Here is a 57671-nt window from a genome sequence, read left to right as displayed (position 1 = left end):
CTCGTGCAGTACTTGCAGTAAATAATGAATATACCAATAACGAATATCTCTACCCCCACCAAGGTAAAATCATTACCGCTGATGACGCTAGAAAATCACAAGCAGCGCACGGTGTCTCTATTGTTGAGTTAATGAAAAGAGATGGTAAGTGGCAAATTAACTTAGAAGGTCCGCTGAACCGTAGAATCACCGCGTTTACTGAAATGGAAATGACCGGACCTGCCGCTGGACACAGTTTACTTAAGACGGCTGCAGACAAATCGGGCAAGAAAATACTAGGGACTTACAACAACTGCGCAAATGGTCAAACACCATGGGGCACTTATCTTACCTGTGAAGAAAACTTCAATGGGTATTTTGCTGCCGAAAAAGAAACCAAACTGGGTGATACTTACAAGCGTTATGGCGTACGTGACAAAGACTGGGGTTACGATTGGTTTAAACACGATGAGCGTTTCGACGTAAGTAAACACCCAAATGAGCCACATCGCTTTGGGTGGGTGGTCGAAATTGATCCTATGAACCCAAATTCCACTCCGAAAAAGCGCAGCGCACTCGGTCGCTTTAAGCATGAAAATGCCGCGCTAATGATCAACGATGACGGACATGCTGTTGTTTACCTTGGTGATGATGAACGAGGCGAACACCTCTACAAGTTTGTGTCAAAGAACAAATATGTAAAAGGCTCCGATGCCAATAAAGATCTGCTGGAAGACGGTACCCTGTATGTCGCGAAATTTAATGGCAAAGAAGGTGAAACCGACGGGCAAGGTCAATGGCTAGAATTGACGTGGGGCAAAAACGGGCTGACACCTGAAAATGGGTTTCCAGATGCCGCATCCGTTATGATCTTTGCTCGTATGGCGGCTACTCAAGTCGGAGCAACCACCATGGATCGCCCTGAATGGGTAGCGGTTCACGCTGACCAGAAATCGGTATTTTGCACATTAACCAATAACAAGTACCGTGGCGTGAGAGAAAACCAGCCGTTGAACGTGGCAAACCCACGAGAAAAGAATCCCTATGGTCACATTATTCGCTGGCGACCAACTGGTGGCGACCACACATCAGATACATTTAATTGGGATATCTACGTACTGGCAGGTAATCCAGAAGTGCATCAATCCGGCTTAATGGCTGGATCGGACAACATCAATAAAGACAATATGTTCAACAGTCCAGATGGTATTGGGTTTGATGTAGCTGGTCGACTTTGGATTCAAACAGACGGTAAATACTCAAATGAAGGTAACTTTGCAGGTATGGGAAATAACCAAATGCTGTGCAGTGACCCTGAAACTGGGGAGATCCGCCGCTTCTTAACCGGACCAATTGCCTGCGAAATCACAGGTTTGACCTTCTCGCCAGATCATAAAACCATGTTTATTGGCGTTCAGCACCCAGGGGAAGATTTGGCGCCATCACATTTCCCAGACGGTGGAAAGAGTATCCCTCGCTCGTCTGTCATTATGATTACGAAAAAAGACGGTGGTGTGATTGGCGCTTAGTCGCTTCTCGAGTGATAGCGCCCTACCTCCTAAAGAAGCGATATTCATCCGCCACTAAAAAACATCAAAGCCTTGCATTGCAAGGCTTTGATGCTTAAAAATCTTGTCGATTCTTTTAACTTACGCTGTAGCCTGTTCCGCTACATATTGCTTGTTACCCACATAAACGGACATAAAGAATATCAGCATCATTATGTTGTACCAGCCTCCACCAATTATGATCATGAACGGTTGAGGCATCACATTCATTAGTGCTGTTCCAACAAACATGAGAGGAAAAGGAGAGAATAAAACGACTTTGCGTGACAGAAGGCTTTGCTTTCTGAGCACCATGTAGATATACAAAATACCGCCAATTGCGTACATACAAAATACAAGGTACATATAAATCACGCTAACATCCCAGCTTTGTTTTAAGGCTTCTTCACTGATTTTTCCTACCATCCCGATATTGGTAAACTGGCTGTGGTATGCGCCACCAATAACAATAGCCAGCGAGAATATAGCAAGTATCGTGTTGCGCATTTTTCCTGCGTCCAACTTAAGAAATACACCAATAAAACCAAACAGGTAAAAGAATGCCGCAACTGGTCCAATCAAGCCACCCAATATCAAGCGTGTATCGCTAACGTCTTTCATTACCATCAACAAGGCGTAAGGTGAATCAGAAAGCGGTTCCGCTGTAAAATACAAAAGCATGTCGCCTATGTACATAAGCACTGCACCTATCATTCCCAAAATAAGATACGTCGACCCTTTCATATTTTTACCCTTTTCTTTGCATGAAGATCTTGACCTCTAACGACAGGTCAAAGACCCTTACTAAGCTGTGTAGTCTTACCTCATCACTCAACATTAAATGCGAACAGTTATCATTTGTACAGGTGTTTTACAAAACTACACTGCATGATTTGAACATACCAGCATGATATTTAAGGATATTTAAATGCCTAGAGAGAAGTTCCAAAATATTTATGAACGTGCAAAGGAAAGAAAAGGCGGTGCTAGTAATCTCGAAAGTTTACTTTCTAAACCCCTAAGCCCAGAAGAGATTGCTCTTATTCCAGACGATCGTTGGCTGGCAGAATTCACGTTAAAAGTATTCCAATGTGGGATTTCATGGAAGGTTGTTAAAAGTAAATGGGAAAACTTTGAGGACATTTTCTTTCAGTTCAGAGTTGAGCCTTTATTGATGTTATCGGACGACGTTTGGGAACAAAAAGCTCAAGATCCGCGTATTATTCGCCATCTAACGAAAGTGATGTCCATCCCAGCTAATGCTCAAATGATATACGAAGCCAGACATGAATATGGCTCCTTTGCAGAAATGGTCGCTAACACGAAAAGCGAATGCATCACCGATCTTTGGATCTACCTTAAAAAGCATGGAAAACGCCTAGGTGGTAACACGGGCCCTTATGCTTTGCGTCAGCTCGGTGTAGATACTTTTATCCTATCTTCGGATGTTGAATCACACCTAAGAAATACGGGGGTTGTAACCAGCGGAAACCACACGAAAAGCGCCTTAAAAGCCGCCAACCATGCCTTTGCACAGTGGCAGCAAGAAAGTGGACGCAGCCTAACTGAGATAAGCCAAATCATTGCTTATAGCTGCGGCGATAATCGTGTGATTTAGTCCATAGCTAAATACCATGCATTGCTAAATTCTGTACATTGTTAAGCAGCCGCACTACGAAGTTTAAACCTTCGGAACAAATACCAGCCTAACCATAAACCAGACGTGAGTAATGCGGCGGTAATAATGGCAGGCTTAGGGTTATCGAGAGAGCTTATAGATCCCGAATAAACAGCGATCAAGCAATATGGAATGGTGCTGAGTGACCAAGCTGTAATAAAACGTGAGAATGACATTCCAGTCATTCCAGCGAGACACGCTGTCACCTCTGGCAATATCGGCACCGCTCTTGATAACAAAATCATAGTAAAACCGTGGCTCTGAAATGCGGCTCTCACTTCTAGAATTTTTTCCTCATCTTTGACAATAAAAGCCAATATTCGATGGCCGTATCGTTTTCCCAAAACAAAACCAATACACCCCGCAAGCATCATTCCAAGTACGGCTGCGAGCGCACCATACCACTGGCCTAAAAAATAGCCCGACAGTATGGTGATCGTTAGCGTCGGCATCGCGACAAACAAATCAGCAAAGAGCAGTAATATTGTCATTCCTCCTACGTAAATAGGTGACAAGGATTTCGCGTACGTCAGCCAAGATTCAATTTGCTCAATACTGAGTACACCCGCGACTTTTAAAATGATAAAAGTAGAGGTAAATATACTTGCCACAATCAGCATAACTTTGATTAAAGATGTCATTTAAACCTCCTATGGATACACCATTTCAATGTTCACACCCGACTCGAACTCGGATCTCACTAGCTTGGATTTCTTATATACAGGGGCACCAGTGAGCGACACCTTTTGCTTCTTTGAAAAACCCAACCCTTCAGCGGGGTAAATACCTGTCCAATTTTTCGTCACTTTTCCATCTTCGTCCTCATCGTGGAGTATTTTGATCGCGATTTCTTGCTGTGGAATATCGAACGTAAAAGACATAGCTGTACTAAGCTGCGATTGGGTTTGAGTTTGCAAAGCCTTTGCGTGAATTTTAGGGAAACCATCTTCACCAAAAATGAAGACAATAAGATTTCCTCCCCTATCAACATCTATACCAGTCACGTTTATCTCGATACCACTTGCCTCTGAAATGGTTCCCATTGTTAAGCCTCCTATCAGCCCTATCATTGCTTTCATGGTTATGCTCGCTTCATCAAATTTGCCGCGGCTCCTGGCGACAAGCGCATTAGCCACCGTAGTAGTTTTACTTTTCCAATATCGTTGTCTTCTATTTGCTTCTCTATCCCTTCAATTAACCGATTGGCTGCCTCTTCCGAAGTCAGTTTTCCGCTCCCTCGACCATCCGTCATCTTGGTTTCGACCAAAGGCATGAGTGCTTGCAACACTTGAACATTGGTATCCTCTAGTTGGTATCGAAGCGACCGAGAAAAAGAGTTCAACGCGCTCTTAGTGGCGCAATATATGGCGGATGTTGTTTTAGGCATAAGAGCCAATCCGGAATTGACGTTGAGAATGACCGCCTTAGGGGCGTTCATTAGGCTTGGCAAAAGCAAAGAGGTTAAACAACATACAGACGTGAAATTTGTGGTGATCTCTCGCTGAATATTTTCGTATTTGAAATTCTGGCTTGTAAAACTCGGGGTATATTGCACAGCAGCATTGTTAATGAGTACATCAATCTTTTTATGGTCTTTGATGATGGAGCTGGCGATCCATTCAACGGAACTGATATCTGATAGCTCAGCCTGATACGTTGCTACATTAAAATCTGCCGATAACTTCGCTAGCTTTGCTGCATCTCGACCAATGACTATTAACCTGTTTCGCTTACTCAACATACGCACTAAATCGAGCCCAATACCCGATGTTCCGCCAGTAATGATGATCTTTTTATTTGTTAATTCCATTTACTTCTCCAATTCAACTGAATGCATTAAGCTTCATGAAAAGGACTTTAGAGCTTTGCCAGCAGGCGAGCGTTAACCTGGGTTAAAAGTGATGAATTTTTTGAGTTTTATTGAGCAAAACGGTACAGCACTGCATAAAGAAACGGGTGACCACTTATTTAGGCAAGGAGATTCCGACTCTTCTATGTACGTCATCAAAGAGGGGATGCTTAAGGCCTACTACATAACAAGCGAAGGCAAAGAGACGATAAAATCCTTTCTGCAGATAGGAGATGTTATTGGGAGTATGTCGGCGGCGTATGCACAGATGCAAAATACTTTTAGCTTGATTTGCTTAGAGCCGTGTACATTAGTCCGATTTGATTTTAAAGCGCTGCATTCTGCCAGTTTGACCGATCAAGAGCTGTCTAAAGATGTCATAGAGATATTGCTAAAGTTCGCAATGAAAAAAGAGCAACGTGAAAGGGATTTACTGTGTTTATCCGCACAGCAACGTTATGAAAAGCTTCTTGAAACTTCACCTGATTTGATTGAAAAAGTGACCCAAAATGATATTGCCCGATACCTTGGCGTCACCCCTGTAGGACTTAGCCGGATTAAGCATCGCGTTATGGAAAGTACATAACGCCATACTTCGGGCTGGAGAGCTAAACTCGTTTGATTCTAGACCTTATCTACATGCCGTAGGTAAACTCTTTGCCCGCTTCTAACATATCTCGATGGATTGGCGCTAAAGCATGTGAGTATGCAGAAAGTAGAGACATGGTGTAATTCGCACGCTTACCAAACGCTTCATCGGTGCAGTTATTTTCTTCGTCTAAAAGTTCTTGGCTATTTCTAAAGATAAGGTGATCAGGCAAAAAGCAAACATGATTGTTTTTGCTCCCACTCAGCCTCAGTTCACTGATGGGATACACACCATTGATGCTCACGGTGACGCTAACAAGTAACGCGGGTTTATGAGCCAATTCATTGGCTGTTGTCAGCATTAAAAAGTTCTTTATTGCTGGGGTTGCCATTCCATGCCATTCAGGTGTAATAAATACAAATGCGTCTGCTTCTTTTAGTTCAGCAGCAACGTCACGCCACGGCTGCCACTCTTCGCTGCCCTGCCATACGCCTTCATTCCACATTGGTAAATTGAGTTCATGAAGGTCATACACTTTGGCTTCTTCAAAGTCATGCTGCTGACTGAGAGATTTAAGAAACTTCCCTACTTTCAAACTTTGCGACTGTGCTCGATGGCTTCCAGATATGATTGCTAGTTTCATGCTTCTCTCCTAAACACTTTCTGATTCTAACTGGATTAATATATCTTCACATTAAGATTGTTTACATTAAGTTAATTATTTAATCAGATCAACTCCCTTTACAAGTTTTATGTAAAAAATGGAAAAGAAGCCTTGTGAAGGAGTGAAACGCGAACGTATGCCCCAATCACCTAAAGGTGCTAGGTAGCGAGTGCAACTTAGAATGGGAAATGGAATAGGAGTTGAGCTGCCTTTAGAACTAGGCATAAATCACTTCAATGCCAATTCTGGAATCGGCAAAAATTATACTCAAGCTTGTGCTTAAGAAAACGCTTCTAAGTCGATGGGAGAAGTTTATGAATAAGCAATTCGCACTGATGCTGGTTCATCTGTTTAGGTATAGGGTAATTCCATTGTGCCTCGTACAATGCCGCTTTTGCGATCTCCGGAATATCTTCATCCACCAGTTTATCCAGCTTTTCAGGTATATGAAGTTTTGACTGAAGACTTTGAACATACTGTATAAACGCTTGGGCTTTCATCCTCTCGGTGCTTTTGGGCTCACTGACATGAATAAGATCTGCAAGTTCGGCCAGCTGCTTGGTCACCGCCGGTTTAGAAAACTCTAAGACATGCGGCAATATCACGGCATTCGCTAACCCGTGAGGCGTACCGTACTTAGCCCCAATGTTATGTGAGATGGCGTGAACATAGCCAAGGCTTGCTTTCGTAAAGGCTAAACCAGCATAGTATGAAGCAAGCGACATATTCTGGCGAACCGCACTGTTCTGACCATAGATAAAGGCTTTTTCTAGGTTCTCGTGAATTAGGGTGATGGCAGCTTTTGCGTACCCGTTCGTTTCATGGCTCGCATTTACTGATATGTACGCTTCAATGGCATGAGTTAACGCATCCATACCAGTATGAGCGGTAATATGTGGAGGCAAACCCATTGAGAAAGCAGGATCCAACGAAACCAGCATAGGAACCAATTTCGGATCCATTAGTGGTGTTTTTTGATGAGAAATCGGATCAGAGACTACCGCTGCAACCGTAACTTCAGACCCGGTGCCCGACGTTGTGGGCATAACAAAAAGTGGGGCTGGCGCACGCCAAACTTTGAGTAACCCAGTTAAGCGTTTGATGGATTTTTTATTGGTCACCCTCGCCGCGATGACTTTCCCACAATCGATTGGGGAGCCCCCTCCCAATGCCAATATTCCTTGGCAGTGGTCACGTCGATATTGTTCCAAACCGAGTTCAACCTGATCGTATGTTGGATCTGGTGTGACTTTTTTAAACACCGAGTATTCGACGCTGGCTCGCACCAATTCAGATTCCAACTTTTCCAGTAGGCCAGATGAACAAATCCCCTCATCAGTAACGATAAGAACACGCTTAATGCCAAGTAATGAAATAGAGTGACACAGCTGCTTGTGCGAATCCTTTCCTTGAAACAGAGTCGGCTTTGGGATCGGAATAATGTCAGCTGCGAATTTCAGTGCTTTTATATATGCCTTATGCATCAAAAATAGTAACTGGGAACGCATGAGATTGCCTAATTTGGAAGCTTTATGACAAGTCTAGGCAATACAAACAGTTATCTCTACTAGGAAAAGTCAAATTCGAGAGGGAGGTGCAATGAGAATGAAGCTTAGGTCTATATTCGCTGTGTTGAGAAAGAAAAAACCAGCTATCTTCGTAAGCTGGTTTTATTCATTAATATAGTGATACGCCTAAAAGTAAGATTGATATTTGAATCAGTGCTGTTCACCCGTTGGGTTGGCACCAAATACTGACTCACTATAAATATCTGACAACAATTTAGGTCCACGATTTAGTTTGTTTTCCTGCGCTGCTTTCAAGCGTTTCTTTCGAACAATCGCTTCTTCTTTCGCCATTGCTTTCAATGCGTCTTCATGCTCTTTTGCAGCCTTGATAAATTCGGGATCAGCCAATGCTTGCTGACGTAATCTGTTCACCCTTTCCATTGTTTCCCACAACATACTCAGCCCTCCTATAAAAACTGTATACACATACAGTATAGAAGTTTGAAAGTACGAGTCAAGAAAAAGCTGTTTTTTTATACAGTAAAAACCAGTATGCGTAATACGCTGCTATGTTATGACGCTTGGCACTTAAACTGACCGACGAGATCTCTTAAAGATCCGCTGAGTTGATTTAAGCTCTCACTCAACTCGTCTACATTACCTGCGCTCACCAGTGATTTTTCTGTGTTCCCTTGCATCACACTGATACTTTCTTGGACACTTTCAGAAGCGTTGACCTGCTCGCCTACTGCTCGGGAAATGTCCGACGAGCGATGAGCAATTTCTGTAATTGAATCGACACTGACGTTCACTGAATCGTTAGCTTGATTGACTAACTTACTAACCTCATCCGCCATTTTTACCGCTTCATCGATTTCTTTTGCGGCATTCATTGTTCCTTGCTGTAAATCTTCAATAATGGTTCCGATTTCTTGTGTCGACTGCTGAGTTCGTCCTGCCAAACTTCTTACTTCATCAGCAACAACGGCAAACCCCCTTCCATGCTCTCCGGCGCGAGCCGATTCAATTGCCGCATTAAGTGCCAGTAAATTGGTTTGCTCAGCTATTTCAGAAATAACCCCCAATACAGAGCTAATCGAATCAGATCGAGTTTTCAGCTCTCGCATGACTTGATCGGCATTACCCATAACATCATCAAGCCGCTGAATATTGGCCACGACACTTTCCAATTCTTTTGAAGACGATTTCCCGTTTTCACGGGCGACGTTTGATGCTTCATCTGCTGAACTAATATTGGTTTTAACCTGCTCAACGACCAAGAGCATTTTCTCCATTGAGGAGGAGACTTGTTTAGTTTCGACATCCTGCTGAACCACCAAGTCACGAGAATACTTGGACTCATCCACTAATGTATTTACCGACTTATCTAGGTGCTGGGTCATGCTTGATACTTCGACAATCACTTTCTCAATGCGACTGACAAAATGATTGAATAAATCGCCGATCTTTCCGAGCTCTTTGAGTTTCGATTTCTCTAGCCTAACCGTTAAGTCCGCTTCACCTTGCGCAATTTGTTCTAATGCATCCGACAAAGACCTAAGTGATCCTGATATGAGTCGAACGACGGTAATACTGATGAGAATGGTGAAAAGTATCACCACACCACTAACCACATTTAATATCAGCTTGTTTCTTTGCAATACGAGCGTCGCAGACTCTAACTCTTTATCCTTAAGGTCATTTACGCTGCTAGAAATTTCTTGAAGTTTACTGCTTAAGATTTCCCCAGTACGGTTCACTTCCATCACTTCTCCGCGAATTTTCTCGCCGAGTTCAATGATGTGGCGCTTGAGGTAAAATATGGATGCTTTGTCATTAAATGCGATCAATAAAAATTGGTTCAAAAGCGCTTCCAGCTTTTGATATTCCTTTTGATATTTATTGATCTCATTAACATAGCCATTAATCGAAGACATTTTCTTGTTAATGCCATCGAGTATCTGCTTAACTTGGTTCGCCTGAATAATAATAATGGTATCCACTTGCTCAGCAGCTGCCGCTTTCCAAACCAACCCACCTAATGCGGCAATATCAAACCGCAGCTTAGACACATTATTTTTTGCCACGACAGCGCTACTACTCAGTGATTCATTAGAGTACTTGATTAAGTCTGCGACCTTTTTAGGGTCGTCTGCCAATGTTTTACTTTTTAGCGTTCGTTTTAGCTTCCTTTCATTTCTTTTTATCGCAAAAGCGATTTTCCCGTCCAAGCTATCTATGGCACTTTGCAGATCTTTCTGCACAACGCTAAAACTCGTGATCTTTTCTCGAAGCATAAACTCATCTGCAAGTTGTTCTCGCTTTTCTGCCATCAAAAGATTTGTTTCTTCAATATCGTGCTTAAAAGACGCCTCTAGAGAAGCGCGATCGATTAACCCTGGTATCGCCACTTCGAATTTATCCAGCAGAAGTTTAAATTCTTCGTCTGCATGAGAGATATCAGGTAGGTTAGTCAACTCCTCACTTTTCAGTGAAGAGAGGATGGTGGTTGTCCTCGAAAGCAAAGTGAACACAGATTCTTGAGCCAGCCCCATAGACTCTTGTAGAGTCGACATCGTGCCCAACTTCTGCTGCCCAACTTCACTCCGCTGCATTGAATACAGGGACATTGTCAGCAAAACAGCAATCGCGATTAAGCTGGTTCCCGATAATAAAAAGACAAGCAGCTTTATTGATAATTTTGCATTCACTTTACTCGAAGACATACACCACCTCACTTACGCTTACAGTTCGCTCCAGTTCAGTTTCACGAACTGACCACCTTTGATCTGAGTCGGCCAAACATCGTTACTCGCCTGATGATGAGTCGCATCTAACATGTTTTTGGTTCCGATCCCTAAATCAAAATTACTTAAACTTTGGATACCATTAACGATGTCTTCTGAGTTCAAGATACCTGACTTGCTTTTTATTCCATCCACAAGAATTTTTGCTGCAAGGTAACCTTCTAGTGCCAAGAATGAAGGCGGAACTGAATTGTTGTAACTGGATAGGGACGCTCTAAACTCATTGACGGTGGGTAAATCAGCTTCGTAGTGCGGTACGACTTGAGTGATAATGACGCCTTCAGACTTCTCTCCTAGCTCTTTCATCAAAGACACACTGCCGACAAACGAAACGTTTAGGAACAGAGCATCGGGTAACTCTTCTTGAGCCAAAGAGATAAACTCTGCGCAAGGCTTATATGCACCAACCATAATGATGGCTTTCGGTTCTACTTCTGCATCTAAAACCGTGATTAACCCATCTTCTACGTTTGTGGTATTTCGCTCATAACGACCATGAGCAATAGAACCAATGTCTGTAAAACCATGAGATTTAAGTGCGCTCACACCGCCGTTATAACCCGCATCGCCATACCCGTCTTTTTGAGTAAAAAATGCGATTTCTTCTGGCTTGATGCCGCTACCGAGTAAGCCATCAATCATTGCGGCTGTTTCTTGTGCATAACTCGCCCGGTAATTAATAATATATCGGTCTGGAGGGCTTTGGCGGAGTAAGCCAGCACCGGTTACGGCTCCTATGAGTGGCACCTTCAATTCGTTAGCGATGGGTACGGTGACAACCGCGGTTGGTGTACCAACATTGCCGATCATAGCAACCACGTTGTGATCGTTTATCAGTGCTCGCGTATTGTTGGCTGCTTTTCCAGGTTCATAACCGTCATTAATTGCAATTAACTCCAGTTTGTTGCCATTTACGCCACCAGCATCATTAACCATCTTAAAATAGCTTTCGACACCCGCTTTCACATTGGTACCTAAGCCACTAGCAGGACCTTCCAATGCTGTGGACATGCCCACTTTTATGGTGCCTGCGGTACTTCCAAATGCCACTAAAAGGCAACCTAACGATACAGCGAAAGAGACAGAACCAAGTCTCGTTAACTTGGACAGAAAATGTTTCCTAACTAGCATTTTTAAATCCCCTTATTTTTATTATGGGTAAAATCAACCCTAAAAATAATGCTAGTTCTCTTTCTAAGATGATCCACCATTTTGCGAGTCAAATATCAATTTTTTACATTACATATGACTTATCAATACATTATGGGTGTTAGTTTTTTACTATAAAGCTCACTTTCTTTCACCATTTCTCATATTGAGAAATTTCAAAGCCAAAAAAACCGCCATGAATGCATGGCGGTTTCTTAAGTTCAAACTCTAAAGGTTCATCACGGCTTATTTCGATAACCCACTTTTACGTTACCATTCCCGCTAAACCAAAGTGCTTCATTGCGACGGCGAGCAATTAAGATCGGTCCGTCATCATAAAAAAGGAAATTCTTCCAGTGTCTCTTAAAGAATACCCATTTTGTCTCAATGACGTTGTACTTCTCGTAACAGAAATAGACGGTGACATCATCTTGCCAATCAATGTGTTCCAAAACTTCAGCGGGCAAGTCTTCTATATCGGAATCCCAATCTTGCATCCAATCGACTTCATGTAACCAATTACTTGTTTTCATTGGCCAGTCTTGAGAGCTAAGACGTTCAGAGTCAGGGCTTTGAGCACTGATATTTTCTTTCCAAAGCTGCGCCGCTCGCGCTTGTGTCATGGGCTTTATATGGCTCAGTTCTGCTTCAGGAACAGGCATCGACTGATGGGTAAAAATCCATTTGCGTTGATAATCATCCAAGGACAAATAGGACATGTGTTTCCTTTATTAATTAGAGTAATCTGGCTTTTCGCGCCAGTTAGGATTAATCAATGAAGTTAGGTTGTGATCTCGCCACTTACCGTCAATAAGCAAGTAATCTTTTGCCGTCCCTTCAAGTTGAAAACCTAGGTGCTTCAAAACCCCTTCACTACGCTGGTTAGTAGGGATGTAAGCGGCCATAATACGATGCAAATTTTGATTTTCAAATAGCCAATCGCAGGATATTTTGAGCGCGGTTTTCATCACGCCTTTTCCTTGATGATATTCTGCAACAGAGTAACCGACATTACATGCATGAAAAGGGTGACGAGATATATTGCTAAAAGAAATTGTCCCCATCATTTCGTCCGTTTCTTCGTCGATGATAAGCAAGTAAAACGCCAATCCCATCCGATGAAGCTCATGGAGTTTTATTAATCGCTGTGCCCACCCATCTTCACGAAAGAATGCCTCTTCGCGTTTAGGCTCCCACGGTTTCAAATGTGCTTTATTTCTTCTGAAATATTCACTGATTTTTTTTGCGTCACCGGGTTCAGCTGTACGCACAATCACACCGTTGCAAGACGCATGCATTATGAATGAACTCATGACTAGGGCTTCCTAATTCCGTAATCGCGTAATTTGTTAGCAATGGATGTATGTGACACATTCAAGCGTTTGGCCAACTTGCGACTGGAAGGGAATGATTGGTATAAGTTTTGAAGAATTTGAGACTCATAGGACTTCATGATCTCGTCGAGCGATCCATCCATATTAATGCCGACAAACGCATTAGATTGCTCAATTGATGGAAGTTCAAAATCATCAATTTGAAGCGTATCGCCGGATAATCGAGTCATCGCTCTTAGAACCATATTGTCGAGCTGACGAATGTTACCCGGCCATGGATACTGGCTGAGCTCATCGAGTGCACTTTCACTAATGGCTGGTTTGTTAATCCCTAATTGATGGGCGTATTTAGATACAAAGAGATCCAACAAGGTGGCTACATCCGCATTGCGTTCTCTTAAGGCTGGGATATGCAAACTTAAAACGTTAAGGCGATAATACAAATCTTCACGGAAAACGCCTGTTTCCGTTAATTCAACGAGCATTTGCTTGGTAGCAGCAATAACTCGAACATCAACATGCACTTCTTTTTCTTCACCAACGCGACGAAACGTTCCATCTTGCAAAAAGCGTAAAAGCTTAATTTGCAGGTGCGCGCTCATTTCTCCAATTTCATCGAGAAAAACCGTTCCGCCATTGGCTTGCTCAAATATGCCTACGTGCCCTGCTTGATTGTTAAACGTCCCTGGAGCATGACCAAACAGCTCGGTTTCGGCTACATCATCTGGCATTGAAGCACAGCTTAAAACAAGAAATGGGTGACTCGCTCTTTCTGAGCGGTTATGACATGCTCGCGCCAGCATCTCTTTACCCGTACCTGTTTCACCTTCAATAAGTAATGGTTGGCTCATAGTGGCAAGTTTTTTGGCTTGCGCCATCAAGCTTTTATGTCGATTTGAGCTGCCTACAAAGTGTTCAAAGCCTAGGTTATTGCTTTCCGACAAGAAAGGATCGCTTTGCACATTTGGTTGTTGGTTTTTCAACGTGACTACCGCACTGGCTAAAACCGTATCGTTAGATTCGCCAGTAATGTACACCGGCATCACCTCTAGCGTGTAATCTAGACCATTGATGACAACCGAGTCGCGAAAGCGTGCACTGCTCTCTTCTAGCCAGCGAGCAAAGTTGAATTGCGGTATGTAGTGACCTATCGGTTCATCGATGAGTTCTGCACCTTGATGAAAAAACAAATCATGGGCTGAGTGGTTTGCGACGTCTATGGTGCCTTTTAAGCTCACAGACAAAACAGGATCAGGCAAATTAGCCAACAACGCCATGAGCTCCGTGCTTTGCCTTTCACTTGGCATAAATTGGATTTTTCGCACATCTGTAACGCCGCTTATTAAACGGATTTGTGCCATGAGGTCACGGAAATCATCAAATTCGATTTCAGGGCAATTGAGGTAGATGATGCCACGACGATCGATCTCAATCCCTCTGAGGTCGATTTCTTTGGTCGCGAGGATACCCAGCAACTCACGGGTCAGACCTAATCGATCTTCACATAAAACTTCTAAACGCACTCTGGAGTCCATCAAGGTGTCAGGAAAAGTTGACACCAAGTCTGGGACAAGCACGAAAGACAGTCAAGAGGACTCCCCAAAATTGAGAGTTCTTAAGGAATTAGCGGTGCTGTTTGCTGGTTCTATATACAAAAAACGCAACAATCATCTCGAAAGATCGACAAAACCCAGTGGAACTTCCTTAAGAAGCCAATTTGGAAATACGCGAAACAATGCCTTTTCTCACTTCTCCGAGCTTGATCTTGTCGCTCGCTTGCCAGCGTAGTGGACGCAGTAAAGACATAGCTCGAATACCGAGCCTAGCAGTCAGTAAACCGACCCCAATACCTTGGGCTGCACGGGTAGAAACCTTCCCTGCTAAATCCATAGAAAGTAGATCCATACTCGCGTCGGCAACCAGCTCCGTTGCCCCTGCGGCAGCCATGTTTACTAAAACGAGCTTTAGTAATTTGATGCGCGACCAATACCCTAGCTCGACACCGTACAACTTTGCGAGATCATCGATTAATTTAAAGTTTCGCCAAGCCACCAAAAGCATATCAGCGGTGGCCAACGGGCTCACTGCAACAAGCAATGCCGATTCGCTTGCCGAACGAGTGATAAGATCTTTTCCTTTCTTATCCAGTTCCTTAAGCACAATACTGTCGTACATTTGCAGAACTTCTTGATCACTATGGTTGGCGTTAATCGCGTTTACCCAACGATCATACGAAGGTGAAAGTTCATCTATTCCAGCTTGCTTAGCGATAGAAGTGCAAAATGGTTTCGCTTTACCAATTTGGTCGGCATCGTAAATAGCCTGCGCATTATCTTGAGTAGAGAACTGGTGGCGAAGCTTTTTCAGTTTCCAAAGCTCTTTTCCAATAACGCCAATACCTATAGAAGCGAGTCCTGCAACAAAAGCAGACCAACCAAACGCCAACCAGTCTCCTGATTGAAAAGCCGTTAAAAAGGTATCGACCGTTTGCCAAGCAACCAGCCCTGTAAACCCTGCGAGTATTCCTGCGACTCCCCAACGCCCTTTAGTCGAGGGCTTAATAACGGATTCTAAATTCTCGTCGTTCTCTGATTCAACCGTCACTTCAGCAGGCACAAATTTGGACTTTTCATCAAACTGAAGGTGCGCATTGAGCTCCCTATCTGCTTGCTCATTTTCACCGTCTAAAGATTCGTTAAAAACGCGTTTGGGTTTGAATTCACTCATGCTAGTTTGTCCCCTATCAAGTATTGCAACGCTTTATCCATCCGAACGTGATTCAATGGTTCGCCCTCCCCAACCTGCGAAGGTCTGAAGCTTTGAAAATCAAAGGAATGCGTTGCCCAGTAGCGCTCGTCGGGTAAAGTACGTGGCACTTCACCGGGATAAAGCGTCATCGCTTCACCTGAAAGGAGCGTGCCTTGTATTGCAGGGCAGTTGTCGTCACCAGTACCAACAAACCCCGTTTGCGTAGCTTGTATCGATGCTAATGTCATACAACTCATATCTATATTTTCGAATGCGGCGTGTTGCCATGCTGGGTGTACCATTTGTTTTAGCAATGAAGCTAAATTGGCATGCTGATCGGGTGTGACGTGATCAGACTTTGTTGCCGCAAAGAGTACTTTGTCTATTTTGGTTGAGAAAAGGCGTCTTAGCAGATTACTCCTGCCATATTTGAATGATCGAAGAAGCTGCTCAATCGCCCATTTCATATCATTAAAAGACTCTCTTCCAGCATTTAAGGGCTGTAAGCAATCCACTAGTACAATTTGCCTATCAAATGTTGAAAAGTGCTCTTTATAGAACGCTTTCACCACTTTTTGCTGATATTCCTGATAACGCTGCTTTAGCATGGAATATTGGCTGCCTTTCAAGGTGTCATCAATATTGGAAAAATCTTGCAATGGGAAGAATTGTAATACGGGTGCGCCCGCTAATTCTCCAGGTAATACGAAGCGCCCGGGTTGCACCCAATGAAACCCTTCATCTTTGCATCGGTGCAAAAACGAGGTGTAGCTAGCACTCAGTTCAGCCAATTCCTTTTCATTAGCGTCGGCATTAGGTTCAAACCTTTCCATCGCGCGAAGCCATTCTTGCGCGAGTGCTTTCCGAGCATTTTTCATCGATTCAAACTGCGACTGACTCCACTCTTCAAAACTCATTTCAAGAAGCGGTAAATCCAGTAACCATTCGCCTGGATAATCAACAATATCCAAATACAACGTTGCCGTACTCGACAGGTATTTCATCACACCTGAATGCGGGCGATATTTAATGGCCAAGCGAATTTCACTGACGTCTCGTGTCGGTTTGGGCCATTCTGGAGGAAGAGTTTGAAGCGAGTCTATGGCATCTTCATAGCCAAAACGAGGAACCATGAGATTCGATTGAGGTACGCGCTTGGCACCAACAAGTCGATGTTCTTGCGAAACTGCCAATAAGGGAAGATTGTCGTGGGTAGACGAATGAAGCAGTTGATTGACCAACGAAGTGATAAAAGCCGTTTTGCCCGCTCTCGAAAGACCAGTAACCGCCAGTTTTACGTGTCTGTCCATTCCGCGATGGACTAAATCATTGACTTCTTGGGTGATTCGTTTCATTCACATACTCCAGTACTAACCGCAGCCAGAGTATGCAAAAAATTGGATTAATACCAGATGAACTGTTTCTTAATCGTCTTCAATCAATTTGTAGATAACAAATAACGCCAGTTCCAGTAGTAAAGTCAGAACAACTGTAGTGATTACGTAGGTTTCCTGAAAAATGGCGATACCACGAAGGATCATGTCGTAACCAACGATCGCTCCGACGATAACAGCAATCAGAATTTGTAGAAATTTAACAAAGCGAGGCATCATTTCTCCTTTTAGTTTTTGCCTTTCTGAGATCGATATAAACCGATACTAACCCTTACCAAATGAAAAACCACAAAAAACGCAGCCTAAGCTGCGTTTTTATAATCAATATTTGAAAAGTGAGATTTGGCTTATACTCAAACCTAGCTATCCTCTATACCTGCCCATTAAACCTTGTTGGCTTCGGCAATTTTTACTTTCCAAGTATCTGGACCAATCTGATGCGCATTTGCGCCTGTTGAATCAACAGCGACGGTTACTGGCATATCTTCAACTTCAAATTCGTAAATTGCTTCCATGCCTAAGTCTTCAAATGCCACAACGCGCGCCTTCTTAATTGCTTTCGCCACTAAGTAAGCAGCGCCACCAACTGCCATTAGATAAACCGCTTTGTGATTTTTGATTGATTCTACCGTCGCAGGGCCACGCTCCGCTTTACCAATCATTCCCATGATCCCTGTTTCTTCAAGCATCATGTCCGTGAATTTGTCCATTCGCGTCGAGGTCGTTGGACCTGCTGGTCCCACAACTTCATCGCCGACCGCATCAACAGGACCAACGTAGTATATAAACTTACCTTTCAGATCCACCCCTTCTGGTAAGCCTTCTCCACTTTGAAGCATACCTTGCAGGCGTTTATGAGCTGCGTCGCGACCTGTTAAGATCTTACCTGAAAGCAGTACCGTTTCGCCTGTCTTCCAGTTTTGTACATCTTCTTTGGTAACGGTGTCTAAATTAACACGACGTGTATTTTCACCCGCTTCCCACGTGATATCTGGCCAATCTTCTAACTTAGGCGGTGTTAATTCAGCAGGTCCGGTACCATCCAACGTGAAGTGAACATGGCGAGTTGCAGCACAGTTAGGAATTAGACAAACTGGTTTCGATGCAGCATGAGTAGGCGCTGTTTTGATTTTCACATCGACGACCGTTGTCAATCCACCTAACCCTTGCGCACCAATACCAAGTCGGTTCACACGGTTGAAGATGTCCAAACGTAACTCTTCCTCCGCATTTTCTGGACCACGTTCGATCAACTCATGAATGTCGATGTGTTCCATTAGCGATTCTTTCGCCAATACAGCGGCTTTTTCAGCCGTACCACCGATACCTATGCCTAACATACCCGGTGGACACCAGCCCGCGCCCATGGTTGGTAACGTCTTCTCAACCCATTCAGCGATATCGTCAGATGGGTTTAGCATTACCATTTTGGTTTTGTTCTCACTACCGCCGCCCTTCGCTGCGATTTGGATTTCGACTTTGTCACCCGGTACCATATTGATATGGACAACGGCTGGCGTGTTGTCTTTGGTGTTGATTCGCTTACCTGCAGGATCCATCAGAACCGAAGCACGCAGGGGGTTATCTGGGTTGGTGTAAGCTTGGCGTACACCTTCATCTACCATTTGCTGAACAGTTAGATCTGAAGAGTCCCATTGCACTCCCATTCCGATATTCACAAAACACGTCACGATGCCCGTATCCTGACAAATAGGACGGTGACCTTCGGCTGACATGCGCGAGTTGATCAGAATCTGAGCGATAGCATCTTTTGCTGCTTGGCTTTCTTCACGTTGGTAGGCTTCATCTAGGGCTTGGACAAAGTCCATAGGGTGATAATAAGAAATGTATTGAAGTGCATCAGCCACACTGCTGATAACATCTTGCTTACGAATGACAGTCATACATTGCCTCGATTGTTATAATTTATGCTTCCATTTTGTATACCAAAGACACTTTTTGGCTTTGTTAAACAGCTCAAAGTGGCTTAGGTATAGCAAGAAGTCTTAACGATTGCTTCCACATGGGATGCTTTTTAATCAGACCGTTAGTACGGATGCATCCTCTCGTGTTCTTTTATGATACTCTTGCTCGCCATAATCCGCTACGTAGTCTCCGAACTCTTTGTCACAAATTTATACAAATGAATAACAAGTCTATTAAAACTCTATCTTCGGTCTCTGTTGAGTACTCACCTTCGCTTGCATCAGACCTATTCGGCAAAATCGAATCACAACCTTGGTCCATGCTGCTGCGTTCCGCTTCTGAAAGCCACCCAGATAGTCGATTTGATATTCTTGTAGCAAACCCAGTCGCTACCATCATTACGTCTGGAGACAATACGACGGTTGCCAAAGGCGATGAGTCTTTTGAATCCAAAGATGACCCTTTCCTACTTTTGGATACTCTTCAATCGGAATGCTTACCTAAAATACAGCCTATCGATGATTTGCCATTTGTAGGCGGCGCTTTGGGTTATTTTAGCTATGACTTGGGAAGACGTGTCGAGTCACTGCCCGTGCAAGCCGAAAAAGATATCCGCTCTCCGGACATGGCTGTCGGCATTTATGAGTGGGCATTGATTTGTGATCACCAGTTAAAGAAAGCAACGCTTATCGGTGTTTCTGCACAATCCCAATGGGAATGGTTGTCTGGCATTACTGAAGTGCAAAAACGTGATGACTTTTCACTTGTCAGCACCTGGCAGTCCAACCTGAGTAAAAGCGAGTACGTTACACGCTTCAATCACGTTCAAGATTATTTGCAAGCCGGGGATTGTTACCAAATCAATTTGGCGCAACGTTTTTCAGCCAATTATGAAGGCAGCGAATGGCTTGCTTACCTAAAACTTGAAGAACAAAACAAAGCGCCTTTCTCTGCCTTTATCCGTATGGAAAGCAGCGCGATCATCAGTATTTCTCCTGAACGCTTTTTACAGCTCAAAGACGGACTAATCGAAACTAAGCCCATAAAAGGCACCAGACCACGATCTGACGATCCAATACAAGATGAAGCGCAAGCGCAATCTTTAATATTGGCGGAAAAAGATCAGGCAGAAAACTTGATGATTGTTGATTTACTCAGAAACGATATAGGCAGGGTGGCGAAACCCGGTTCCGTTGCCGTTCCAAAACTGTTTGCAATAGAGAGTTTTCCAGCTGTCCACCATTTGGTAAGTACAGTTACGGCAGAATTAGCTGAAGACAAATCGGCAACCGATTTATTACGCGCTTGTTTCCCTGGTGGTTCAATTACAGGAGCACCAAAAGTAAGAGCGATGGAAATCATAGAAGAGCTAGAACCGCACCGCCGCAACGCTTACTGCGGCAGTATTGGTTACATTAGTCGCTGCGGGAAAATGGACACAAGTATCACCATTCGCACGTTGGTGGCGGAGAATCAAAACTTGTACGTTTGGGCAGGCGGTGGATTGGTTGCAGACAGTGAAGCAAATGCTGAGTACCAAGAAACGTTCGACAAGCTCAGCCGAATCTTGCCCGCCCTTAGCTAGCTCGTCCCGATAAAATCCATCAACCGTTAGATCAATACAGGGGCGAATCAAAGCCCCCATTTAATAAGCGCACTTTTGAGATCGGCGCTGGTGTAAGGCTTATTTAAAATATCGTTCATTCCAACTTTTAAGCATCGCTCCCGCTCCAGCAAGGTTGTTCCTGCGGTTAAGGCCACGATAGGAACGCGGATATTTCGTTCACGTAGTGTCAGTGTTGCTTCAAACCCATCCATCACTGGCATGCGACAATCCATGAAAACGACGTCATAGTGCCCATTGCTCATTGCATCGACGCCTTCTTGACCATTGTTGGCAAACTCAGGGGTAATACCGAGTTTCTTCAGCATCTTCTTGATAACAAATTGATTGACTCGCAAATCTTCCACGACTAGAACTTTGAGTGTATCAATCGTTTCATCGTGGGCCAGGCTTTCCAATTTGTTCGGCTCTACATCTTTAAGGTCCCCTTCAGGTAAACGCAATGACACGTCAAACTGGGTCCCTTTACCCCGTTCGCTTTTCAAATGTATTGACCCTTGCATCATAGAAATAAGCTGCTTACAAATGGCAAGACCTAACCCTGTACCTTCATGGTTTCTTTTGCTTGATATATCGGCTTGAATAAAGGGCTGAAAGAGATTGGATTGATCTTTTTCATCTATCCCACACCCAGTATCTTGGACGTAAAATGTTAACCAACCACACTCCCACGAGGCGTTTACGGACACATGTCCAGATTCAGTAAACTTGATTGCGTTTCCGATTAAATTGACAAACACTTGCTTAACTCGCTCCGTGTCGCCAATCAATATAGCTGGGATGCCGTCAAAACCTTCTAAACGAAAATCGATTCTTTTCTCTTTCGCCAGATTAGAAAAGATACTCAGCAGCGTTGTTTGAATATCTGACCAGCGAAAAGCTTTTTCTTGCAGCTGCATCATACCCGCGCTGATTTTGCTGTAGTCGAGCAAATCATCAATGATCACTCTTAAAAATTGCCCAGATTGATCCAGTGTATTGAGCAGCTTCCCCTGTTCATTGGTAAGTTTGGTGTCTGAAAGTAACTCAACGGTCCCTAACAAACCGTTAAGTGGCGTTCTCAGTTCATGGTTGATCATGGCAAGGAAGTCTCTTGTCGCTCTCTCTGAGGCTTCAGCGCGCTCCCTTTCATCAATTGCGTTACGCAGAATCAACTGACGGCTAATGGCACTGCTCACCAACTCTGCCACCAACACTATTTGATTCTCGACCCAACCCTTGTCATCAACACTTGGGGCGGGGTTTACCGCTAAAACACCCACCATCATGCCTTCTGCCATTAGAGGCCACCACAAGACACCCTTCCCATCCCAAAATTTATCAGCATGTTCGATAACATGAAGCGGAATAACGTGATACTCCAATCCGCCAAATTCGGTTGTTGAAAGCCCCAACGTGTCTTTTTTTAGTAAAAGAACCTTCGCGCTAGTCATCAGTTCATTATTGCAAAGCTCCTTCACCATACTATTTAGAATGACTTCATCTGGCGCATGCTTTAGAAACTGCCTGCCATAGCGAATCAGGATCCTAGAAATATGCTCATGAAACTGTTTTTTAAGTAACTGCGCATCCGATTGAGCTTTTGCTTGCTGTAAGCTTTCATCCAACTGCTGATTTAAGCTGTACATTTCAATCGCTTTTTCTTCGAGTAGTTTTTCGGCCTGTTTTCTTGCCGCCACTTCTCGACGCAGCTTTCTTTCCAGTAATTCGAGCTGGGAATTCATTCTCGCCTCGCTAAATGAGTGTGAGGGTAAACCTCACTAAACTGGCATCTTCGGATTTTGTTTTCATTTTCACCAATAAATCTTCCTGAAAATGATCGGCGCATCCCAGAATCAATCCTTTGCAAACACTCCCCATGCATCGGGCACTTTGATAATCCATCACCAGCTCAGTTTTGTTTTCAGACAGAAATTTAAACTTGGGTGGATGAGCATCGGGATACAGCTTTTTCACCTCTAAATGAATGTAGTCTTCTACATGGCGAAGAAACTGGAATGTGCTTTTGCTGTGATTTAAAGCGTCTTCTGGTGGCAATGTGCTTAAGAGCTTGATAAATACCGCTCTACCAAATACCTCCTGAAGATCATCGGCCCCGACTCCAGTTTCTTTGCTTAGTGCAACGATGAGCTTAACCAAATCATGATGGTTATAGCTTCCCACGGACGTATAAACACCGTCGTCGCCAGCAATATCAAGTATTTTGTCCAACGTTGGTAGACCGAACTTTTCTTCAACCAACTCAAGGAATTCGGTAAATATTAAGCCCTTCATTCTCACCCCTCATCAAGTAACCATATTTACGACTTTGGTAATAAAAGCATGATCCACACTAGTCATTTTTTCAATTTTCATTAACAATTAATAAGATAGTTAGGAAAAGTAGGCATTTATGGACAAAGATGAGTTTCTGAAACGTTTTCTATTTACTCCACCTTCGGAATACCATAGAGAAAGCTTCACAAGGCACCATGATTTGGAACACGGCACCTTTCGCACCGCGGCTGTTCTGATAGGTCTCGTGGAGCGAGGGTCGGGTCTTAATATTATATTTACTCGTCGCGCATCTCATCTTCGCCATCACCCTGGGCAAATTAGTTTCCCTGGCGGGAAAACAGAAAACGGCGATGCATCACCATTTGAAACCGCCATGCGAGAAGCGAACGAAGAAATTGGGCTCGTCGCAAGTCAAATCCAGCACCTTGGTCAACTCGACCCGATAAAGACCATCAGTGGTTTTGAAGTTACCCCAGTCATTGCCTTTGCTGACAATCGCTATCAACCCCAAACAGACCCTAATGAAGTGGATGTTGTGTTCGAGGCTCCAGTTGAATATTTATTCAATAAATCGAATATACACGCCTTAAGTGGATACTTTAATGGTTCTCGTAGAGTCGTGTACAACATCCCGTTTAAAAGCCACCTTATATGGGGAGTCACGGCGCAAATTATTCATACGATTCAAACACAACTCACGAGATAACTCTTGTTGAATACGTGGAATCTATAGTTAACTTTTTCTCATTCATTGCATACATGACATTACAAACCTTCCTCAACTAAGACCGTTCAAGCCCAATCACGCAAACGTTTGCTTATCATCAATAAACATCCAGCTTTGATTCGGATTATTTTTTCTAATGGATAGGCGCATAAAAAGTAATGTGTGGCACGGATTTTTCGTGACATATATCTCTTTTGTTAATCATTGTTTTCATACTTGCAATATTTATTGATCCCGATCCTGATATTTCACTCAAAAATAGAGACAATAGCACCTGTAATTCCTGTTCCCCTAAATTACACGAGATAATAAATATGCAATCAAAAGTTACTACGGCTCGCGCCGAAGGGACTCAATCAAAATGGACTTATAGAGACTTCACTTGGGCTCTTTCACTTTTTGGCACTGCGGTTGGTGCCGGTGTCCTATTTCTCCCCATTAAAGCAGGTGCCGGTGGTTTTTGGCCATTAGTTATCCTTGCTTTGCTCGCAGCACCAATGACTTGGTTCGCACACAAAGGGCTTGCTCGTTTTGTTTTATCGGCTAAAAACCCTAATGCAGACATTACAGATACAGTGGAAGAGCATTTCGGTAAAACTGGCGCAAACATCATTACTTTTGCTTACTTCTTCGCCATTTATCCTATCGTTCTTATTTACGGTGTAGGCATCACTAATACCGTTGATTCTTTCATGGTGAACCAACTCGGTTTTGCATCCATGCCACGTTGGCTTCTCTCTGGCGCACTGATCTCATTGATGACTGCTGGTGTTGTTTTCGGCAAAGAACTTATGCTTAAAGCAACGTCAATGATGGTTTACCCTTTGGTCTTCGTTTTATTGGCATTATCGTTCTACCTGATTCCTGATTGGAACACGTCTATGATGTCTGTGAGCCCAGATTGGTCTGCAATGCCTGGCATTGTTTGGCTAGCCATTCCGATTATCGTATTTTCATTCAACCACAGCCCAATCATAAGCCAATTCGCGAAAGAACAACGCCGTATATACGGTGAAGACGCAGCCAAAAAGACCGACATGATCACGGGCGGCGGCGCGATGATGCTAATGGGTTTCGTGATGTTCTTCGTATTCTCTGTGGTTCTTTCACTGTCACCTGAGCAATTGGCGACAGCGCAAGATCAAAACATCAGCGTATTGTCTTACCTTGCAAACGTGCATGAATCACCGCTGATTTCAATCCTTGGTCCATTCGTTGCGTTTGCCGCTATCACTTCTAGCTACTTTGGTCACTTCTTAGGTGCACAAGAAGGCTTGGTGGGTCTCATAAAATCTCGCAGTGACGCACCCGTTAAACGTATTGAAAAAACCTCTTTGATCTTCATCGTGATCACAACCTGGATTGTTGCGATTGTGAACCCATCAATTCTGGGTATGATTGAAACGATGGGCGCCCCTATGATTGCGGCTATTTTGTTCCTTATGCCTGTATTTGCAATGCAAAAAGTACCTGCAATGGCAAAGTACAAAACATCAGCATTTGTACAAATATTCACAGCAATTTGTGGTCTAGCGTCTATAACTTCTGTAATCTACGGCGCTCTTTAAATTTCGCTTAAGCGAATAGAATTCTATAAAGATAATAAAGAGCCTCCCTATACTTGCGGGGGCTCAACCTAAGGTAAAGATATGATCAGCGTATTCGACATCTATAAAATCGGTATTGGGCCTTCAAGCTCACACACGGTAGGGCCAATGAAGGCCGGTCAATCATTTGTAGATGACCTTGTTGAACAAGGCCGTCTAGCAGATGTTGACCATATTAAAGTGGATGTTTATGGATCCCTTTCTTTAACCGGGAAAGGTCACCATACGGACATAGCCATTATTCTTGGCTTAGCTGGTAACTCTCCTGAGAGTGTAGATATTGATTCTATCCCCTCTTTTATCGAAACGGTGAAATCCTCAAAAATTTTGCCTCTTGCACTGAACCAAAAAGAAGCAGCATTTGACTACGACGTAGACATGACATTTCAGACAGGCAACTTATCGTTGCACGAGAATGGAATGCAGATCCACGCATTTAGCCAAGGTGAATTGGTTCACACTAAAACGTATTACTCTATCGGCGGTGGATTTATTGTTGACGAGGAAAACTTTGGTGTAGAACCTGAAGACAAAGTGATTGTTCCTTACGAATTCAACAGCGCAAAAGAGTTGGTTGACCTTTGTAAAGACAATTGCCTATCTATCAGTGCCTTGGTAATGGCAAACGAGCGTGTTGTTAAAGACACAAACAAGATCGAAGTTGAATTTGAGCACATATGGAACACCATGCAGGCATGTATGGATAGAGGGTTGAACACCGAAGGTGTACTGCCAGGTCCCCTTCGCGTTCCACGTCGTGCGGCAGCTTTGCATCAACAACTCAAAACAGGTGAGCGCTTATCCAACGACCCGATGACCGTTGTTGATTGGGTCAATATGTACGCCTTTGCTGTTAATGAAGAAAACGCTGCCGGCGGACGTGTGGTGACAGCCCCGACAAACGGCGCGTGCGGCATAATTCCGGCCGTTTTAGCGTACTACGATAAATTCGTCCAATCTGTTGGCGTGAAAGAGTACACTCGCTACTTTGCGGCATCTGGCGCTGTGGGTGGTCTGTTCAAACAAAACGCATCTATTTCTGGCGCTGAAGTTGGTTGCCAAGGTGAAGTGGGTGTGGCTTGCTCGATGGCTGCCGCTGGTCTCGCAGAGCTAATGGGTGGAAGCCCAGAGCAAGTCTGTATGGCTGCGGAAATCGCAATGGAACATAACCTTGGTCTAACTTGTGACCCTGTTGCCGGTCAAGTTCAGGTGCCTTGTATTGAGCGTAATGGTATTGCAGCAGTAAAAGCCATTAACGCTACTCGTATGGCATTGCGTCGTTCTTCTGACCCACGAGTATCTCTTGATAAGGTTATTGAGACGATGCTGGAAACGGGGAAAGACATGAACGCCAAGTACCGAGAAACATCACAAGGCGGATTAGCCGTAAAAGTTATTTGCTGATAACTTAATCTAGAAATAAACTAAGGGCATGGATATCCATGCCCTTATTTGTATATATAACTATTATGATTGCGATTAAACGCCCTAAAATTAAGCATTTTTCTTCGCTTATAGAATTGAACGTTACGTCAGAACAGAGCTTATTTGTGGAAACCTTTGACCACCTGTATGAACACAGAGACAAACAGGATGTCATTTATTCAGTTTCTGAAGACGGTAAGCCAATTGGTTTCTTTGCGCTTGATGAAGGATATGAAAAGAAGTTTACCTTTGTAAAAAGCCGAGAAATTGGATTGAAAAACCTGGTAATAGACCAACGTTTTCAACGCCAAGGAAAAGCAAAGGCAACACTCGAGCGCCTATTCGTTTACCTGTATACGGCATACGCGAATTACGATTCTGTATGCGTCATCGTAGAAAAGGAAAATGAAGCCGCTTATGAGTGCTTTTTAAGTGCCGACTTTAAAGACACTAACAAACCATTTTATGATGGTAATAAACAGCTTAGAATCTTACGAAAAGCGATAACCGCACCTTTCTGAAGAATCTGACACGCTAGGTCTGCTGATCTTTCGGTATTGAATCTACGTGATCTCAAGACACTTAAGCGTTTAGGTGCTTAGATGTTTAGGTACTTAGATGCTTAGGTACTTAGATTTTTAGCTGTACAGATACAAAAATCCCGAGACATGCTCGGGATTTTCATATTCTAAATATAAAGGCGATTACTCACCTTTATAGATACAGCCTGCTGTACAGGTTTCTTTGATTTCGACTTTACTCAGCAACGGTAATGACGGTTTCAATTCATTCCATATCCATTTTGCCAATACTTCACTGGTTGGGTTTTCCAAGCCAGGAATGTCGTTCAAATAATAGTGATCTAAGCGGTCATAAATCGGCTTAAATGCTGCTTTTATCTCAGAGAAATCGATAACCCAGCCAGTATATTGGTCCACTTCACCTTCAACGTACAAGCGAACAAGGAACGAATGACCATGCAAACGGCCACATTTGTGTCCTTCTGGAACATGTGGAAGACGGTGCGCCGCTTCAAACATGAACTCTTTATACAATTCAGTTTTCATCAGTTAACTATGCAGTAGCTTAATTAGGGGGCAATGCTACTCAAATCCCCAGCAATAGACAAGGGAAGATCGGTAACATCTTATTGTTGAGGATACGTTGCAACCGATACACCAAAATCACCTCAAAGCACAAGGCTCAGCACTTTAAACCGTAAAGAAAACACGTGAAAAGAAACCAATAGTGATAATCACCGAAAGCGCGCTGAATGCACATAACGTCGGCGTTCTCGCCTTAGGGTATTTTTCTAACAACAATACAAGGCAGAAAAACGCAGGGTACAGGCCAAAGATATATCTGGGCATTGCGTTTACTCCAGAAGAAAACGGCAGATACAAGTTAATGAACATGAAAATCGCTTCCGCAAAGTAGCGTTTGACAAATAGATACCCCACCATCGCAAACCCGAGTAAAGCCATTAACGTGAGGTAGAGTTTAGCCCCTCCTCTTTCAAACCCATATTCAATCCAATTGAACGGGTGGGAGAAAGTTCGCCCCCAAGCGATCTGTATATGTCCAAACGCCAGCGCGTCTCCCGTTTGAAAATACAGAAATGTCATGAACCCAAAAAACCCCAAAGGCACGACCCAAATCGCCGTCAGAGCTTTGGCTGCTGGCATTTTAAAACGAATCAGCTCTCGAAACCCGTAGTGCTGAACGGCGATGATAAGTATGGAAAATACGAGCATCACACCTAAGTTACGCGTAATCGCGGCAACAAGGCCCAGTAACGCAACGTATAGCCACTGCTCTCGATAAGCAAAAAGAAAGACACCTGCAACCAGCGCAATAAACAAAGGTTCGGCATACCCGGCCATTGAATAAACGGTAAAAGGACAAAAACACATAATCCATACCGCGTTTTTCTGTCCAGACGCACTGATCCCCATTTGTTTTAACACCATGACGAAGACAGGAACACTGAGTGCAAAAGAGAGATTTGAGACAACAATCAACGCTAGCCTAGCATCATCTATGATGGGCAAGAGTAATTTAGCTAGGTACGGAGTAACTGGCATGAACGCCCAGTTTGCGGCATTTTTTCCACTTAACCACTTAGGGTATAGATCATAGCCATAATCCATCATTCTCCTGAACCATACGCAATCAAATCGACAGATCACCTGCCAAGCAGTGAGGTCGCTGGTATCGACAGTATTAAAAGAATCAACTCCTATAAAACCGACTAGATACAACAAAGCACGGCTGAATATTACGGCAAAGAGTATCGTTAGCCATTCTTCTTTTGATAGCGAGATATCGATTTCTTGTCTTGGTGACGTTTTATTTAACAAGCCTTCACGATGAGGGGTAACATTAGAAATCATTGAAACACCACCGAGCTTATATTAATTTCATCGGGTGCATTTATTTTTAAATAATTCAATTCACTTAAAGATTCGTTCATATTTTGGATTGAGAGTTCAACTCCATCAAAGGTACGGAATGAGCTCAACTTAATTCCATTCAAAAAATAAGAAGCATTATTCGCCATGTCTAACTCTTTTATTTTTATGGCGATTGTTTTCTTACCCAGTGGAATAGAAGAAAAGTAGATTCCCCCCTCAGATTTTAAGGTCCGAAAGCCCTGCTGTGTTTTCTTAGTCCAGCCTTCTCTCGATATTAGAGGGGATTTTAGGGATAAATCGACAGCACCGGATGGAGGTATCTTAAAGGTTTCACTATCTCGCCCCCAGTAGCGCGTTTTTTTATCTATATAATAGGTTTTGTAAGATAAACTCACTTGTGGGGTGGCAATCAGGTACAACACCCAGAGGTAGTAACAGGAAAGCACGACAAACAGTATAAGAAGGAAAACACGAGTGCTCGTTCGCCCCTTACTCAATCTAACTCCATCACTGTTTGAACCCTGTTCCTGAATCACGTAGTTCGACACGTTTTTACCTCCTTGTTAGATTCACCTTTGAAGTCTGTTGTGTTCTATATACTCAAGTAACCTCAAGATGCGGAGTTCACTTGGGTATACGAAGGATTAAGTTCTACATGACACCTGCGGGATCATTGTCAGCCTATAGTCAGCTAACAGACATGCTATTGACCAGATTTGATAAATATAAGCTGGATTCCAATATCTCTTACTTCTTACTTCTTACTTCTTACTTCTTACTTCTTACTTCTTACTTCTTACTTCTTAGTATTATCTGAACGCTCTAGGAATAAGCCGTATTAACGGCTATCGGGAAGATTAATATTTATTTTAATTCAAAAAATATTAAATAAAGCTCACTAATATCTGAGTTATTCACTCAAGTATTCATATTTTATTTGTTCTAAATCAATTTTATATTAACTATTAACATCGACTTCACATTAATAATTTAAAAGCACGAGTCAGCGATATTTATTAACATAAAATACATGGCGTCTACAACGAACATTAGAAGTCATCATTTATGCAAATTTCGATTACATCTAAGCTACTATTAACATTGGTTTCAGTTTTCACTCTGGTATTAGCTTCATCAACAACCTACCAGTACTTTCAGCAACGTAACTTAATCAATACCGTATTAAGTGAACAGTTGATGGATAAAGCAGGGAACTATTTTGACAGCCTTAATATGATGATGTTAACAGGCACAATGTCGCAGAAAGAGACATTACGAGAAAAGGCATTAGCACAAGATGGCATCGAAAACGTTAGGGTGTTGAGAGCTGACGCCGTTTCTAAGCTTTATGGGGCGGGCGCAGACTATCAAAATCCAAGAGATGAGATTGATAAGCGCGCGTTGGCGGGTGAAACCGTAATAGAAACCATTGAGGCGGAATGGGGAAAAGGCATTGTTGTTGCTTTACCGATGATGGCTAGAGAAAACTACCGTGGCACCAATTGTATCGCCTGTCACATGTCTAAAGATGGTGAAGTGCTCGGCGCTATTCGGTTGGAATACAACTTAAGCCATTTAAATACCTTAGTGAGTCAACGCACTTTAATCGCTGTCGCTATCATGACTGGAATTGCTGCTTTAGGATTTTTCATCGCACTGGGTGTTATACGCAAAATTATCGTCAACCCTCTTAAGAAAACGTCTTTATTTATGAAGCAGGTCAGCACCAAGAAAGACCTATCTATCCGGCTGAAAACACATAAGAAAGATGAAGTGGGCCAACTCACAGAAGACATCAACACGCTGCTCGATAACGTTGCTGACAGCTTAGCTCAAGTACAGAAGACTTCTCATTCTTTGGCTCTATCTGCAACGCAGCTTACTGGCGTTGCACGCGACAACGACAATGCCGCGAACAATCAGCAAGTAGAAACGGTTGAAGTCAATCAGAACATTATCGAGCTGCAAGAGCAGCAGCAAAGAATTGAAAATGCGACCATTGAAGCTTCCTCTTTAATTACGCACACCACAGACACGGCCAAATCGGGCTCCACACGTTCGCACAACGCAAGTGAAGACATTCAAAACCTAGTGGGAGATATTGAATCGGTAAAAGGCATGATTACCGACTTAAATGAACAAACAGGTCAAGTCTCTTCCATTCTAGCGGTCATCAAAGGCATTGCCGAGCAAACCAACTTGCTCGCCTTAAACGCTGCAATTGAAGCTGCCCGAGCAGGTGAGCAAGGAAGAGGGTTTGCCGTCGTTGCGGACGAAGTTCGCCAACTCGCCAGCCGCACTCAGGAAGCCACAGCCAGCATCGAAAATATCATCTCGAATTTTCAACAAGGCAGTGATCAATCCCTAGAATCTGTGGATCATGTTTGTCAGCAAGCTCATTCAAGAGCAGAGTCTATTGAATTGTTGTCTCGAACATTGGCAGAAGTGGTAGAAGAAATGCAGCAAGCGAATCAACATGCCAATAGTATTCAGGAACAGGTGAGAATGCAGACATCTGTTAGCAACAATGTGAGCCACAAGCTGGAAACCATCACTTTGCATGCCGATCAAACCTCCGCCTCCGCAAGTCAAACACGAGAGATCAGTCTAAATCTTGAGCATTTATCCGAGCAGCTAGAGGTATTACTTAATCAATTTACGCTTCCACACGACATTAAAGGTTGAAGCTAATGATTTGACAGGTAATATGTCAGGTTGAAATTGAAGAAATGATTTCTAACCCGATTGAGCGTTCACAAATCACTCAATCGGGTTGTATTTTGACCTCTATGGAGAATATATCAAACATGACTTACGCGCCTGTAACAGACGTACTAAGCGGTAAGCTAGCTGTAGATAGTGAAGTCACTGTCCGCGGTTGGATCCGTTCACGTCGTGATTCTAAAGCTGGAATCTCTTTCCTTGCCATTTATGACGGCTCTTGTTTCGACCCGATTCAGGCCGTGGTCCCAAATAATCTTAATAATTACGAAGACGAAGTATTAAAGCTAACTACAGGCTGCTCTGTTGAAGTAACAGGTAAGGTTGTTGAGTCTCCTGCTAAAGGTCAAGATTTCGAACTCGCTGCAACCGACGTTAAAGTTGTAGGCTGGGTAGAAGATGCTGACACTTATCCAATGGCGAAGACACGTCACTCTATTGAGTACCTTCGCGAAGTAGCACATTTACGCCCACGTACAAACGTGATTGGCGCGGTAGCTCGTGTTCGCAACTGCTTATCTCAAGCTATTCACCGTTTCTACCACGAAGAAGGCTTCTTCTGGACATCTGCTCCACTTATCACTGCATCTGATGCAGAAGGTGCTGGCGAAATGTTCCGTGTTTCTACGCTAGACATGGAAAACCTACCTCGTACTGAAAAAGGCGACGTAGACTACAACGAAGACTTCTTCGGTAAAGAGACCTTCCTAACGGTTTCTGGTCAGCTTAATGCAGAAGCTTATGCTTGTGCACTCAGCAAGGTTTACACATTTGGTCCAACTTTCCGCGCGGAAAACTCAAACACTAGTCGTCACCTAGCGGAATTCTGGATGGTTGAGCCTGAGGTTGCATTCGCTGACCTAGACGATGTAGCGAAACTGGCTGAAGACATGCTTAAGTACGTTTTCAAAGCAGTTCTTGCAGAGCGTCGTGACGACCTAGAATTCTTTGCTCAACGTATAGACAAAGAAGCAATCACTCGCCTAGAGCAGTTTGTTGACGCTGATTTCGCGCAAGTTGACTATACAGATGCGATCCAAATTCTACTTGATTCAGGTAAAGAATTTGAATTCCCAGTTGAGTGGGGCATCGACATGTCTTCTGAGCATGAACGTTTCCTTGCAGAAGAGCACTTCAAAGCGCCAGTAATCGTTAAGAACTACCCGAAAGACATTAAAGCTTTCTACATGCGTCTGAATGATGATGGTAAAACAGTAGCGGCAATGGATGTACTTGCACCAGGCATCGGTGAGATCATCGGCGGTGCGCAACGTGAAGAGCGTCTAGACATCCTAGATGAGCGCATGATCGCAATGAACATCGATCCTGAGCACATGAGCTGGTACCGCGACTTACGTAAATACGGTACGGTTCCACACGCTGGCTTCGGCTTAGGTTTCGAGCGTCTGGTTTCTTACGTAACAGGTATGGGTAACGTTCGTGACGTGATTCCATTCCCACGTACTCCACGTAGTGCAAACTTCTAAGAGCTGCCTACCCTTCTGAATCCAAACGCCACTCAGATGAGTGGCGTTTTTAATTTAGCTATCTTGATCTCGGCGAAATTCCAAACCATTTTTTGTTCCTTTGCTTGCTTTATACACATATACCAAATGACTTCAGGGTGCTTGAGTATATATAAAACATGAAATGGTTTAGCTGAAATGAAAAGAATGAAAATTCGGTCTTAATCTTATATAACCATATACTCAGTAGTATCAAGATACGGGATGCAATATCTTGAGGTTACCTCGGGATATATGGAAATATAACGCAGTTAAAGTGCTAGACTGAAACAAAGACAAGATAGGCTACAGAACTACTAAGGATTGTCCTATGAATGCCAAGGACTTTAATACATCACTTACCTTTAAGCTATACACCATAGCAGGATTGCTATTTGGTATTTACGGGGGGCGAGTATGCCCAATGCTGGAGACTCTAACGCTTAAAGAAGTACTTTTTCATACTGGGGTGGTCTACACCATCCTTTTTTTAATAAGACTTACGGTCACCAATCTATATATTAATAAGCAAAATGCTAATTTCATTCGCTTAGATACGGCACTGTTTTTCTTAATTAGCCTTCCTTTTGCTTATTTTTACCACTCTGTTTATGAGTTCCCCATCGAGAGTAACTTAAAAGTTCTCTTTGGAATGACATTGTTTGGTTTCTTTACCGGAAGCATTTTGCATTTGAGCTATCAAATAAAAGATTTCAGCTCTTTAATTAAACAAGACCAAACGAGTATCAGCTTAATCGGCAAGCGGCACTCTATGGTAAAACAAATGATCACTTTGGTCGTTTTGTTGCTTTCCACGTTGGCTATCATGCTCAGTATGGTGGCATTTAAAGATATTCATTGGCTTGAAAATACACCAGAAGCCCTGCACGACGGTTCTGGAAAACTCAGTATCTTAAAAGAGTTCATATACATTGCCGCAGTGCTCACTGGTTACGCCATTACCATTATGGTGCTTTGGGCAAAGTTAATGAAAAAGGTGCTACTCAGCCAAGAAAAAGCACTTATTCAAGTAACAAATGGCAATATCGCAGCTAGGCTTCCGATTGCGCAAAATGACGAACTGGGCGCGATGGCCACTTTAACTAACCAAATGTTGGATTCACTGCAAGAATCACAGGATGAAGTACAAACCACTCGTGATGTCGCTATCGTTAGCCTTGCCGCACTTGCTGAGTCCCGTGATAACGAGACTGGAGCGCATATCTTACGTACTCAAGAATATGTGAAAGCGTTGGCTATTCATCTTTCTTCTTTGGAAAAATTCAGCAGCCTCTTAACCCCTTCCTATATTGACCTTCTTTATAAGTCGGCTCCTTTGCACGATGTAGGTAAAGTCGGTATCCCCGACGCCGTACTATTGAAGCCAGGAAAACTGACCGATGAAGAGTTCGATATTATGAAAGGGCATCCACAAATTGGTGCAGACGCTTTATCCATTGCAGAAAGGCGAATGGGCAGTTCATCGTTTTTGAAGCTTGCTCGTGAGATTTCATTGTCACACCATGAAAAATGGGATGGCAGTGGCTATCCAAATTCGCTTTCAGGAGAGGAGATTCCACTCTCTGGTCGTTTAATGGCTCTAGCGGATGTTTATGACGCTCTAATTTCTAAACGCATATACAAACCTGCTTTCAGTCATGAGAAAGCGAAAGGCATCATTGTGGAAGGGAATGGGAAACACTTTGATCCTGAAGTGGTAGACGCATTTTTAAGTGTAGAGGAAGAGTTCAAACAAATAGCCGCGCACTATAAGGACAAAAAGCAGGAATCCGAAGAGCAGAAGCCTGACGCAGATAACCTACAATTTGCATGATCTTATTCGGTTCTGTATTCGAGCCTCCCTACTCCGAGAACAATGTATGGTTTGCTCTATTTACTGGCGATAATCATCTAGATTTACAGGAGATTAATGGGATTTTTCTAGCGTTGTACCGTCACTGGTCCGCTAACAAATAAAAATACCACTTTCTGTTGAAATCCGGTTGTAACCCGTGTCGGGGAAAGGTATAAATAAGCGTATATCGATACTCAAGTTTAACCTTTCCCCATTAATTAAAACGGACGCCGATTATGTTTGAAAAAGTCAATGCCGCCCCCGCTGACCCAATCCTTGGTCTAACTGAAGAATTCAAAAAAGATACCCGCGAAGCTAAAATTAACCTAGGTGTTGGTATCTACAAAAATGAGCAAGGTCAAACTCCTGTTCTGGCGACAGTTAAAAAAGCGGAAGCAGCGCTTCTTGAAACAGAAAAAACCAAATCTTACCTGACTATTGAAGGAACAGCTGAGTACGGTTTAGCGGTACAAAAGTTACTATTTGGTGCGGATTCTGATGTCGTTGCGTCTAAGCGTGCAAAAACAGCACAGGCTCCAGGTGGTACTGGTGCATTACGTGTTGCTGGCGAGTTCATTAAGCGTCAACTCAACAGCCCTAAGATCTGGATCAGTAACCCAACTTGGGCTAACCACAACGGCGTATTTACAGCGGCTGGTCTTGAGACTGCTCAATACAGCTACTACAACGCAGAAACGAAAGACAAAGATTTTGCTTCTATGGTCGCTGATCTAGAATCAGCAAGTGCTGGCGACATCGTGCTTCTTCACGGTTGCTGTCACAACCCAACGGGCATTGACCCAACTGCAGATGAGTGGGAAACACTGGCTAAGCTTTGTGCTGACAAAGGCTTACTTCCTCTATTCGACTTCGCATACCAAGGTTTTGCTAAAGGTGTAGAAGAAGACGCTGCGGGTCTTCGTGTATTTGCGAAGCACAACTCAGAGATTCTAGTGGCGAGCTCTTTCTCCAAAAACTTCGGCTTGTACAACGAGCGTGTTGGTGCATTTACTCTCGTTGCCAAAGAAGAAGACGTTGCTGCAACCGCTTTCTCTCAAGTGAAAAGCATCATTCGCTCTATCTACTCTAACCCACCAGCGCACGGTTCTGCGGTTGTAACTCACATTCTTAACGATGCTGATCTTCGTGCTGAATGGGAAAAAGAAGTCGCTGAAATGCGCGACCGTATTCAAGAGATGCGTGAGCTTTTCGTAGCCACTTTAAAATCGGAAGGTGTAGAGGCAGATTTCAGCTTCATTGAACGTCAGAATGGCATGTTCTCATTCTCTGGTTTATCCAAAGAGCAAGTGACTCGCTTGAAAGAAGAATTCGCTATCTACATCGTGGGTTCTGGTCGCATCAGCGTTGCTGGTATGACAAAAGAAAACATGGGACCACTTTGTAAAGGTATTGCAGCGGTTCTTTAATGGATTCGCTCTGTATAGTTTCGTTGGATTTGTCTTTTTAATGAACTAGATGGATTTAATGGACAACTCTGATTCAAAAGACCAGCCTCGTGGCTGGTCTTTTTTATTGATTACTATACGATGATATATCCGAGTACCTCTAGGTCTGGGTTCAAAAAAATTTCCATCATTAGATCTCGTTACGCACTCTAAAAAGTCAGCGACACCAGTAATAGAAGTTCAGCCAAGAGCGAATCATGCAAGCAGAAATTATAGAAATAAAATCCTTCATCTCTCAATACCCTCCGTTCAACGTATTGACAAAAGACCTGCTCGATAGTGTTGCAAACAGCATTGAAATATCCTATTTCAGGCAAGGCACACCTATTATTCATTTTGGCGATCACATCCACGATTTGTACCTAGTTCGAAGTGGCGTTGTCGAAGTCTACCGCCGGAATGGTGAACTTTATAACCGCCTCGATGAAGGGGATGTATTTGGGCAGATGGGTTTGCTAACCAACAACAAAGTTCGGTTCCCAGTCACCGCGATTGAAGACACCCTTGTGTACTGCATTCCGGAAGATACATTTCAAACACTTTACGATGAAAACGATAACTTTGCGGATTTTGTTGAAGTAGAGGATTCAGCAAGGTTGCGCCAAGCGGTATCAAACAACAGTGACGCGAACGATCTTACAACCTCTAAAGTTAGAACGTTGCTAACCAGAGAGCCCGTAACGATTTTCAGCGACCAATCCATTCAAGAAGCCGCGCAGCTCATGGCAGCAGAAAATGTTTCCTCTTTATTGGTGTTCCACCAAGAAACCGCTGAAAACGAAGAAGATGACAGCCCCTTAAAAGGCATTATCACCGACCGCGATTTGTGCACAAGAGTACTTGCAGCTGGGCTTTCGCCTGATTCCCCTGTGGCTGATGTTATGTCGACCGATGTTGTCTCTCTCGATCACAATGCTTATGTGTACGAAGCCATGTTGACTATGCTCAGATACAACATGCACCACCTCCCTGTAGTGAAAAACCACCAGCCACTCGGTATTATCGAAGCAACAGATATCGTGCGCTACGAATCCCAGAACTCTCTCCTACTTGTAAGCAGTATTTTCCAACAACAAACATTAGAAGAATTAAAAAGCCTTTCTGAGCAAGTTAAAGACAGCTTTGTAAGGCTCGTGAACGAAGACGCCAACTCTCATATGGTGGGCAGCGCTATGTCGGTCATTGGGCGAAGCTTCAAGCAAAGAATCATTGAAATGGCGGAAGAACAGTTCGGCTCTCCCCCTGTTCCCTACTGTTTCTTGGCTCTGGGATCTATGGCGAGAGATGAACAACTCATCGTGACCGATCAAGACAACGCCATCATTCTCGATGAAAGCTACGACGCAGAAAAACACGGTGAGTACTTCGAAAACCTTGCCACGTTTGTGTGTGATGCGCTGAACGAATGTGGTTACAACCATTGTACTGGCGATATCATGGCAACCAATCCGATGTGGCGTATGACCCGACGCGAATGGGAAGAGTGCTTTAATGATTGGATCGATGATCCCAACCCTAAAGCACTATTGAACAGCTCCATATTCTTCGATCTAGATGGGGTTCACGGTCGCACTAAATGGGCAGAGCAGCTCAACGGATATATTGTTCGACGAGCAAGAAAAAATAACCGCTTCTTGGCGTGTTTGGCTCGTAATGCCATCAATCGAACACCACCATTAGGCTTCTTCAAAAGCTTTGTGATGGAAAAAGATGGTCAGCACAAAAACTCCATTAATCTAAAAAGGCGTGGTACCGCTCCTCTCGCAGATCTGATTCGAGTACACGCTCTTGCTGTAGGCTCACGCTCTCAAAATTCTTTTGAACGCCTAGACGACATTATTGACGCCGGCATCCTGCCTAAGGGGAAAGGCGAAGATCTCCGTGATGCAATGGAGTTTATTTCAACCGTTCGTATTCGACACCAAGCACTGGATGTTGAAGCCATGATAGAGCCGGATAACAATATCGAACCAGACAATATGTCTGATTTCGAACGCCGTAACCTAAAAGATGCATTTCAGATTCTAAGCAACGCTCAGAATTTTTTGAAATATCGTTACCAAGCAAACACCTTTAAATGATAGGTAGTATTTTGAATCTATTTAGAAAAAATCGGCTCGGTCACTCTGAAAACTGGGTAGGTCGCTTTAAAGATAAAGCAAACACCGTCAGTGATGAACGGCTACGAAGTTTCTATGAAGCGGGTATCGTTGATGGGACGACACCGCTTTCAGAGGTTCCAATGGTTGCTTTGGATTTCGAAACCACAGGGCTGAATGCCGAAAAAGACGATATCATCAGCATCGGACTGGTTCCTTTTAACTTAAACCGAATTTTCTGCCGTCAAGCAAGACATTGGATCGTTCAACCCAATACCCCACTTGAAGAAGAGTCGGTTGTGATCCACGGTATAACCCACAATGACATATTGGGCGCACCCGACTTAAAACGCGTTCTTGACGAAGTACTGGATGCTTTAGCTGGTAAAGTCGTCGTTGTGCATTACCGAAAGATAGAGCGAGAGTTCCTTGATATCGCATTGAAAGAGCGCATTAAGGAAGGCATCGTTTTTCCAGTTATAGACACCATGGAAATTGAATCGCAAGTTCAAGATGACCACACCGCTGGCATCATGAACCGCTTTAAGGGAACGAAGCGACAATCGGTTCGGCTAGGGTCTTCTAGAGAACGATATGGGTTGCCGACCTACCCTCCGCATCATGCACTAACCGATGCAATGGCAACGGCTGAATTGCTCCAAGCGCAAATTCAGCATCACTTTTCAGGTGATACACCAATCGAAAAGATCTGGCTTTAAGCGCTCACTCAAGTAGAAGCAGATCCTGCTCAAAAATACCCATTAAAAAAGCTGCCGAAGCAGCTTTTTTTATTTCTTATGCCGACATTTCACATCAGCTTATCGATACGTTTTTTCCGTTTTCATACCCATCACAAGGCTGACACACATCAGCAGCAGGATAAAAGTAAACGGCAGAGCAGTAGAAATCGCACCGGCTTGCAACGCTTGAATGGCTTGTGTACCACCCACCCAAAGTAATGCCGCAGCAATTGCGCCTTCCATAAATGCCCAGAACACACGTTGCATTACAGGTGCATCCACTTTACCGCCAGCGGTAATGCTGTCGATAACCAATGAACCTGAATCCGAAGAGGTAATAAAGAACACCATAACAAGTACAATGGCAATCACAGAAAGCACAGTGCTAAATGGAAGCTCTTCAAACATCTGGAACATTGCCAATGGCACTTCTTTCAAACCATCTGTCCCTAACGCACCTACACCGTTGATCACTTGATCAATGGCTAAGCCACCGAAGACTGACATCCAAATCAAAGTCACCACGGTTGGAACAATCAATACAGCGGTCATAAATTCGCGCACCGTACGACCTTTTGAAACACGAGCGATGAACATGCCGACGAATGGCGACCAAGAGATCCACCAAGCCCAGTAGAAAACAGTCCAGCCTTGGAACCAAGCTTCGTCTTCACGACCGTGCGGGTTACTCAGTGGAATGATGTTTTCAACATACGCCATAAACGTTGTTGGAATAGAGCCAAACGCTACGGCATAGCCTAGAAGAGCCACAAAAATCAGCAGTACAAAAGCAACAATCATATTGATGTTACTGATAACTTTTACGCCGCCATCAATACCACGGAAAACAGAAACAACAGCAAGCAGTGTAACCAACACGATCACTGCGATTTGCAAGCCGATTCCGCCATCCATGCCAAACACATGGTTAATACCACTTGCAGCCTGTTGAGCCCCTAAACCTAGCGATGTCGCCAAACCAAATAAGGTCGCCAGTACGGCAAGAATATCAACAACGTGACCAGCCCAACCCCATGCTCTGTCGCCTAAAATAGGATAGAAAATTGAGCGAATAGAAAGAGGTAAGCCTTTGTTGTAAGCAAAGAAAGCTAATGAAAGCGCTACAATGCCGTAAATAGCCCAAGGGTGAAGACCCCAATGGAACATTGTGGCACCCAGCGCCAATTTAGCCGCTTCTGGTGTGTTTGGTTCAACGCCAAGAGGTGTTTCATACCAACCGGTAAAATACGCGACGGGTTCTGCGACACTCCAAAACATCAAGCCGATGCCCATGCCAGCCGCAAATAGCATCGCGAGCCAAGACATGAAGGAGTAATCTGCTGAGGCATTTTCACCACCAAGACGGATCTTACCGAATGGTGAAACAATCAATGCGAGGCAGAAGACTAAGAAAATGTTACCCGACCAAATAAACAGCTTGTCAAACATGCCGATGATTTGCCATTTCAAACCATCAAGTGTTGATTTCGCAGTTTCGGCATCAGAAACTAAAACAGCAATTAAAAATAGAATGATCAATCCGGCACTGGTGCCGAAAACTGGATTATGAACATCAAATCCCCACTTCTGTACGTTATCTTGACCAACGGTGTAGTCGGTACTGTCGATGCTGTACTTGTCGATTCCTTTTGTCATATCTCCTCTTTAACCTTGTAACAGGTTCGTTAGATTAGAACGCAATTCACCAACATTCAGAACAGGAATGATTAGTGAACAGAACAGTTCATTGTTTTAAATCTCACAAACCCTAACCAAATTGAACGTTCAAAACCAGAGATAACTCTAAAAACCTGCCAAAATCTCAGATTTCACATTCCAAATGCTTATTTTTGAACCAATCAATACAGCTATTTGTTTTGTAGTCTAAACATTCGTACTCGTATCACATTGTGCAGGGTTCAGTACTTTATCCCCAAAAAGAGTGTTCTATCATTTATTTTGGCGTACCCAAGCGACGTAACTTAGGTATACTCAACACAATTATGCTAAAAACCTTAAGGTGTCCTCGCCTTTAATAACGACGAATAGACGTCGCAAATAGATATATCTCACTGTATAAATGTGGGTGATAATGCAGATTACTCTCACCTACAACACTGGAACGGAAAGAATAAGTTGGAAAAACACGAAGAAGTTCTGATAGCGATGCGCCAAATCATTCGGGCGATCGACTTACATTCAAAAAAACTTGGTAAAGAGTTGGGGTTAACCGGACCACAACTCATTCTTATGCGTTCTATTCGCGAGCTTGGTGAAGTCACTATTCGCGAACTGTCGAACAATACCAACATGAGCCAAGCTACAGCGACGACTATCCTTGATCGCTTAGAACGTAATGGTTATGTAGAAAGGAAGAGAAGTGTGAGTGATAAACGCAAAGTGCACGCATACCTCACAAATGAAGGCAATGAAATTTTAGAAAAAGCCCCTCTCCCATTGCAGGACAACTTCATTGATCAGTTCCACAAGCTGGATGAGTGGGAGCAAAGCCTACTGCTGTCTTCTGTTCAACGTATCTCATCAATGATGAATGCTGAAAGCTACGACGTAGCCCCAGTTCTTGAGCTAGGCAGCATCACGAAAAACGAACAGCCTGTTGGTTAATCAGAATTATTTATAGAGCCGAAGCGAGTGGTTCCACTCGCTTTTGTATATCTAAATGTTACCTACGCAACCTAGTCTACCAACCCTTTCTCTAACGCATATTTAGCAAGCTCTGCTGTCGAGTGAAGATCCAGCTTGTGTTTAATATTTTGCCTATGCGTTTCTACAGTTCGGTAACTAATGTTTAGTGCGGATGCTATTTTCTTACTGCTCTGCCCTTCCGCCACCAGTTTAAGCACAGCTTCTTCTCGTCGACTTAGAGGGTTGGGTTTTTGGTTAGCAGGCATAATAGGCTGAGTGAACAAAGTTTGAGTAACCGACTCACAAAAATACGTTGAACCCTGAAAAACCGTTTTTATCGCCTGTACCATCTTTTCTGCCGAAATCTCTTTCAGCATGTACCCCACTGCACCAGCTTGCATGACTTTCATGATGTATTCACGGTTATCATGCATCGTCAGCATCAGGACTTTTACATCAGGATATTCTTCCTTAAGTAGCATGGTGGCTTCTATGCCGTTCATAACGGGCATGCTTACATCCATCAAGACAACATCTGGTTTTTCACGCGAGACAGCTTCTATCGCTTCAACACCATTACTTGCCGTCGCAATCACGTTAATCTCTTCTTCCATTTCTAGACGCGCCAAAAAACCATCCAATACCACTTGGTGGTCATCAACGATAACAATGTTAATAGCCTTACCTTGGCTTACTGCTTTTTGCATTCCATTCATCCAGATAAATTAAAGTTGCGCTGATATCTCTTAAGGATAGTTTCACGGTTAAAGCTATACAGTATTTAAATCAAGACCAACACCGTAATTTCTGTACCGTAATTGGGTTCGCTAAAGAGCTCAAAATCTCCCCCAATAAACTCTACCCTTTCCCGCATATTTCGGAGCCCTATCCCTTTAGCTCTCATCGTATCGCTCACCGAAAAACCGCGTCCATCGTCACGTATCATTAGCTGAACTTGATCGCCAATTTGGTGGACAATCACTTCAACTTTAGTGGCAAACGAATGTTTCTCAATGTTCATGAGTGATTCTTGCACAACACGATACAAGGTTGTTGTTACCTCAGAGTTCATTCTCGACAACGAATTGTCGATATTGTATTCCACTTGAATCTCAGAATGATCTTTAAAATCCTGAAGCAAAGTGACTAAAGCCGCTTGCAGCCCTATATCATCCAGAGAACTCGGGCGCAGGTTATGAGAAATACGGCGAACTTCATTAATGGCAGTGACCATCGAAAGCTGTGATTTTTCTAAGTGTGCCAGAGTTTTATCATCAATATCAGGGACTTTTTGTTTTAATTTGTGCGCTAACAACTCTAGATGACACTTACAAGACACCAAGAGTTGGTTAATACCATCATGAAGCTCTCTTGCTAGGTGCTTTTTCTCGTCTTCTTGAAACATAACGGTTTTATGCGCCAGCTCTTTTAAGTTTTTATCCGCTATACGGTGCTCATGCCAATTGACCGCAAGCGTCAGCACAACAATCACAGCTACTGTGACACTCAAGATAGATATAGTACTAATAAACGTTGCTTCTATATTTTCATTTATAGACGCTTCCATTTGAGCAACTTCCAAATGGATATCCTCTATATATAACCCGGTGCCCACCATCCATTCCCACTTCGACAGCCAAGCGGCGTAACTCAGCTTAGGGACAATTTCATTGGTGGAAGGCTTCTGCCACAAATAGTTTGCGAACCCACCTCCGTTGCGAGCCTGATCAATCAAAGATACAATCAGTAAATTTCCATTTTCATCTTGCATATCTATCAGGTTTTGACCGATCAACTCAGGAAGGATCGGATGAACTAAATTGACGCCCTCTTTATCGTATGCAAAGAAATACCCATCCGAACCGTATCTTAGTCTGGTTAGGATTTTTTTTACCTGCTCTTTGGCATCGTCGTCGTCTAAGGACTCGTCGGTGTATACATGATGAATTGCATCAAACGCTAGGTCGAGTTTATCTTTCAACGCGTTTTCGCGAGAACGGATAAGGCTTGTGCGGAGGGTTTCTACCTCTTTCAAACCCAAAGCTTTTGTTTGATGTATCGAGATCCAACTAATGCTGGCTGTAACCAAGATTAGTGGTAATAAAGTGAGCAAAATCAGTTTGGCTCTAAGAGGCATTCTATTCCCTCTTTCACCCAAGCGTTGAAACTATTTGGGGATAACGTTTAACCTGCCTCTGACTGTATCAGAGGCAGGTATTAAGTCCCATTCTTTCAATGAAACAAGCGATAGCAATAATCGTGAGATCACATTCCGTAGAAAGAAGGGAAAGCAAGGATTGAACCTAAAACCGCAACTTGAATGGCGATAAAAGGCATCACACCGCGGTATATATCCCTCGTTGTGACTCCTTTCGGAGCAACCCCTTTCAAATAGAATAGGCTAAAACCAAATGGCGGAGTAAGGAAAGAGGTTTGTAGGTTCATCGCTATCAAGATAGCAAACCAAACCATGTTGATGCCCATTAGCTCGGCAACTGGCGCCAATATAGGAACGATGATGAAACAAATCTCTACAAAATCGATGAAGAAGCCCAAAATCAGAATCACCAACATAGTAATGATTAGGAAGCCCCATTTTTCACCTGGAATTTGCAACATCCACTCTTCAACTAAGTAATCACCACCCGTGTAAGTAAACGCCATAGAAAACGCCGTTGCACCGAGTAAGATAGCGAAAACCATCGCCGTCACTTTAACGGTTTCTTTCGACGCCTCGTACACCATGCTCCAACTAAATTGACGATATAAAAGTGCCAAAACTATCGCACCTGCACCACCAAGCGCTGCCGATTCTGTAGGCGTAGCCACACCAGCGAAAATCGAACCTAGAACAACAACGATAAGAGCCAAAGGAGGAACAACGGCTTTTAGCGCTTCTATCACCTCTTCACGGCGAGAAACAGATTCATCACGATCAATAGGCTGCGCTGCATCTGGGTTCATTTTTGCGTAAATTAAGATGTAAACAATATACGCACCCACCAACACTAAACCAGGAATCACAGCAGCTTGGAATAAATCCCCTACTGGAACCCCTAATACATCACCAAGAAGAATCAATACGATAGAAGGTGGGATAATTTGACCTAACGTGCCCGAAGCACAAATGGTTCCGCAAGCTAAGCCTTTGTCATACTTATATTTAAGCATGACAGGCAAAGAGATAAGTCCCATAGCCACTACCGAAGCACCAACCACACCGGTAGAAGCTGCAAGCAATGCACCAACTAACACTGTTGATATCGCGATACCACCGCGTACGGTACCAAACAGGCGCCCCATGGCTTCAAGTAGCTGCTCAGCCAATTTGGTCTTTTGCAGAACAAGCCCCATGAAGATGAACAGCGGTACTGCCATCAAAACCGTGTTCTGCATAATGGATTCTATGCGATACGGCATAAAGGCAAACATTTCTGCGCCTTCAGCCCACACGCCAAAGAGCAGAGCAATACCACCAAAGGTAAACGCGACAGGAAACCCTAATAGCAAAGCCACCAGCGCAACCAGAAACATGACAATTCCAATCATAAAAATACTTCCTTGTTACCTGGTATGAGCTGGGCTTGGGTTAAAAATCTTATTCAATGAGTTAAGCAGTAAACCAATGCCGCTAACCGCCATGAAGAAGAAAGAAACTGGGATGACTGCTTTAATGATCCATCGATACGGCAATCCGCCGGGATCACCTGATGTCTCTCCTAGAGCATAAGATTCTTTGGCAAAGTCGATGCCATACCACGCAACAAGAAGACAAAAGGGAAATAGGAAAAAGAGGGTGCCCAAAATATCGATGATCGCTTTAGCTCGGTAAGAAAGGCGCTCGTAAAAAATATCGACACGAACATGCCCACCCGCTTTGAGTGCGTAGGGTACACCCAGCAAGAAAACAGCAGAAAACAAATGCCATTCCATCTCTTGGAAGGCAATGGATACATCGTTAAAGGCATACCGCATTACAACGTCGTAAACAACATTAAGCAGCAGTAATAGAAATAATATACTGGAGATCCAACCCAGCACATCGCTGATACGGTTAAAGAATCGTTCCATGTAAATGAGGCTTCTCATTCCATACTCCTTGGAAAGACAAACGGAAGGTCAGGGTCTGACAAATCTCTACGCTGACAATAGTACTACGTCGACAATCTAAGGGGGGCGTAGAATCGAAGTAGACCCTGATGTTTCTTGGGCTTATGTACTCAAATCACTAAAGCATTTTAGCTAAAAGGGCTGAGTAAAAGCTGGGTGATGACTCACCCAGCAGCAGGTTGTTTGACCTACTTATCTTTAGGGTCTGTTGACTGAATTATTGTTGTGCCTGACTGTTCAGGTAAGCACGGTGTGAAATGTCAGTCCATGAGCGAACTTGCTTCAAGTAATCCGCTTGAGATTTTTGAATCTCTTTTGCAAGCTCATCACTTTCAGCGTGTTTCGCTAACAAACGATCATTCGCTTCACGCAATGCACTCATTACTGATGCAGGGAAATCTTTCACCTGAACGTTTGGATATTCAGACTTGATTGTTGACCAGTTTTTACCACTTTCATGCGTTGCTTGCGTGTACATATCGTACGCCGCTGTTTTCATTGCCACTTGAAGGATAGCTTTCAAGTCATCTGGTAGACGTTTCCAAGTTCGCTTGTTCACAAGGAATTGAAGCTCTGAACCTGGCTCATGCCAACCTGTGTAGTAGTAAGGTGCAATTTTGTGGAAACCCATTCGTAAATCCAACGATGGACCAACCCACTCCAACGCATCAATGGTGCGGCGCTCTAATGAGGTATACAGTTCACCTGGTGCAATGTTTGTAGGCTTCGCTCCTAGCTCTGCAAGGATTTCTCCAGCAAAACCTGGGATACGCATTTTCAGACCTTTTAAGTCATCAACCGAGTTGATCTCTTTTTGGAACCAACCACCCATCTGAATATCTGTGTTACCACCAGGGAAAGACATCAAGTTGTGCGGTGAGTACACCTTATCCATCAACTCCATACCACCACCATGGTAGAACCAAGCATACTGCTCTGCTGGTGTCATACCGAAAGGCATAGACGTAAAGTAAAGTGTATTAGGCACTTTGCCTTTCCAATAGTACGAGCCAGAGTGACCCATGTCATATTGACCCGATTTCACCATATCGAAAACACCAAGTGGCGCTTTGTGCTTGTTCGCGGAGTCAATACGAATCTGTAGACGACCGTTAGACATTTCTTCGGCCATCTTAGCCATGTTCTTGGTCGCATCACCGAATACTGGGAAGTTTGGTCCCCAAGTTTCAGCCAGTTTTAGTCGATACACTTTGTCCGCCGCGCTTGCGGAAGCTGCCACCATTGCAGCACATGCCGCAGCAGCGATTAAAGTGCCTTTTAGAGTGCGTTGAATTGATTTTTTTAAGAGACTCATTGTTTCACGTCCTATGTTGTGTTTGCTCACAAACCATCCCTGAATGGTGTTGCGAATATACCCAAGTGACCTCTACATCCAGATGTTCTTGTTACCCATACCTTCTCTTCACCAAAAACGTTAAGAAGTCAGGCTAGAACCTTTCCGGATCTCACTTGGATTACACAACAATGCCCTATTACAACCCATTAACCTATTAGGGTGAGCACGGACGTAATTATTTACACTGAGAGCATATAGAACTTTAGTCTTACGTATATATACGTAATCCAATAGGCATCTTTAATTATAATACTTTTTATTTCAATAGGTTGAGAAAGGTAGGATTTGACGCATTTAGGAAATGCACGTACGAACTGTCGCGTTTTTTACGTTAAATTAATTAAACACAGAGAAAGCAAAAAGCCCCAAAACTGGGGCTTCATCACGAATTGAATCGCTAATTAGTCTCTGCTTTGGATAAGAACAGCGTAATTTATGGCGCTAAATCGAGACTGAGTGTATATCCAGAGTTGAGGTTATTTATACTGGCTTGTAAACAACTTTGTTGCCTGCCAATTGCTCTTTCACTACTAGGCTTTCTTCTAGAAGTTTTTTTAGAGCACCTGTTGCCCAAGATGCCGCTTTCGCGTCTTCTTGACCAGCTTCTAGGCCAATCCCTTTAGGGTTAATGCCTTCTGGGTTCTTTGCAACGATATCCAAAACACTCTGTTGTTTTGGCGTTAAGCTAACTGTGGATTGCGCTTTTACAGCTGGCTTTTCCACTTTTGCTTCAACGGCTTTCTTAGCAGCAGGCTTCTTTACTTCAGGAGCTGCTTTAGCCACATTTAAAGTCGCTTTGATGCGTTTTTGCAGTTTAGCCTGCACTTTACGTTTGTGAGCGAGTCTCATTGGGTTTTCTCCATTTCACTGCTATACCGCGCAGTGGTGAAAAATTTGAAGCGCGATTTATACCAAAATCTGACACTAATTTGTAGCCTATCGGGAACTTTCAACGTAAAAATGGGGGAAGACCCGCCGAAAGGCTATTATTTAAGCAGAACCTGAGGCTGGAGCTATCACTCAAAGGAATTGAATAGAGCAACATTATGAATACCGTGCACCTAACCAACATACCGTTCAGTTATTACTCGCCTACTGGAAAAGTAGTGATGGCACTGGCAACACTGATTGCCTTTTTTCTGCTCGTATTGTCACCGGGTATTCAGCAAGCTTTACTGTCACTTTTTGGTCTTCTAATCTTTTTTGCTGTCACTCACTTTCTTATTGAAAAGAGTAAAGTCTCTTTCACCCTAACCGCGACCCATTTTCAACAACACATGTTTAAAGGGGGCTGGGTAGTCAAATGGAACAACATTAATCAGATCGGTATTTGCACCTACGAAAAAGAGGGGTGGCACCAACCTATTCCTTGGATTGGTATCAAGTTAAAAGACTACGAACCCTATCTCGATAACATATGCCCGAGAATCAGCACACAGCTGCTTTTGGAACAACGGTCTTTACTTTATTTAGGGATGAAGCAATCAGGAAAAGAGAATACACCCTTTGAAGATGTGGTCTTGGATTCCAAGCATTTTGTCACTCCCACCGGCTTTAAGTACAAAGGATTACAGGCAATGCTAGCAAATAGAATGGCGTATCAACGTGAAAATTTTGGATACGATATTTTTATTTCTACGTCGGATTTAGATCGAAGTGGCGATGAATTTGTCGGCTTAGTTAGACGGTATCTAGCGGCAGCCGACGAGGAAAACATTTAAGCAATCACCGCTCTTAATAGAGCGGCATTTCATCTGCAACAAATGGGTTGGTTGCTCTTTCACGCCCAAACGTTGATTCAGGACCATGACCCGGGACAAATTTCACGTCATTGCCTAACGGCCATAGCTTTTCTTTAACTGAACGTATGAGAGTATCGAAATCACCTTGTGGGAAATCCGTTCTTCCTACACCACCATTAAACAGCACGTCGCCGACGAATGCCGTCTCAGACGCGTAGCTATGGAAAATAACGTGCCCTGGACTGTGACCAGGAGTATGGAAGACATCAAGCTTCTCTTTACCAAAGGTGACAGTGTCACCCTCATTTAACCATTCAGTTGGTTCAAATGCTTCAGTTAATGGAAACCCGAACATTTGGCTTTGCCCTTCTAGACCTTGTAACCAGAAGTTATCGGCTTTGTGCGGTCCAATGATGTCAACCTTATGGGATTGCGCTAGCTCTTCAGTGCCGCCAACGTGATCTAAATGACCATGAGTGAGAACAATCTTTACGACTTTAACGCCCAACTCCCTGATTGTCGCTTCCAGTTTTGGCACGTCGCCCCCAGGATCAACCACAATGGCTTCCATGGTTACATCGCACCAGACAATGGAACAATTTTGTTGGAAAGAAGTGACAGGCACCACTCTATATTGAAGGCTCATTTTCCTTACCTTGTATAGACTTAAACTGCCAAGAACTATGACATTTACCTTAAATTTTTACAAGCAAAGAGACGGGCTGAAAAGAAGGCTACCAAGCCCGAACGGGACCAGTATCAATATGGATAAAATTACTTTTAGGGTAATACCCTACTCCACCCGCTTTTAAGGAAAGTGCCGCTTTTTTAACTTCGGACAACCGAACGCCATCCAATCTAAAATCGATCGCTCTTCCTTGCATGTGGTAACTTTTTTTAGCGACCGCTTTGGATTTTTTACGTAACGCTTCATTCGTTGTTGGCGATCGGTAACCAGAAATAATTTGAACTTCCGATTCGCTGCCAATGATGCGCTGAATGGCATTTATCTGATCGAATAAGGCTCTATCCATTGCATGCACTTCATTTCGACGATGATCACGGCAAAAACGGTTTATGAGAGCCATCTCATCTGACACATACTGTTTGCCATCAAAATAGCAAGACTCAAGCAATTCACCTGTATGAAGGTTATTGAGTACCAATGTTCTTGGCTGATTTGCATATGTAGCAAGTGCTGAAGGAGTAAAAGGAAGAGTTGCCATAGCACCAACTAAAACGGTACTGCGTAAAAAATCTCTGCGAGTGAGTTCTCGTGTTGTCATCTCAATGATCTAGCGCGGTTTGCAAAGTCGCGACAGTAACCACAATTGATATAACCGTCAATTAGCCAGCAGCTCAAATTATTGACGGTTGGACCTAATAGTAGTGGTTAGTTATTGAGCAGAAAGATTTTTATTTAAATTGATCAAATTTGTAAGTTTAGCGTCAAAATTTGAACTACGACTCAGTTGGTCGTATTTGTACACATCACTGCGATATTGAACTTGCCCGTTTTCCGTCCATACCGTTTGGTAAATAATGGAAACAGGTATCCTCTCTTTTAATGCCACCGCAACCGTTTCTTCTCGGCTTATTCTTTCATGATGGCTGGGGCGCATTTTGGAATGGGTGTTTAACAAAAGGTGCGCAAAATTCTCTGCAGACTCAATACGAATACAGCCAGAACTGAATGCCCGTCGAGATTGAGTAAACAACGACTTAGCCGGCGTATCATGTAAGAAGATCGCGTTCTTATTTGGGGTATTGAATTTGTATCTACCTAGTGCATTAAATGGCCCCGAGGTTTGACGCATGCGATAAGGAAATTGCTTAGGGTCAATGCTTGCCCAATCTATCTCTTTTGGATCGATCAACGTCCGATTGTGCCAGCTTTCTACAATCTCGTAGTTATGGCTGGTCAAATACGATTCCTCGTTGATGACCTTGGGTAATATGTCTCTCTCCATGATTTTACGAGGCACATTCCAACTCGGATTCACAATCACTGAATCCATTCTGGTATCGATCAAAGGCGTCTTCCTTGAAGGGCGACCGACAATCACATCAGAAGAAAAGGTTTCTTTCCCATCTAACCAGTACGACATGGAGTATTGAGGAACGTTGACCAGCACAATGCGATCTCTTTGAAGCGGCCAGATACGCAACCGCTGCGCATTCAATGCGATGAGTCGAAGGCGTTCCTCAATTGACACGTTAATCCATTTGATCGTTTTAGGCCCAATAATGCCATCAGGATCTAAACCATGCTGCGTTTGAAACTGTTTGATCAGTACTTCAAGGTTGGCATCGTATCGTTTATCTGCATTGTTTTGAGTTGAAAGATCTACCGACGACACGTCGTACCTCAACACCTCAAGTCGATTAAGCAATACACGTTTATGTGAAAGCTTATCTCCACGACGAGCGTATCGTCTCTTTTGGGTGTAATCACTCAAATAGATGTTAAGCCATGGCTTGAGCTCACGAATCGCAAACTGATAGTTGGAATATAGAGGGGATTGCGGTGCCAGAGATGAAATAAACTCAACCAACTTGTCCTGAGATAACGCCACACGAAACGCATTCAAATTGATTTCAGAAGGAAGAGGCAGGGTTGCAGGTACTCTTCCTCCAAAAAACCACCCCTTCCCCATAGATTGAGCCAACTCTGTATAGCTGATGTAATTCAAGAGTGTGTCTGTCGCCAGAACATCAAACTCTTGCCAGCGATTGTGGTAGCGAGCTTCTTTAAGTGCCATCAACCTTTTATAAAAAAGCTCACTTACATCCGACAGTGCTAGGTTTTCTAACTGAGATTCAAACGCAATAATCGCATCGTATTGAAACCAAATAGGTTGGTATTGATATTCGTGGTAAAGCGAAGTGATGGCGTCTTGATGCGACAAAGTCACCCCTATTGGGGTTGAGCTGTTCACCCATGTTGCAGCGTAATAATTGTTCGCTGACGAATAGTACGGAAGCATAGCTATAAGTATGAAAAAACAGCACTTCTTCAATCCCATAGCCAGCCTCACTTACTTTAGTTTCTAATATATGTGTTCCTAAAGTATGGCAAAAAATACTGTAAAAACTTGTATCAGTTTTTAGATTATCGCCGACCAGTGGTTATCCCAATGAATACCGGATGAATATTTTTTTTCATCACCTTGAACTGGTCGTGAAATCACCTTTCCTGCACCTGAGCTTATTTTGAAAGAATTGTTATTAACAACAACCCCCGAAGCATCAGGAAGTGATTCAATTTCCAATAATTCTCCAGTTGATATGCGCCATATTCCATAGCAATTCCCTCTTGGAGATGTAGCTAGTACCCAATCACCCGCCACTGCGATGCTCGCGATATAGTGATTAAAGCGCGCCCACTGCTCAGGTTCTGCGTTAAATTGAACCATAGGTTGACCTAATCGGTGTGCCGCGAGCAGAGCTGGATAATCATCTGGTGAACCACGATACTGTTGCCCACAAAAAACGAGACCTTGAGTATGAATGGAATCATCAATTCCATAGGCTAAATGGCGAATACTTAACTTGTTATCTGGAAGCGATACTTGCTCTAATATTTTGCCTTCAGCGCTTATATAGGTAAGCGATGGCGACATCGTTTCGAGGTTTAATGGTGTGCGCCCATTGGTGTGAACCCCACCGACTCCCACCGCTAAATTGCCGCTAGGTAACATAATGATTTCGTGAGGGCCTAAGCCAAACCCTGTGAACTCAGAAACCTTTTCGAAATTTCTAGCAACGTCATAAACGCCAATGATCCCTCGACTTGAGCCTTTTTCCCCTTCCGTGGCATACAGTAATTGCCCATCAGGAGAAAACACGCCGTGCCCATAAAAATGACGCTCAGGTTTCGCTGCTACAATCGGCAACATGTCACCAGTATGAAAATCAAAAGGCTGGAAGAAAGCACCTGGTCTGCGACCAAAGACCACTGCCAATGATCCATTTTTATGGATTGCCACACCATGGCCTCTTGCAGGAAGCGGAATCTGGTGGATTGGGCTACCTTCTATATCTGCTACCGTCGCAAAGTATTTATCGCGGTTTAGAATGGAGCATCCTATCAATGCAGGCGAATTCAGGTCAGATGAAGAGTAGTGCGTTTGCCCTCTTGATGAGCAAGCGACCGTTAAAAATGGCGCAGAAGCACCAAATAAGGCTGCTTTGAGCAGCCTTCTACGTGTGTGATCAGTCACCATCAGTTGCGTTAAACCCTACTACTACACCCAATTCAATCGCGACCTCTTCATGGATCAGATATTTCAAATGATCCAATTTATTGTATTGCGCCAACGTGCTTTGATAGCCTTCTTTTGACTTTAGTTGTGCAAATAAGCTTGCATCTTCCGGCCATGTATCAAGCGTGAGTTCAAACTGCTCAACAATGGCATTTGCAAGAGCCTCTCTTCCACGTTGTCTCAATTGATTGTCGAGACCATACCCATGTGCCAAGTACAGAGACTGCAGAGCCTTTACGTTTGCTTTTAGGTTTGATAGCGACGTTTGTGAGCGCCAAGATTCCGAAAAATACGGTCGAGGATTGCCAATCTTAGCAAGCGGTCTGCTCATCTTTTTCAAGCTATATTCCAACTGGTTCGACAGTAGGCTGAGGTATTCAGAGTTCCACTTGTTGCTATCCAATGATCGCCACGGGTTTTCTTCCCATGCCTGCGCAATCACTTGGGCTCGGTTAGCAATGTTTTCACTGATCGCCAAACCACTCTGACAAGTCTTGCCTTTATCCGTTGAAATTGGTGATGCCGAATCATATAGCAACCACTCAATGGCTCCTAAACCTTGAACAGTCACGCTTTTTGTAGAGATTTCTTGAACTGTCCAGACTTGGTTTGACTTCACTAATGCAGACATTTTTCTGCCCGTCGTGTTCTTTTTATCTGGCCAAAACTGCATATTCCAACTTTCATTTAATGCATCTTCAGGACCTCGTTCTTGTCCTTGTAATGCCATCCAGCTGATCATGGTGCTATGCCAAACAGACTTAAGCGCGTCCTCACTCAAATCCTGAGAAAGACAGTATTGTTGCCAACTGAGTGCTTGAAGTTTACTTTCTGCAAGCAGTAAAAACGCCGCCTCTTTTTCAACTTCATAAACGGCTTCACTTGCATGGCTACCCGCGTAATCTTTTGTTGCTGGGTCATAGGCAACGGCTGAGCCGTTATCGCCGCTCTGAACCATAACCGCTTGAGGGCTCTCAGCATCGTTGGACTGACACCCAGTCAAAGCAAGCAGACATAAACTCAATGTTTTTTTCATGTTTCGCCTCAATTACAGTGAGTTAAGGAACGCGACCAAAGCTTCACGCTCTTTTTTCGACATATTTAGTACTTTCTCTTGCGCTGGTTTTGCTTCCCCACCATGCCAAAGTACGGCCTCCATAACATTTCTGGCGCGACCATCATGTAAGAAATTCGTATGCTTATTCACTTCTTGTGTATAGCCAATACCCCAAAGTGGTGGTGTTTTCCATTCACGACCATTTGCAAGATACTCAGGTCTGTTATCTGCAAGCCCTTCGCCCATGTCATGCAATAACATATCAGTATAAGGATGAATGGTCTGTTCGGATAATGCAGGCAGGCGATCATTTTTGGCCGTTTTAATGTTTACAGCATGGCAAGATTGGCATCCCGCTTCAACGAATTTTGCTTGACCTAATACGACTTGAGGATCTTTTACATTTCTGCGAATCGGTACAGCTAAGTGTTGAGAATAAAATTCGACGAAGTTAAGGATTTTCTCACTCACTTCTGGTTTTCCACCATGAGGTAAGTCGGCACAAATAGACTGTGCACTGGTGCAGTTTTCATTTGGGAATAGCGCACTCGTTAGGCCTAAGTCGCCGTTAAAAGCGGCCGCATTCTGCTGCATAAGATTAGGTTGACCTGCTTTCCAGCCAAATCGACCCAATGCATAATCGTTTGCCGCGACGTCCCATACGCGGTTTGCTTTCCCTGAAATCCCATCTTTATTTTTGTCTTCAGGATCAGCCATCGCTTGGATAGTCTCTTCCGGAATCGCCTCTAAAAGCCCTAGGCCAATCATTGGTGGCGCAATTCGAGCAGAAAGCTGTGTATCTGGGTGCATTGGACCATAATTTAGGTTTGTGATACTTAAATTGGGTTTTCTTAATACCACTTTTTCACCATCGGAAAACGCCACTTCTACATCACTGTAGGTAAGTTTGATTTTCCCTTCTGGCTTGGCGTCAGGAAGACCAAAGTCTTGTAGCTGCCCGCCGTATGTAGGTTCAGGAACAATACCATCGCGTATGAACTGTTGTTTTTGTTCTGGAGTCATCGCCGGAATACTTAACCTAACTAACATGGAAACGGCATTTTCTTCACCAGGCTCTGGCGGGTGGCCGCGTCCATCTTTAATGTGGCAGTTTTGACAGCCATTGGTATTAAATAAGGGACCTAAACCATCTCGAGCATCTGTTGAAGCTGGTGCTTGAACCCACGGGTTACGGAAAAAGCTGTTACCGACACTGAAATCTAGACGCGATGTCATGGGTAGGTTGTTAGCAGGTAAAGAAAAGGCATTCGAGCCATCTTTCTTCACACTGGTGCTACCGCCAGACTTGGTATCGTACGCATAGACGCTCGTTGCGATTAGGCTTGAAACAATGGTAGGAATTAGAAACTGCTTCATTCTTGGCTTCTCAAGTGTAAAAAGGGCTCATAAAGAGCCCTTGGATATTTTTATAATAATGTGCGATTAAAACTCGTGGTCAGCAGTATCTGGGTTAAGGCTATCAATGCCAATAATGTTAGCAGCACGCTCAATAGAACCTGTCTGCGTCACAAGAGACATGATGGTGTCGTTAACCAATGCATTACCCTGTGGGTTATTAGATGCAATCAACTGATCAAAGTGTTGGTTGTTTTTCTCTGCAGAAACAACCAATTGACCAACCTGAGCACGCGCCATATCAAATTGCTTCTGAATTTCTTTTGCTGCTTGCTTGTCTTTTTGGGCAACTAAGTCATAAATGCTAGGACCTGAAACAAGCTGACCATTTTCACGCTTGTACAAGCCAGTGAAAACGTTGTAGATACCTTGTTCGTTGTAGTAGTGAGAGTTATGAGTGTTATCTGAGAAACAATCGTGCTCGTCTTCCGTCGAGTTTGCTTCTAGTGCAACTTTCATACGCTCACCTGCGAGCTCACCAAGAGAAAGTGAACCCATACCGAATAGCATCTTGCGCAAGCCGTTGTCTGCTGAACCCGCTAGAAGTTCTTTACGGTAGTTGTCTGATTGATTTGGAGCCCACTGCTTTTCCATCCACTCAAGATCTTGGATTAGAAGCTGAGATGCTGCTTTCAAGTAATCGCGGCGGCGGTCACAGTTGCCGTTTGTACAACCGGAACCGTCAACAAAATCGGTGTATGAACGTTCGCCAGCACCAGAATTAGTACCGTTTAGATCCTGACCCCAAAGCAAAAACTCGATGGCATGGTAACCAGATGCAACGTTTGCTTCAGATCCACCAATCTCATTTAGATCGGCAATCAGCTTAGGTGTAATCTCACTCGCGTCAACGACTTGAGAACCTACCTGAATTTTAGTATTTGCAACGATGTTAGCCTGCGCACCTTCGTTACCTAATTCATATTGGTAGTCGCTTGTCACGTAATCGATCAAGCCTTCATCTAATGGCCATGCATTCAACTGACCTTCCCAGTCATCAACAACAGCGTTTCCGAATCGGAATACTTCTGTTTGTTGATAAGGTACACGAGAGTCGATCCAAGCTTGACGTACAGATTCCAAAGAGGTTTTAGAAGGGTTTGCTAGGAATTGGTCAATGGATTGATCGAGGTTCTTGGCAGTAATGGTCGCATCAGAAAAAACCGCGTGAGCGAGGTCTGCGTAATGCTCTACTACTTGGCCTTTAGTGACAGCCGCAATTGACGCACCACTGGTCACAAGAAGTGAAGCAGTAATGGCACGAGCAATGAGTCGTTTTGAGATCATGGAAATCGTCCTTGTTGAGCAAAAAATTGTTATATGTGATTAGTAGTGCTAATTATTATCATTTGCACCTAGATTTCGATCATACAAATTTACATTTTAATTTCAAGCGACAAAAACGAAAAAACCCCACATCTGTGGGGTTTCAGATTGATGACGAAC

At 43.5% G+C, this 57671-nt stretch carries 51 protein-coding genes (1 of these 51 running past the window's edge); 16 read left to right on the top strand and 35 right to left on the bottom strand.

Annotated features, from left to right (window positions below; all coding sequences use genetic code 11):
* Positions 1-1508, top strand: partial view of a PhoX family phosphatase gene (locus CW749_RS22845; protein ID WP_101114705.1) — the 3' portion only. 391 nt of this gene lie to the left of the window's left edge; the window shows 1508 of its 1899 coding nt (coding positions 392-1899); its start codon lies beyond the left edge, outside the window; its stop codon occupies positions 1506-1508.
* A 120-nt stretch (positions 1509-1628) separates the two neighbouring features.
* Here CW749_RS22845 and CW749_RS22840 read toward each other — a convergent pair whose 3' ends face one another.
* Positions 1629-2270: a DUF6796 family protein gene (locus tag CW749_RS22840; RefSeq protein ID WP_101114704.1), complete on the bottom strand. Its 642-nt coding sequence runs from the start codon at positions 2268-2270 to the stop codon at positions 1629-1631.
* A 184-nt stretch (positions 2271-2454) separates the two neighbouring features.
* On the opposite strand from CW749_RS22840, the gene CW749_RS22835 reads away from it, so the two are divergent.
* The gene (locus CW749_RS22835) at positions 2455-3144 is read left to right on the top strand and encodes a DNA-3-methyladenine glycosylase I (RefSeq protein ID WP_101114703.1); all 690 of its coding nucleotides are present in this window, start codon (positions 2455-2457) and stop codon (positions 3142-3144) included.
* 41 nt (positions 3145-3185) lie between these two features.
* Here the strand turns inward: CW749_RS22835 and CW749_RS22830 are convergent, their stop codons facing one another.
* The 3 genes from CW749_RS22830 to CW749_RS22820 are packed head-to-tail and all read right to left on the bottom strand — an operon-like array spanning position 3186 to position 5014.
* Entirely contained in the window at positions 3186-3845 is a 660-nt protein-coding gene (locus tag CW749_RS22830; protein ID WP_101114702.1) for a VTT domain-containing protein, read from the bottom strand.
* 9 nt (positions 3846-3854) lie between these two features.
* Positions 3855-4283 (bottom strand): DUF2141 domain-containing protein, encoded by a 429-nt coding sequence (locus CW749_RS22825; RefSeq protein WP_237322544.1) that lies wholly within the window; start codon positions 4281-4283, stop codon positions 3855-3857.
* A 2-nt stretch (positions 4284-4285) separates the two neighbouring features.
* A complete protein-coding gene (locus CW749_RS22820; RefSeq protein ID WP_101114701.1) occupies positions 4286-5014 on the bottom strand; it encodes an SDR family NAD(P)-dependent oxidoreductase in 729 nt (242 codons plus the stop codon).
* Between the two features lie 91 nt (positions 5015-5105).
* On the opposite strand from CW749_RS22820, the gene CW749_RS22815 reads away from it, so the two are divergent.
* Positions 5106-5639: a Crp/Fnr family transcriptional regulator gene (locus CW749_RS22815; protein ID WP_101114700.1), complete on the top strand. Its 534-nt coding sequence runs from the start codon at positions 5106-5108 to the stop codon at positions 5637-5639.
* A gap of 49 nt (positions 5640-5688) precedes the next feature.
* Here the strand turns inward: CW749_RS22815 and CW749_RS22810 are convergent, their stop codons facing one another.
* The 12 genes from CW749_RS22810 to CW749_RS22755 form a co-directional block, all read right to left on the bottom strand.
* Positions 5689-6285, bottom strand: a complete 597-nt coding sequence (locus CW749_RS22810) for an NAD(P)H-dependent oxidoreductase (RefSeq protein ID WP_101114699.1) — start codon at positions 6283-6285, stop codon at positions 5689-5691.
* Positions 6286-6599: 314 nt separating this feature from the next.
* Positions 6600-7814: an iron-containing alcohol dehydrogenase gene (locus CW749_RS22805; protein WP_101114698.1), complete on the bottom strand. Its 1215-nt coding sequence runs from the start codon at positions 7812-7814 to the stop codon at positions 6600-6602.
* Positions 7815-8024: 210 nt separating this feature from the next.
* The gene (locus tag CW749_RS22800; protein ID WP_101114697.1) at positions 8025-8270 is read right to left on the bottom strand and encodes a hypothetical protein; all 246 of its coding nucleotides are present in this window, start codon (positions 8268-8270) and stop codon (positions 8025-8027) included.
* 116 nt (positions 8271-8386) lie between these two features.
* Positions 8387-10540 (bottom strand): methyl-accepting chemotaxis protein, encoded by a 2154-nt coding sequence (locus tag CW749_RS22795; protein WP_101114696.1) that lies wholly within the window; start codon positions 10538-10540, stop codon positions 8387-8389.
* 18 nt (positions 10541-10558) lie between these two features.
* Positions 10559-11752, bottom strand: a complete 1194-nt coding sequence (locus CW749_RS22790) for an ABC transporter substrate-binding protein (RefSeq protein WP_201797030.1) — start codon at positions 11750-11752, stop codon at positions 10559-10561.
* Positions 11753-12009: 257 nt separating this feature from the next.
* Positions 12010-12489 carry a DUF2947 domain-containing protein gene (locus tag CW749_RS22785; RefSeq protein ID WP_101114695.1) on the bottom strand — a complete coding sequence of 160 codons (480 nt, stop codon included), beginning with the start codon at positions 12487-12489 and terminating at the stop codon, positions 12010-12012.
* A 12-nt stretch (positions 12490-12501) separates the two neighbouring features.
* A complete protein-coding gene (rimJ, locus tag CW749_RS22780) occupies positions 12502-13083 on the bottom strand; it encodes a ribosomal protein S5-alanine N-acetyltransferase (RefSeq protein WP_101114694.1) in 582 nt (193 codons plus the stop codon).
* 2 nt (positions 13084-13085) lie between these two features.
* Positions 13086-14627, bottom strand: a complete 1542-nt coding sequence (gene tyrR / locus CW749_RS22775) for a transcriptional regulator TyrR (RefSeq protein ID WP_101114693.1) — start codon at positions 14625-14627, stop codon at positions 13086-13088.
* Between the two features lie 181 nt (positions 14628-14808).
* Positions 14809-15831 (bottom strand): TIGR01620 family protein, encoded by a 1023-nt coding sequence (locus CW749_RS22770; RefSeq protein WP_101114692.1) that lies wholly within the window; start codon positions 15829-15831, stop codon positions 14809-14811.
* Positions 15828-17207: a YcjX family protein gene (locus CW749_RS22765; protein ID WP_101114691.1), complete on the bottom strand. Its 1380-nt coding sequence runs from the start codon at positions 17205-17207 to the stop codon at positions 15828-15830. The genes CW749_RS22770 and CW749_RS22765 overlap by 4 nt, the downstream gene beginning before the upstream one ends.
* A 69-nt stretch (positions 17208-17276) precedes the next feature.
* Entirely contained in the window at positions 17277-17462 is a 186-nt protein-coding gene (locus CW749_RS22760) for a hypothetical protein (protein WP_101114690.1), read from the bottom strand.
* A 167-nt stretch (positions 17463-17629) separates the two neighbouring features.
* Positions 17630-19150: a fumarate hydratase gene (locus tag CW749_RS22755; RefSeq protein ID WP_101114689.1), complete on the bottom strand. Its 1521-nt coding sequence runs from the start codon at positions 19148-19150 to the stop codon at positions 17630-17632.
* A gap of 239 nt (positions 19151-19389) precedes the next feature.
* Between CW749_RS22755 and pabB the strand changes: the two genes are divergently transcribed.
* The gene (gene pabB / locus CW749_RS22750; protein WP_101114688.1) at positions 19390-20757 is read left to right on the top strand and encodes an aminodeoxychorismate synthase component 1; all 1368 of its coding nucleotides are present in this window, start codon (positions 19390-19392) and stop codon (positions 20755-20757) included.
* A 47-nt stretch (positions 20758-20804) separates the two neighbouring features.
* Here pabB and CW749_RS22745 read toward each other — a convergent pair whose 3' ends face one another.
* Together CW749_RS22745 and CW749_RS22740 are read right to left on the bottom strand one after the other, a co-directional pair.
* The gene (locus CW749_RS22745; RefSeq protein WP_101114687.1) at positions 20805-22520 is read right to left on the bottom strand and encodes an ATP-binding protein; all 1716 of its coding nucleotides are present in this window, start codon (positions 22518-22520) and stop codon (positions 20805-20807) included.
* Between the two features lie 10 nt (positions 22521-22530).
* Positions 22531-23070, bottom strand: a complete 540-nt coding sequence (locus CW749_RS22740) for a heme NO-binding domain-containing protein (protein WP_101114686.1) — start codon at positions 23068-23070, stop codon at positions 22531-22533.
* Positions 23071-23188: 118 nt separating this feature from the next.
* On the opposite strand from CW749_RS22740, the gene CW749_RS22735 reads away from it, so the two are divergent.
* From CW749_RS22735 to CW749_RS22720, 4 genes are all read left to right on the top strand, one after another.
* On the top strand, positions 23189-23779 hold the full coding sequence (locus CW749_RS22735; protein ID WP_101114685.1) for a CoA pyrophosphatase: 591 nt from the start codon (positions 23189-23191) through the stop codon (positions 23777-23779).
* A 335-nt stretch (positions 23780-24114) separates the two neighbouring features.
* Positions 24115-25368, top strand: coding sequence for an aromatic amino acid transport family protein (locus CW749_RS22730; protein ID WP_101114684.1), 1254 nt, complete (start codon positions 24115-24117; stop codon positions 25366-25368).
* A gap of 81 nt (positions 25369-25449) precedes the next feature.
* Positions 25450-26811 (top strand): L-serine ammonia-lyase, encoded by a 1362-nt coding sequence (locus tag CW749_RS22725; protein ID WP_101114683.1) that lies wholly within the window; start codon positions 25450-25452, stop codon positions 26809-26811.
* A gap of 146 nt (positions 26812-26957) precedes the next feature.
* Complete coding sequence (locus CW749_RS22720) at positions 26958-27353, top strand: GNAT family N-acetyltransferase (RefSeq protein ID WP_180958473.1); 396 nt, start codon at positions 26958-26960, stop codon at positions 27351-27353.
* A 183-nt stretch (positions 27354-27536) separates the two neighbouring features.
* Here the strand turns inward: CW749_RS22720 and queD are convergent, their stop codons facing one another.
* From queD to CW749_RS22705, 3 genes are all read right to left on the bottom strand, one after another.
* Positions 27537-27899 (bottom strand): 6-carboxytetrahydropterin synthase QueD, encoded by a 363-nt coding sequence (gene queD, locus CW749_RS22715; RefSeq protein WP_101114681.1) that lies wholly within the window; start codon positions 27897-27899, stop codon positions 27537-27539.
* Between the two features lie 144 nt (positions 27900-28043).
* The gene (locus tag CW749_RS22710; protein ID WP_101114680.1) at positions 28044-29225 is read right to left on the bottom strand and encodes a hypothetical protein; all 1182 of its coding nucleotides are present in this window, start codon (positions 29223-29225) and stop codon (positions 28044-28046) included.
* Positions 29222-29794 (bottom strand): hypothetical protein, encoded by a 573-nt coding sequence (locus CW749_RS22705; protein WP_101114679.1) that lies wholly within the window; start codon positions 29792-29794, stop codon positions 29222-29224. The genes CW749_RS22710 and CW749_RS22705 overlap by 4 nt, the downstream gene beginning before the upstream one ends.
* Before the next feature lie 517 nt (positions 29795-30311).
* Between CW749_RS22705 and CW749_RS22700 the strand changes: the two genes are divergently transcribed.
* The 6 genes from CW749_RS22700 (at position 30312) to CW749_RS22675 (ending at position 39611) form a co-directional block, all read left to right on the top strand.
* Entirely contained in the window at positions 30312-31931 is a 1620-nt protein-coding gene (locus CW749_RS22700; protein ID WP_101114678.1) for a methyl-accepting chemotaxis protein, read from the top strand.
* A gap of 122 nt (positions 31932-32053) precedes the next feature.
* Positions 32054-33454, top strand: a complete 1401-nt coding sequence (gene asnS, locus CW749_RS22695) for an asparagine--tRNA ligase (protein ID WP_101114677.1) — start codon at positions 32054-32056, stop codon at positions 33452-33454.
* Positions 33455-33803: 349 nt separating this feature from the next.
* Positions 33804-35306 (top strand): HD domain-containing phosphohydrolase, encoded by a 1503-nt coding sequence (locus tag CW749_RS22690; RefSeq protein ID WP_101114676.1) that lies wholly within the window; start codon positions 33804-33806, stop codon positions 35304-35306.
* Between the two features lie 257 nt (positions 35307-35563).
* Positions 35564-36754, top strand: coding sequence for an amino acid aminotransferase (locus CW749_RS22685; protein WP_101114675.1), 1191 nt, complete (start codon positions 35564-35566; stop codon positions 36752-36754).
* A gap of 236 nt (positions 36755-36990) precedes the next feature.
* A complete protein-coding gene (locus CW749_RS22680) occupies positions 36991-38874 on the top strand; it encodes a DUF294 nucleotidyltransferase-like domain-containing protein (RefSeq protein WP_101114674.1) in 1884 nt (627 codons plus the stop codon).
* 11 nt (positions 38875-38885) lie between these two features.
* Positions 38886-39611 carry a 3'-5' exonuclease gene (locus tag CW749_RS22675; RefSeq protein WP_237322541.1) on the top strand — a complete coding sequence of 242 codons (726 nt, stop codon included), beginning with the start codon at positions 38886-38888 and terminating at the stop codon, positions 39609-39611.
* Positions 39612-39710: 99 nt separating this feature from the next.
* Here CW749_RS22675 and CW749_RS22670 read toward each other — a convergent pair whose 3' ends face one another.
* Positions 39711-41288, bottom strand: coding sequence for a BCCT family transporter (locus CW749_RS22670; protein WP_101114672.1), 1578 nt, complete (start codon positions 41286-41288; stop codon positions 39711-39713).
* 480 nt (positions 41289-41768) lie between these two features.
* Between CW749_RS22670 and CW749_RS22665 the strand changes: the two genes are divergently transcribed.
* The gene (locus tag CW749_RS22665; RefSeq protein WP_101114716.1) at positions 41769-42257 is read left to right on the top strand and encodes a MarR family transcriptional regulator; all 489 of its coding nucleotides are present in this window, start codon (positions 41769-41771) and stop codon (positions 42255-42257) included.
* A 71-nt stretch (positions 42258-42328) separates the two neighbouring features.
* On the opposite strand, the gene CW749_RS22660 is transcribed toward CW749_RS22665, so the two are convergent.
* The 6 genes from CW749_RS22660 to CW749_RS22635 all read right to left on the bottom strand — a co-directional run bounded on the left by CW749_RS22660 (position 42329) and on the right by CW749_RS22635 (position 48594).
* Positions 42329-42985 carry a response regulator transcription factor gene (locus tag CW749_RS22660; RefSeq protein ID WP_101114671.1) on the bottom strand — a complete coding sequence of 219 codons (657 nt, stop codon included), beginning with the start codon at positions 42983-42985 and terminating at the stop codon, positions 42329-42331.
* A 74-nt stretch (positions 42986-43059) separates the two neighbouring features.
* Positions 43060-44415, bottom strand: a complete 1356-nt coding sequence (locus tag CW749_RS22655) for a cache domain-containing protein (RefSeq protein ID WP_101114670.1) — start codon at positions 44413-44415, stop codon at positions 43060-43062.
* A 128-nt stretch (positions 44416-44543) separates the two neighbouring features.
* Positions 44544-45827: a TRAP transporter large permease subunit gene (locus CW749_RS22650; protein ID WP_101114669.1), complete on the bottom strand. Its 1284-nt coding sequence runs from the start codon at positions 45825-45827 to the stop codon at positions 44544-44546.
* A gap of 15 nt (positions 45828-45842) precedes the next feature.
* Entirely contained in the window at positions 45843-46367 is a 525-nt protein-coding gene (locus CW749_RS22645; RefSeq protein ID WP_101114668.1) for a TRAP transporter small permease subunit, read from the bottom strand.
* Positions 46368-46605: 238 nt separating this feature from the next.
* Complete coding sequence (locus CW749_RS22640) at positions 46606-47703, bottom strand: TRAP transporter substrate-binding protein (RefSeq protein WP_101114667.1); 1098 nt, start codon at positions 47701-47703, stop codon at positions 46606-46608.
* A gap of 522 nt (positions 47704-48225) precedes the next feature.
* Positions 48226-48594 (bottom strand): MarR family transcriptional regulator, encoded by a 369-nt coding sequence (locus CW749_RS22635; RefSeq protein ID WP_101114666.1) that lies wholly within the window; start codon positions 48592-48594, stop codon positions 48226-48228.
* 197 nt (positions 48595-48791) lie between these two features.
* On the opposite strand from CW749_RS22635, the gene CW749_RS22630 reads away from it, so the two are divergent.
* Positions 48792-49466 (top strand): DUF2982 domain-containing protein, encoded by a 675-nt coding sequence (locus tag CW749_RS22630; RefSeq protein ID WP_101114665.1) that lies wholly within the window; start codon positions 48792-48794, stop codon positions 49464-49466.
* Between the two features lie 13 nt (positions 49467-49479).
* Here the strand turns inward: CW749_RS22630 and CW749_RS22625 are convergent, their stop codons facing one another.
* From CW749_RS22625 to CW749_RS22595, 7 genes are all read right to left on the bottom strand, one after another.
* Positions 49480-50133, bottom strand: a complete 654-nt coding sequence (locus CW749_RS22625) for an MBL fold metallo-hydrolase (protein ID WP_101114664.1) — start codon at positions 50131-50133, stop codon at positions 49480-49482.
* 88 nt (positions 50134-50221) lie between these two features.
* Complete coding sequence (locus CW749_RS22620) at positions 50222-50773, bottom strand: DUF882 domain-containing protein (protein ID WP_101114663.1); 552 nt, start codon at positions 50771-50773, stop codon at positions 50222-50224.
* A gap of 111 nt (positions 50774-50884) precedes the next feature.
* Positions 50885-52426 carry a L,D-transpeptidase family protein gene (locus CW749_RS22615; protein WP_180958472.1) on the bottom strand — a complete coding sequence of 514 codons (1542 nt, stop codon included), beginning with the start codon at positions 52424-52426 and terminating at the stop codon, positions 50885-50887.
* A gap of 168 nt (positions 52427-52594) precedes the next feature.
* On the bottom strand, positions 52595-53713 hold the full coding sequence (locus CW749_RS22610; RefSeq protein ID WP_101114661.1) for a DUF1513 domain-containing protein: 1119 nt from the start codon (positions 53711-53713) through the stop codon (positions 52595-52597).
* Entirely contained in the window at positions 53703-54788 is a 1086-nt protein-coding gene (locus CW749_RS22605) for an imelysin family protein (RefSeq protein ID WP_101114660.1), read from the bottom strand. The genes CW749_RS22610 and CW749_RS22605 overlap by 11 nt, the downstream gene beginning before the upstream one ends.
* A gap of 12 nt (positions 54789-54800) precedes the next feature.
* Positions 54801-56186: a di-heme oxidoredictase family protein gene (locus CW749_RS22600; protein ID WP_101114659.1), complete on the bottom strand. Its 1386-nt coding sequence runs from the start codon at positions 56184-56186 to the stop codon at positions 54801-54803.
* A 66-nt stretch (positions 56187-56252) separates the two neighbouring features.
* The gene (locus tag CW749_RS22595) at positions 56253-57512 is read right to left on the bottom strand and encodes an imelysin family protein (RefSeq protein WP_101114658.1); all 1260 of its coding nucleotides are present in this window, start codon (positions 57510-57512) and stop codon (positions 56253-56255) included.
* Positions 57513-57671 lie beyond the last annotated feature (159 nt).

The sequence above is a fragment of the Vibrio sp. vnigr-6D03 genome (assembly GCF_002835515.1).
Lineage (GTDB): Bacteria > Pseudomonadota > Gammaproteobacteria > Enterobacterales > Vibrionaceae > Vibrio > Vibrio penaeicida.
Note: the sequence above shows the minus strand (reverse complement) of the source record. Positions and strands in the feature narration are given on the sequence as shown.

Bases quoted from the DNA above. Each gene is read 5' to 3' on its own strand.
- CW749_RS22745 (WP_101114687.1), bottom strand. From the start codon at position 22,520: ATGAATTCCCAGCTCGAATTACTGGAAAGAAAGCTGCGTCGAGAAGTG.
- CW749_RS22700 (WP_101114678.1), top strand. From the start codon at position 30,312: ATGCAAATTTCGATTACATCTAAGCTACTATTAACATTGGTTTCAGTT.
- CW749_RS22605 (WP_101114660.1), bottom strand. From the start codon at position 54,788: ATGAAAAAAACATTGAGTTTATGTCTGCTTGCTTTGACTGGGTGTCAG.
- CW749_RS22740 (WP_101114686.1), bottom strand. From the start codon at position 23,070: ATGAAGGGCTTAATATTTACCGAATTCCTTGAGTTGGTTGAAGAAAAG.
- CW749_RS22735 (WP_101114685.1), top strand. From the start codon at position 23,189: ATGGACAAAGATGAGTTTCTGAAACGTTTTCTATTTACTCCACCTTCG.
- CW749_RS22725 (WP_101114683.1), top strand. From the start codon at position 25,450: ATGATCAGCGTATTCGACATCTATAAAATCGGTATTGGGCCTTCAAGC.
- CW749_RS22785 (WP_101114695.1), bottom strand. From the start codon at position 12,489: ATGTCCTATTTGTCCTTGGATGATTATCAACGCAAATGGATTTTTACC.
- CW749_RS22655 (WP_101114670.1), bottom strand. From the start codon at position 44,415: ATGCCTCTTAGAGCCAAACTGATTTTGCTCACTTTATTACCACTAATC.
- CW749_RS22595 (WP_101114658.1), bottom strand. From the start codon at position 57,512: ATGATCTCAAAACGACTCATTGCTCGTGCCATTACTGCTTCACTTCTT.
- CW749_RS22635 (WP_101114666.1), bottom strand. From the start codon at position 48,594: ATGAGACTCGCTCACAAACGTAAAGTGCAGGCTAAACTGCAAAAACGC.
- CW749_RS22630 (WP_101114665.1), top strand. From the start codon at position 48,792: ATGAATACCGTGCACCTAACCAACATACCGTTCAGTTATTACTCGCCT.
- CW749_RS22765 (WP_101114691.1), bottom strand. From the start codon at position 17,207: ATGAAACGAATCACCCAAGAAGTCAATGATTTAGTCCATCGCGGAATG.
- CW749_RS22680 (WP_101114674.1), top strand. From the start codon at position 36,991: ATGCAAGCAGAAATTATAGAAATAAAATCCTTCATCTCTCAATACCCT.
- CW749_RS22645 (WP_101114668.1), bottom strand. From the start codon at position 46,367: ATGAGAAGCCTCATTTACATGGAACGATTCTTTAACCGTATCAGCGAT.
- CW749_RS22670 (WP_101114672.1), bottom strand. From the start codon at position 41,288: ATGACAAAAGGAATCGACAAGTACAGCATCGACAGTACCGACTACACC.
- CW749_RS22800 (WP_101114697.1), bottom strand. From the start codon at position 8,270: ATGTTGTGGGAAACAATGGAAAGGGTGAACAGATTACGTCAGCAAGCA.
- CW749_RS22730 (WP_101114684.1), top strand. From the start codon at position 24,115: ATGCAATCAAAAGTTACTACGGCTCGCGCCGAAGGGACTCAATCAAAA.
- CW749_RS22690 (WP_101114676.1), top strand. From the start codon at position 33,804: ATGAATGCCAAGGACTTTAATACATCACTTACCTTTAAGCTATACACC.
- queD (WP_101114681.1), bottom strand. From the start codon at position 27,899: ATGAAAACTGAATTGTATAAAGAGTTCATGTTTGAAGCGGCGCACCGT.
- CW749_RS22815 (WP_101114700.1), top strand. From the start codon at position 5,106: ATGAATTTTTTGAGTTTTATTGAGCAAAACGGTACAGCACTGCATAAA.
- CW749_RS22835 (WP_101114703.1), top strand. From the start codon at position 2,455: ATGCCTAGAGAGAAGTTCCAAAATATTTATGAACGTGCAAAGGAAAGA.
- CW749_RS22790 (WP_201797030.1), bottom strand. From the start codon at position 11,752: ATGCTAGTTAGGAAACATTTTCTGTCCAAGTTAACGAGACTTGGTTCT.
- CW749_RS22820 (WP_101114701.1), bottom strand. From the start codon at position 5,014: ATGGAATTAACAAATAAAAAGATCATCATTACTGGCGGAACATCGGGT.
- CW749_RS22650 (WP_101114669.1), bottom strand. From the start codon at position 45,827: ATGATTGGAATTGTCATGTTTCTGGTTGCGCTGGTGGCTTTGCTATTA.
- CW749_RS22840 (WP_101114704.1), bottom strand. From the start codon at position 2,270: ATGAAAGGGTCGACGTATCTTATTTTGGGAATGATAGGTGCAGTGCTT.
- asnS (WP_101114677.1), top strand. From the start codon at position 32,054: ATGACTTACGCGCCTGTAACAGACGTACTAAGCGGTAAGCTAGCTGTA.
- CW749_RS22825 (WP_237322544.1), bottom strand. From the start codon at position 4,283: ATGAAAGCAATGATAGGGCTGATAGGAGGCTTAACAATGGGAACCATT.
- CW749_RS22600 (WP_101114659.1), bottom strand. From the start codon at position 56,186: ATGAAGCAGTTTCTAATTCCTACCATTGTTTCAAGCCTAATCGCAACG.
- CW749_RS22625 (WP_101114664.1), bottom strand. From the start codon at position 50,133: ATGAGCCTTCAATATAGAGTGGTGCCTGTCACTTCTTTCCAACAAAAT.
- CW749_RS22660 (WP_101114671.1), bottom strand. From the start codon at position 42,985: ATGCAAAAAGCAGTAAGCCAAGGTAAGGCTATTAACATTGTTATCGTT.
- CW749_RS22810 (WP_101114699.1), bottom strand. From the start codon at position 6,285: ATGAAACTAGCAATCATATCTGGAAGCCATCGAGCACAGTCGCAAAGT.
- CW749_RS22760 (WP_101114690.1), bottom strand. From the start codon at position 17,462: ATGCCTCGCTTTGTTAAATTTCTACAAATTCTGATTGCTGTTATCGTC.
- pabB (WP_101114688.1), top strand. From the start codon at position 19,390: ATGAATAACAAGTCTATTAAAACTCTATCTTCGGTCTCTGTTGAGTAC.
- CW749_RS22755 (WP_101114689.1), bottom strand. From the start codon at position 19,150: ATGACTGTCATTCGTAAGCAAGATGTTATCAGCAGTGTGGCTGATGCA.
- CW749_RS22770 (WP_101114692.1), bottom strand. From the start codon at position 15,831: ATGAGTGAATTCAAACCCAAACGCGTTTTTAACGAATCTTTAGACGGT.
- rimJ (WP_101114694.1), bottom strand. From the start codon at position 13,083: ATGAGTTCATTCATAATGCATGCGTCTTGCAACGGTGTGATTGTGCGT.
- CW749_RS22805 (WP_101114698.1), bottom strand. From the start codon at position 7,814: ATGCGTTCCCAGTTACTATTTTTGATGCATAAGGCATATATAAAAGCA.
- CW749_RS22685 (WP_101114675.1), top strand. From the start codon at position 35,564: ATGTTTGAAAAAGTCAATGCCGCCCCCGCTGACCCAATCCTTGGTCTA.
- CW749_RS22640 (WP_101114667.1), bottom strand. From the start codon at position 47,703: ATGAGTCTCTTAAAAAAATCAATTCAACGCACTCTAAAAGGCACTTTA.
- CW749_RS22610 (WP_101114661.1), bottom strand. From the start codon at position 53,713: ATGGTGACTGATCACACACGTAGAAGGCTGCTCAAAGCAGCCTTATTT.
- CW749_RS22710 (WP_101114680.1), bottom strand. From the start codon at position 29,225: ATGATTTCTAATGTTACCCCTCATCGTGAAGGCTTGTTAAATAAAACG.
- CW749_RS22795 (WP_101114696.1), bottom strand. From the start codon at position 10,540: ATGTCTTCGAGTAAAGTGAATGCAAAATTATCAATAAAGCTGCTTGTC.
- CW749_RS22830 (WP_101114702.1), bottom strand. From the start codon at position 3,845: ATGACATCTTTAATCAAAGTTATGCTGATTGTGGCAAGTATATTTACC.
- CW749_RS22620 (WP_101114663.1), bottom strand. From the start codon at position 50,773: ATGACAACACGAGAACTCACTCGCAGAGATTTTTTACGCAGTACCGTT.